This is a genomic window from uncultured Nisaea sp. (genome assembly GCF_963974195.1).
Taxonomy (GTDB): domain Bacteria; phylum Pseudomonadota; class Alphaproteobacteria; order Thalassobaculales; family Thalassobaculaceae; genus Nisaea.
The window spans coordinates 1-43,034 of sequence record NZ_CAXBDC010000030.1; the positions used below are offsets into that span (position 1 = coordinate 1).

53 protein-coding genes are annotated in these 43,034 nt (G+C 62.5%); 42 read left to right on the forward strand and 11 right to left on the reverse strand.

Translation table 11 applies throughout. The features are described from left to right. Positions 1-97: 97 nt before the first annotated feature. The 27 genes from rpsJ to rplQ all read left to right on the forward strand — a co-directional run bounded on the left by rpsJ (position 98) and on the right by rplQ (position 14,123). A complete protein-coding gene (gene rpsJ, locus AAC126_RS08630; RefSeq protein WP_028466776.1) occupies positions 98-406 on the forward strand; it encodes a 30S ribosomal protein S10 in 309 nt (102 codons plus the stop codon). Between the two features lie 18 nt (positions 407-424). Next, a complete protein-coding gene (gene rplC / locus AAC126_RS08635) occupies positions 425-1,201 on the forward strand; it encodes a 50S ribosomal protein L3 (RefSeq protein WP_339852216.1) in 777 nt (258 codons plus the stop codon). A 5-nt stretch (positions 1,202-1,206) separates the two neighbouring features. Continuing rightward, positions 1,207-1,824 carry a 50S ribosomal protein L4 gene (rplD, locus tag AAC126_RS08640; RefSeq protein WP_339852219.1) on the forward strand — a complete coding sequence of 206 codons (618 nt, stop codon included), beginning with the start codon at positions 1,207-1,209 and terminating at the stop codon, positions 1,822-1,824. Between the two features lie 2 nt (positions 1,825-1,826). Beyond that, on the forward strand, positions 1,827-2,150 hold the full coding sequence (locus tag AAC126_RS08645; protein WP_036554653.1) for a 50S ribosomal protein L23: 324 nt from the start codon (positions 1,827-1,829) through the stop codon (positions 2,148-2,150). Between the two features lie 3 nt (positions 2,151-2,153). After that, positions 2,154-2,978, forward strand: coding sequence for a 50S ribosomal protein L2 (gene rplB, locus AAC126_RS08650; RefSeq protein ID WP_339852221.1), 825 nt, complete (start codon positions 2,154-2,156; stop codon positions 2,976-2,978). A gap of 13 nt (positions 2,979-2,991) precedes the next feature. Continuing rightward, positions 2,992-3,267: a 30S ribosomal protein S19 gene (gene rpsS, locus AAC126_RS08655; protein WP_028466781.1), complete on the forward strand. Its 276-nt coding sequence runs from the start codon at positions 2,992-2,994 to the stop codon at positions 3,265-3,267. Positions 3,268-3,283: 16 nt separating this feature from the next. Further along, on the forward strand, positions 3,284-3,664 hold the full coding sequence (gene rplV / locus AAC126_RS08660) for a 50S ribosomal protein L22 (RefSeq protein ID WP_339852225.1): 381 nt from the start codon (positions 3,284-3,286) through the stop codon (positions 3,662-3,664). Beyond that, on the forward strand, positions 3,664-4,344 hold the full coding sequence (rpsC, locus tag AAC126_RS08665; RefSeq protein WP_339852228.1) for a 30S ribosomal protein S3: 681 nt from the start codon (positions 3,664-3,666) through the stop codon (positions 4,342-4,344). Before rplV ends, rpsC begins: the two co-directional genes overlap by 1 nt. 28 nt (positions 4,345-4,372) lie before the next feature. Beyond that, the gene (gene rplP, locus AAC126_RS08670) at positions 4,373-4,786 is read left to right on the forward strand and encodes a 50S ribosomal protein L16 (RefSeq protein ID WP_339852231.1); all 414 of its coding nucleotides are present in this window, start codon (positions 4,373-4,375) and stop codon (positions 4,784-4,786) included. A gap of 17 nt (positions 4,787-4,803) precedes the next feature. Next, positions 4,804-5,004 (forward strand): 50S ribosomal protein L29, encoded by a 201-nt coding sequence (gene rpmC, locus AAC126_RS08675; RefSeq protein WP_193173497.1) that lies wholly within the window; start codon positions 4,804-4,806, stop codon positions 5,002-5,004. A 26-nt stretch (positions 5,005-5,030) separates the two neighbouring features. Further along, a complete protein-coding gene (gene rpsQ, locus AAC126_RS08680; protein WP_339852234.1) occupies positions 5,031-5,279 on the forward strand; it encodes a 30S ribosomal protein S17 in 249 nt (82 codons plus the stop codon). An 18-nt stretch (positions 5,280-5,297) separates the two neighbouring features. Further along, positions 5,298-5,666, forward strand: coding sequence for a 50S ribosomal protein L14 (gene rplN / locus AAC126_RS08685; RefSeq protein WP_028466787.1), 369 nt, complete (start codon positions 5,298-5,300; stop codon positions 5,664-5,666). Then, positions 5,666-5,989 carry a 50S ribosomal protein L24 gene (gene rplX / locus AAC126_RS08690; RefSeq protein WP_339852236.1) on the forward strand — a complete coding sequence of 108 codons (324 nt, stop codon included), beginning with the start codon at positions 5,666-5,668 and terminating at the stop codon, positions 5,987-5,989. The genes rplN and rplX overlap by 1 nt, the downstream gene beginning before the upstream one ends. Before the next feature lie 23 nt (positions 5,990-6,012). After that, positions 6,013-6,552 (forward strand): 50S ribosomal protein L5, encoded by a 540-nt coding sequence (gene rplE / locus AAC126_RS08695; RefSeq protein ID WP_339852239.1) that lies wholly within the window; start codon positions 6,013-6,015, stop codon positions 6,550-6,552. 18 nt (positions 6,553-6,570) lie between these two features. Next, positions 6,571-6,876: a 30S ribosomal protein S14 gene (gene rpsN / locus AAC126_RS08700; protein WP_028466790.1), complete on the forward strand. Its 306-nt coding sequence runs from the start codon at positions 6,571-6,573 to the stop codon at positions 6,874-6,876. Positions 6,877-6,891: 15 nt separating this feature from the next. Further along, positions 6,892-7,290 (forward strand): 30S ribosomal protein S8, encoded by a 399-nt coding sequence (gene rpsH / locus AAC126_RS08705; protein WP_339852246.1) that lies wholly within the window; start codon positions 6,892-6,894, stop codon positions 7,288-7,290. Positions 7,291-7,304: 14 nt separating this feature from the next. After that, on the forward strand, positions 7,305-7,838 hold the full coding sequence (gene rplF / locus AAC126_RS08710; protein WP_339852248.1) for a 50S ribosomal protein L6: 534 nt from the start codon (positions 7,305-7,307) through the stop codon (positions 7,836-7,838). An 11-nt stretch (positions 7,839-7,849) separates the two neighbouring features. Next, entirely contained in the window at positions 7,850-8,212 is a 363-nt protein-coding gene (rplR, locus tag AAC126_RS08715) for a 50S ribosomal protein L18 (protein WP_193173504.1), read from the forward strand. A 13-nt stretch (positions 8,213-8,225) separates the two neighbouring features. After that, a complete protein-coding gene (rpsE, locus tag AAC126_RS08720; protein WP_339852250.1) occupies positions 8,226-8,780 on the forward strand; it encodes a 30S ribosomal protein S5 in 555 nt (184 codons plus the stop codon). Positions 8,781-8,795: 15 nt separating this feature from the next. Beyond that, positions 8,796-9,002 carry a 50S ribosomal protein L30 gene (rpmD, locus tag AAC126_RS08725; RefSeq protein ID WP_339852251.1) on the forward strand — a complete coding sequence of 69 codons (207 nt, stop codon included), beginning with the start codon at positions 8,796-8,798 and terminating at the stop codon, positions 9,000-9,002. 58 nt (positions 9,003-9,060) lie between these two features. Continuing rightward, positions 9,061-9,564 (forward strand): 50S ribosomal protein L15, encoded by a 504-nt coding sequence (gene rplO, locus AAC126_RS08730; protein ID WP_339852253.1) that lies wholly within the window; start codon positions 9,061-9,063, stop codon positions 9,562-9,564. Positions 9,565-9,578: 14 nt separating this feature from the next. Continuing rightward, entirely contained in the window at positions 9,579-10,922 is a 1,344-nt protein-coding gene (secY, locus tag AAC126_RS08735) for a preprotein translocase subunit SecY (RefSeq protein ID WP_339852255.1), read from the forward strand. Continuing rightward, positions 10,919-11,494: an adenylate kinase gene (locus AAC126_RS08740; protein WP_339852257.1), complete on the forward strand. Its 576-nt coding sequence runs from the start codon at positions 10,919-10,921 to the stop codon at positions 11,492-11,494. The genes secY and AAC126_RS08740 overlap by 4 nt, the downstream gene beginning before the upstream one ends. 183 nt (positions 11,495-11,677) lie before the next feature. After that, positions 11,678-12,046, forward strand: coding sequence for a 30S ribosomal protein S13 (gene rpsM, locus AAC126_RS08745; protein WP_339852260.1), 369 nt, complete (start codon positions 11,678-11,680; stop codon positions 12,044-12,046). A gap of 36 nt (positions 12,047-12,082) precedes the next feature. After that, positions 12,083-12,478, forward strand: coding sequence for a 30S ribosomal protein S11 (rpsK, locus tag AAC126_RS08750; protein ID WP_193173509.1), 396 nt, complete (start codon positions 12,083-12,085; stop codon positions 12,476-12,478). A gap of 118 nt (positions 12,479-12,596) precedes the next feature. Further along, positions 12,597-13,613: a DNA-directed RNA polymerase subunit alpha gene (locus tag AAC126_RS08755; RefSeq protein WP_339852265.1), complete on the forward strand. Its 1,017-nt coding sequence runs from the start codon at positions 12,597-12,599 to the stop codon at positions 13,611-13,613. Positions 13,614-13,682: 69 nt separating this feature from the next. Further along, entirely contained in the window at positions 13,683-14,123 is a 441-nt protein-coding gene (gene rplQ / locus AAC126_RS08760; protein ID WP_339852268.1) for a 50S ribosomal protein L17, read from the forward strand. 88 nt (positions 14,124-14,211) lie between these two features. On the opposite strand, the gene AAC126_RS08765 is transcribed toward rplQ, so the two are convergent. Next, complete coding sequence (locus AAC126_RS08765; protein ID WP_339852270.1) at positions 14,212-15,333, reverse strand: hypothetical protein; 1,122 nt, start codon at positions 15,331-15,333, stop codon at positions 14,212-14,214. Positions 15,334-15,453: 120 nt separating this feature from the next. Between AAC126_RS08765 and AAC126_RS08770 the strand changes: the two genes are divergently transcribed. From AAC126_RS08770 to AAC126_RS08815, 10 genes are read left to right on the forward strand one after another with little or no spacing between them, the layout of a single operon-like run. Further along, positions 15,454-16,929 (forward strand): Do family serine endopeptidase, encoded by a 1,476-nt coding sequence (locus tag AAC126_RS08770; RefSeq protein ID WP_339852272.1) that lies wholly within the window; start codon positions 15,454-15,456, stop codon positions 16,927-16,929. Positions 16,930-16,932: 3 nt separating this feature from the next. Further along, the gene (locus AAC126_RS08775; protein ID WP_339852275.1) at positions 16,933-18,243 is read left to right on the forward strand and encodes a replication-associated recombination protein A; all 1,311 of its coding nucleotides are present in this window, start codon (positions 16,933-16,935) and stop codon (positions 18,241-18,243) included. Then, a complete protein-coding gene (locus AAC126_RS08780) occupies positions 18,233-19,114 on the forward strand; it encodes a hypothetical protein (protein WP_339852277.1) in 882 nt (293 codons plus the stop codon). The genes AAC126_RS08775 and AAC126_RS08780 overlap by 11 nt, the downstream gene beginning before the upstream one ends. Positions 19,115-19,128: 14 nt before the next feature. Next, positions 19,129-19,509 (forward strand): fluoride efflux transporter CrcB, encoded by a 381-nt coding sequence (gene crcB, locus AAC126_RS08785; protein ID WP_339852279.1) that lies wholly within the window; start codon positions 19,129-19,131, stop codon positions 19,507-19,509. Then, complete coding sequence (locus AAC126_RS08790) at positions 19,506-20,504, forward strand: RluA family pseudouridine synthase (protein WP_339852282.1); 999 nt, start codon at positions 19,506-19,508, stop codon at positions 20,502-20,504. Before crcB ends, AAC126_RS08790 begins: the two co-directional genes overlap by 4 nt. Continuing rightward, entirely contained in the window at positions 20,505-21,197 is a 693-nt protein-coding gene (locus AAC126_RS08795) for an HAD-IA family hydrolase (protein ID WP_339852285.1), read from the forward strand. A 14-nt stretch (positions 21,198-21,211) separates the two neighbouring features. After that, the gene (locus tag AAC126_RS08800; RefSeq protein ID WP_339852287.1) at positions 21,212-24,613 is read left to right on the forward strand and encodes an AsmA family protein; all 3,402 of its coding nucleotides are present in this window, start codon (positions 21,212-21,214) and stop codon (positions 24,611-24,613) included. A 4-nt stretch (positions 24,614-24,617) separates the two neighbouring features. Further along, positions 24,618-25,313 (forward strand): ATP12 family protein, encoded by a 696-nt coding sequence (locus AAC126_RS08805; protein WP_339852289.1) that lies wholly within the window; start codon positions 24,618-24,620, stop codon positions 25,311-25,313. Positions 25,314-25,364: 51 nt separating this feature from the next. Beyond that, entirely contained in the window at positions 25,365-26,897 is a 1,533-nt protein-coding gene (locus AAC126_RS08810; RefSeq protein ID WP_339852292.1) for an acyl-CoA carboxylase subunit beta, read from the forward strand. Between the two features lie 27 nt (positions 26,898-26,924). Next, positions 26,925-27,974 (forward strand): histone deacetylase family protein, encoded by a 1,050-nt coding sequence (locus AAC126_RS08815; protein WP_339852294.1) that lies wholly within the window; start codon positions 26,925-26,927, stop codon positions 27,972-27,974. Here AAC126_RS08815 and AAC126_RS08820 read toward each other — a convergent pair. The 5 genes from AAC126_RS08820 to AAC126_RS08840 form a co-directional block, all read right to left on the reverse strand. Then, complete coding sequence (locus AAC126_RS08820; protein ID WP_339852297.1) at positions 27,971-28,660, reverse strand: DUF1194 domain-containing protein; 690 nt, start codon at positions 28,658-28,660, stop codon at positions 27,971-27,973. The genes AAC126_RS08815 and AAC126_RS08820 overlap by 4 nt on opposite strands. A 35-nt stretch (positions 28,661-28,695) precedes the next feature. After that, positions 28,696-29,445, reverse strand: coding sequence for a DUF1194 domain-containing protein (locus AAC126_RS08825; RefSeq protein ID WP_339852299.1), 750 nt, complete (start codon positions 29,443-29,445; stop codon positions 28,696-28,698). Positions 29,446-29,516: 71 nt separating this feature from the next. Then, positions 29,517-30,140, reverse strand: coding sequence for an RNA 2',3'-cyclic phosphodiesterase (thpR, locus tag AAC126_RS08830; protein ID WP_339852302.1), 624 nt, complete (start codon positions 30,138-30,140; stop codon positions 29,517-29,519). Positions 30,141-30,171: 31 nt separating this feature from the next. After that, positions 30,172-31,215, reverse strand: a complete 1,044-nt coding sequence (locus AAC126_RS08835; RefSeq protein ID WP_339852304.1) for an NADP(H)-dependent aldo-keto reductase — start codon at positions 31,213-31,215, stop codon at positions 30,172-30,174. A 134-nt stretch (positions 31,216-31,349) separates the two neighbouring features. Beyond that, on the reverse strand, positions 31,350-31,940 hold the full coding sequence (locus AAC126_RS08840; RefSeq protein WP_339852307.1) for an arylesterase: 591 nt from the start codon (positions 31,938-31,940) through the stop codon (positions 31,350-31,352). Positions 31,941-32,097: 157 nt separating this feature from the next. On the opposite strand from AAC126_RS08840, the gene AAC126_RS08845 reads away from it, so the two are divergent. Both AAC126_RS08845 and AAC126_RS08850 read left to right on the forward strand, forming a co-directional pair. Further along, positions 32,098-32,835: an ABC transporter ATP-binding protein gene (locus tag AAC126_RS08845; RefSeq protein ID WP_339852310.1), complete on the forward strand. Its 738-nt coding sequence runs from the start codon at positions 32,098-32,100 to the stop codon at positions 32,833-32,835. Continuing rightward, positions 32,835-35,360: an FtsX-like permease family protein gene (locus AAC126_RS08850; RefSeq protein WP_339852312.1), complete on the forward strand. Its 2,526-nt coding sequence runs from the start codon at positions 32,835-32,837 to the stop codon at positions 35,358-35,360. The genes AAC126_RS08845 and AAC126_RS08850 overlap by 1 nt, the downstream gene beginning before the upstream one ends. A 29-nt stretch (positions 35,361-35,389) precedes the next feature. Here AAC126_RS08850 and AAC126_RS08855 read toward each other — a convergent pair whose 3' ends face one another. Then, entirely contained in the window at positions 35,390-37,021 is a 1,632-nt protein-coding gene (locus AAC126_RS08855) for a hypothetical protein (RefSeq protein WP_339852314.1), read from the reverse strand. Positions 37,022-37,279: 258 nt separating this feature from the next. Between AAC126_RS08855 and AAC126_RS08860 the strand changes: the two genes are divergently transcribed. Then, positions 37,280-38,125 carry a PhzF family phenazine biosynthesis protein gene (locus tag AAC126_RS08860; protein WP_339852317.1) on the forward strand — a complete coding sequence of 282 codons (846 nt, stop codon included), beginning with the start codon at positions 37,280-37,282 and terminating at the stop codon, positions 38,123-38,125. Positions 38,126-38,180: 55 nt separating this feature from the next. Here the strand turns inward: AAC126_RS08860 and AAC126_RS08865 are convergent, their stop codons facing one another. Next, positions 38,181-38,612, reverse strand: a complete 432-nt coding sequence (locus AAC126_RS08865; protein ID WP_339852319.1) for an organic hydroperoxide resistance protein — start codon at positions 38,610-38,612, stop codon at positions 38,181-38,183. A 145-nt stretch (positions 38,613-38,757) separates the two neighbouring features. Here AAC126_RS08865 and AAC126_RS08870 point away from each other — a divergent pair, with 145 nt between their 5' ends. Both AAC126_RS08870 and AAC126_RS08875 read left to right on the forward strand, forming a co-directional pair. Continuing rightward, positions 38,758-39,204 (forward strand): MarR family transcriptional regulator, encoded by a 447-nt coding sequence (locus AAC126_RS08870; RefSeq protein ID WP_339852322.1) that lies wholly within the window; start codon positions 38,758-38,760, stop codon positions 39,202-39,204. 88 nt (positions 39,205-39,292) lie between these two features. Beyond that, positions 39,293-39,577 (forward strand): hypothetical protein, encoded by a 285-nt coding sequence (locus AAC126_RS08875; protein WP_339852324.1) that lies wholly within the window; start codon positions 39,293-39,295, stop codon positions 39,575-39,577. A gap of 36 nt (positions 39,578-39,613) precedes the next feature. On the opposite strand, the gene AAC126_RS08880 is transcribed toward AAC126_RS08875, so the two are convergent. From AAC126_RS08880 to gcvP, 3 genes are all read right to left on the reverse strand, one after another. Continuing rightward, entirely contained in the window at positions 39,614-40,081 is a 468-nt protein-coding gene (locus AAC126_RS08880; RefSeq protein WP_339852326.1) for a YbaK/EbsC family protein, read from the reverse strand. Then, a complete protein-coding gene (locus tag AAC126_RS08885) occupies positions 40,078-40,782 on the reverse strand; it encodes an HAD family phosphatase (RefSeq protein WP_339852329.1) in 705 nt (234 codons plus the stop codon). Before AAC126_RS08885 ends, AAC126_RS08880 begins: the two co-directional genes overlap by 4 nt. 3 nt (positions 40,783-40,785) lie before the next feature. Next, the coding region (gene gcvP / locus AAC126_RS08890) for an aminomethyl-transferring glycine dehydrogenase (protein WP_339852333.1) at positions 40,786-43,034 on the reverse strand (2,249 nt) is incomplete at its 5' end.

Here is a 43,034-nt window from a genome sequence, read left to right on the forward strand (position 1 = left end):
CGCGAAGGTGGCCGCACCGTCGGCGCCGGCGTCGTCGCCAAAATCGTCGAGTAAAGCTGGACATTGGGCTCGGTTACCGAGCCGGAGATTGAAGAATATGGACAGTCAAAACATTAGAATTCGCCTCAAGGCATTCGATCATCGGATCCTTGATCAGTCGACCGGCGAAATCGTGAACACGGCGAAGCGCACTGGCGCGCAGGTCAAGGGCCCGATCCCGCTGCCGACCCGTATCGAGCGCTTCACCGTTCTTCGCGGTCCGCACATCGACAAGAAGAGCCGTGAGCAATTCGAAATCCGCACTCATAAGCGGGTTCTGGACATCGTCGACCCGACCCCGCAGACGGTCGACGCTCTGATGAAGCTTGATCTCGCGTCCGGTGTTGACGTCGAAATCAAGCTCTAACGCTGAAGGAATAGATTCATGCGTTCCGGAGTAATCGCACAGAAGATGGGCATGACCCGGGTGTTCACCGATACAGGTGATCACGTTCCGGTCACGGTCCTTAAGATGGATAGCTGCCAGGTGGTAGGTGTCCGCACCGAAGAGAATGACGGCTACAGCGCCGTTCAGCTCGGCGTTGGCGTTGCCAAGGTCAAGCGCGTCAGCAAGCAGATGCGTGGCCATTTCGCGAAAGCGAAAGTCGAGCCGAAGCGGAAGCTGGCCGAATTCCGTGTCAGTCCCGATGCTCTTATTGAGGTCGGCGCGGAAATCACCGCAGACCATTTCGTTGCCGGTCAGAAGGTCGACGTTGTCGGCACCTCGATCGGTAAGGGTTTCGCCGGTGCCATGAAGCGGCACAATTTCGGCGGCATGCGCGCCTCCCACGGTGTCTCCATCTCCCACCGCGCACACGGTTCCACGGGTAACTCCCAGGATCCGGGACGTGTGTGGAAGGGCAAGAAGATGGCCGGCCACATGGGCGACGAGCGGGTGACGACGCAGAACCTCGAAGTGGTTCAGCTCGACGTCGATCGTGGTCTGATCCTGGTCAAGGGATCGGTTCCGGGCGCCAAGGGCGGCTGGGTTCTGATTTCCGATGCCATCAAGGTGAAGCAGCCTGAAAATCTTCCGTTCCCGGCTGCAGTGCGCATGCCGGCCGCGGAAGAGGTTGCCGAGCCCGAAGTTGTCGAAGCCGCTGCTGATGCTCCGGCCGAAGCCGAAACCTCGGCTGACGACAATGCCGAGAATAAGGACTGAGGGTCATGAAGCTTCCTGTTACGACACTCGACAACAAGAAGTCCGGCGACATTGAAGTCGCGGACTCCGTGTTCGCCGTCGAGCCGCGCCGGGATATCCTTGCCCGTGTGGTAAACTGGCAGCTGGCCAAGCGCCGTGCCGGTACCCACGCGACCAAGACGATTTCCCAGGTCAGCGGCACGACAAAGAAGCCGTTCAAGCAAAAAGGTACCGGCCGGGCCCGTGCGGGCTCGCTGCGGGCTACCCAGTATCGCGGCGGCGGCATCTCCCATGGTCCGGTTTCCCGCGACCACGGGTTTGCCCTGCCGAAGAAGGTCCGCAAGCTCGGCATGCGCTCGGCTCTGTCTGCAAAGCAGGCCGAAGGCAAGCTGATCGTGATCGATGATGCGGCTGGCGAGACCAAGACCAAGGAACTGGCCAAGAAGCTTACGGCTCTCGGTTGGAAATCGGTTCTGTTCATCGGTGGCAGTGCGCTGGACGAGGGTTTTGCCCGGGCCGCGCGGAACATCCCGAATGTGGATGTGCTGCCGGAGCAGGGCGCGAACGTCTATGACATCCTCCGCAGGGACACCTTGGTCCTGACCAAGGCGGCGGTGGAAAGCCTGGAGGCTCGCCTGAAATGAGCATGCGTCCTTACAATGCCAGCCAAGTTCGGCTGAGCGACGAGCGTGCGTACGACATCATCGTCCGCCCGATCGTCACCGAGAAATCCAGCCTCGGATCGCAGTTCGGCCAGGTGACTTTCGAAGTCACCCTCGACGCGACCAAGCCGGAGATCAAGGTCGCTGTTGAACGGCTGTTCGATCGCAAGGTCAAAGCCGTCAACACCGTGCTGACCAAAGGCAAGGTGAAACGCTTCCGTGGCAAGCTCGGCAAGCGGTCCGACTACAAGAAAGCGATCGTCACTTTCGAGGACGGTCAGGACATCGATGTTACGCAGGGGGTCTGATCCATGGCGTTGAAGACATTCAATCCGACGACGCCGTCCCAGCGTGAACTGGTGATCGTCGACCGTTCGGAACTCTGGAAAGGCAAGCCGGTCAAAGCACTGACCCGCGGTCTGACCAAGTCCGGCGGACGGAATAATACTGGCCGCACCACTTCCTTCTGGCGTGGCGGCGGACATAAGCGTAAATACCGCATCATCGACTTCAAGCGTCGCAAGTTCGACGTGTCGGGGACGGTTGAGCGGCTTGAATACGATCCGAACCGGACCGCGTTCATTGCGCTGATCAAATACGACGATGGTGAGCTCGCCTACATCCTGGCTCCTCAGCGCCTCAAGGCCGGTGACAAGGTCATCGCCGGTGAGCGCCAGGACATCAAGCCGGGTAATGCGATGCCTCTGAAGAGCATTCCGGTTGGCACGATCGTCCACAATGTGGAGTTCAAGCCAGGCAAGGGCGGTCAGATTGCCCGTTCCGCCGGTGCTTACGTGCAGATCGTCGGTCGCGACCAGGGTTATGCCCTGCTGCGCCTCACCTCCGGTGAAGTGCGGATGGTTCGCGGCGAATGCATGGCAACTGTCGGTGCGGTGTCAAACCCGGATCAGCAGAACGTAAAGCTTGGCAAGGCGGGCCGTTCCCGCTGGCTCGGCAAGCGCCCGCACGTTCGCGGTGTCGTGATGAACCCGGTCGATCACCCGCACGGTGGTGGTGAAGGCCGGACCTCGGGCGGTCGCCATCCGGTGACCCCGTGGGGTAAGCCGACTAAAGGTAAGCGTACGCGCAGCAACAAGAAAACCGATCGCCTTATTGTGCGTCGGCGCCGGAAGTAAGAGGAGATAGACGTTGTCACGTTCTGTTTGGAAAGGCCCGTTTGTTGACGGGTATCTCCTGAAGAAGTCCGATGCGTCGCGCGCGTCCGGTCGTAACGAGGTCATCAAGACCTGGTCACGCCGGTCGACGGTTCTGCCGCAGTTCGTCGGATTGACCTTCGGGGTTCATAATGGCCAGAAATTCATTCCGGTCCTCGTGACCGAGAACATGGTCGGACACAAACTCGGCGAATTCGCGCCGACCCGCACTTATTACGGCCATACGGCCGATAAGAAGTCGCGGCGCTAGGACTGGAGCAGAGACCATGGGCAAGAGTGCGGTCGAACGCCGACTGGACGATACCGAGGCGAAAGCGGTGCTCCGCAATGTGCGGGTGAGCCCGCAGAAGCTGAATGTCGTCGCGCAGATGATCCGCGGCATGGATGTGGAAAAGGCCCTCGCGGCCCTGACCTTCTCCCGCCGCCGCATCTCGGACGATGTGAAGAAGCTTCTGCAGTCCGCGATCGCGAATGCTGAGAATAATCATCAGCTCGATGTTGACCGGCTTTTCGTTAAGGAAGCTTCCGTCGGCAAGAGCATCGTCATGAAGCGCTTCCGTCCGCGGGCGCGGGGTCGTGTCGGCAAAATCATGAAGCCGTTCTCGCACCTGACCGTTGTCGTGCGTGAGCGCGGGGAGACCGAATAATGGGTCATAAAGTTAATCCGATCGGGCTTCGCCTCGGCATCAACCGGACCTGGGATTCCCGTTGGTTCGCTGCCAAGGATTATGGCGATCTGCTGCACGAAGACATTCGTATGCGCCGGTATCTCCATAAGCGCCTGGCGCAGGCCGGTGTTTCCCGGATCGTCATCGAGCGGCCGGCAAAGCGCTGCCGCGTTGCCATCTACACCGCCCGTCCGGGTGTTGTGATCGGCAAGAAGGGCCAGGATATCGAGAAGCTCCGTCAGGATCTCTCCAAGATGGTCGGGACCGAAGTGAGCCTGAACATCCTCGAGATCCGGAAGCCGGAAATCGACGCCAAGCTGGTTGCCGATAACATCGCGCAGCAGCTGGAGCGCCGGGTTGCTTTCCGTCGTGCCATGAAGCGGGCCGTTCAGTCGGCCATGCGTCTTGGCGCCCAGGGCATCCGGATCAACTGCGCGGGCCGTCTCGGCGGCGCGGAAATCGCCCGGACCGAATGGTATCGTGAAGGCCGCGTTCCGCTGCACACGCTGCGTGCGGATATCGATTACGGCGAGTCCACCGCACAGACCACCTACGGCGCCTGTGGCGTCAAGGTTTGGGTCTTCAAGGGTGAGATTCTGGAACACGATCCGCTCGCCCACGAAAAGCGGCTTACCGACCAGCCCGGCCATCAGCGCTGAGCAGGCGGATAGGATAGAGGTTAGATAGATGCTTAGTCCGAAGCGCACAAAATTCCGTAAGGCCCACAAAGGCCGGATCCACGGAAACGCAAAAGGCGGTACGACACTGAATTTCGGTTCGTTCGGCCTGAAGGCTCTGGCGCCAGCGCGCGTCACCGCCCGTCAGATCGAAGCGGCCCGTCGTGCCATCACCCGTCACATCCGCCGTTCCGGCCGGGTGTGGATCCGGATTTTCCCGGATGTTCCGGTGTCGTCGAAGCCGGCGGAAGTACGTATGGGTAAGGGCAAGGGTACCCCTGAATTCTGGGTCGCCCGTGTTAAGCCCGGTCGGATCATGTTCGAGCTCGAAGGCGTTCCGCGGGAACTGGCTGAGGAAGCGTTTACGCTTGCCGCCGCCAAGCTTCCGCTTGATACGCGCTTCGTTGCCCGACTCGGCGAATAAGGCCGCGGGAGAGAATGATGGCAAACAAGGCAGCAACAGATCTTCGTGCCAAGACGGGCGATGAGCTGAAAACCAGCCTGGTGGATCTGAAGAAGGAGGCCTTCAACCTTCGTTTTCAGCGCGCCAACGGTCAGCTGGAAAACACTGCGCGGATGCGGCAGGTGCGCCGTGAGATCGCGCGCATCAAGACGATCCTGCACGGGCAGGCCAGCGCTTAAGCAGCGTTGGATTTAGGAGACGAGAAATGCCGAGGCGAATTTTGCAGGGCACCGTGGTAAGCGACAAGGGCGAGAAATCTATCGTCGTTCGCGTCGAACGCCGCGTCATGCATCCGATCTACAAGAAGTTTATCAAGCGCTCGAAGAAATTCGCTGCGCATGACGAGCAGAACCAGTACAAGATTGGCGACATTGTGCGGATCCAGGAGTGTGCTCCGATTTCGAAGCGCAAGAACTGGACCGTTGTCGTCGATGATGCAGGCAGCAACGCCTAAGCGGCAGGGAACGACGACATGATCCAAATGCAGTCAAACCTTGATGTCGCTGACAATTCCGGCGCGCGCCGCGTCCAGTGCATCAAGGTCCTCGGCGGTTCCAAGCGCAAAGTCGCTGCCGTCGGTGATGTGATTGTGGTCTCCGTTAAGGAAGCAATTCCGCGGGGCCGCGTGAAAAAGGGTGAAGTGCTTCGGGCCGTTATCGTCCGGACCGCCAAGGAAATCCGTCGTAACGACGGCTCCTCGATCCGGTTCGACAACAACGCCGCGGTGCTCATCAACAAGCAGAACGAGCCGATCGGGACCCGTATCTTTGGTCCGGTGACCCGTGAACTTCGTGCCAAGAAGTTCATGAAAATCGTCTCGCTTGCACCGGAGGTGCTGTGATGGCAACGAAGTTCAAGGTGAAGAAGGGCGACAAGGTCGTCGTCACCACTGGCAGGGACAAGGGAAAGACGGGCGAAATTCTGCGCGTCATCACGGATGAGAACCGTGTCCTGGTTCAAGGTGTGAACATGGTCAAGCGCCACACGCGTGCGACCCAGACCACCGCCGGCGGTATTATTGAGAAAGAAGCGCCCGTTCACGTATCGAACGTTGCGCATATCGACCCGAAATCAAACGAGCCGACGCGCGTCGGGATCCGTACTCTCGAGGATGGCCGCAAGGTCCGCTTCGCGAAACGGTCCGGCGAAGTGCTCGACGCTTAAGCGCGCTCGAAACGAGGCCAGACATGTCGCGATTAAAAGAAGTTTACAATACCGAGATCAAGCCGGGAATGTTGTCGGAGTTCAAGTACGCGAACCCGATGATGTGCCCGTCGATCGAGAAAGTCGTCGTCAATATCGGCGTCGGTGAAGCGGTGCAGGATTCCAAGCGGGTTAAAGCCGCTGCGGAAGAGCTTGCCATCATCACCGGTCAGCGCCCGATTGTGACCCGCGCGAAGAAGTCCATTGCAGGCTTCAAGCTCCGCGAGGGCATGCCGATCGGCTGTAAAGTCACCCTCCGCCGCGAACGGATGTACGAGTTCCTGGATCGTCTGGTGAACATCGCCCTGCCGCGCGTGCGTGACTTCCGTGGTCTCAGCCCGAAGAGCTTCGATGGGCGCGGCAATTATTCGATGGGCCTGAAAGAGCAGATCGTGTTCCCGGAAATCGACTACGACAAGGTCGACCACATCCGGGGCATGGAGATCGTCGTGGTGACGACTGCCAATACCGATGATGAGGCGCGCGAACTGCTGCGTCGCTTTAACTTCCCGTTCGTGAACTGATCGGGCTGGAGAAGAGTCATGGCGAAGAAAAGCGCGATTGAAAAGAACAAGAGCCGCGGGAAAATTGTCCAGCGGGATGCCGGAAAGCGGGCGCGCCTCAAGGCGATTGCCTGCGACAAGGATCTCCCCCTGGAAGAGCAGTTTAAAGCCCGTCTGAAGCTGAACGAGCTGCCGCGCGATGGTGCGAAGATCCGTCTTCGTAACCGGTGCGAGGTCAGTGGCCGCCCGCGCGGTTACTATCGCAAGCTGAAGATGTCCCGTATTGCCCTGCGTGATCTTGGCTCGATTGGCCAGATCCCGGGCATGGTTAAGTCAAGCTGGTAAGAGAGGAGTCTGACAGTGACGATGAGTGATCCTCTCGGGGACATGCTGACCCGAATCCGGAACGGCCAAACTGCTGGTAAAAGCGTTGTGGTCAGCCCGGCATCGCAAATGCGGAGCAATGTGCTCGAAGTGCTGAAGCGCGAAGGTTTCATTCGCGGCTACTCCAGCGCCGAAGTACGCAAAGGCATTGGCGAGCTGAAGATTGAACTGAAGTACCATGACGGCGAGCCGGTCATTCGCGAGATTCATCGCGTTTCCCGCCCTGGCCGCCGGGTGTACTCAAAGATCAAGGATCTGCCGCGGTGCTACAACGGTCTGGGTATCCAGATCCTGTCGACGCCGCGTGGCATCCTTTCCGACAATGAGGCCCGCGCTGCCAATGTTGGCGGCGAAGTCCTCTGCAAGGTATTCTGATCGGAGCCGAGCGAATGTCACGTATTGGGAAAAATCCGGTCGCTCTTCCGAGTGGCGTCACCGTCGAGATCGACGCTGATGCTTTCTCCGCGAAGGGCAAACTCGGCCAGCTTTCTGTTCCGATGAGCGATGCAGTAGACATCGTGATCGAGGACAACCTGGTCACCGTGAAGCCGAAGAACGCCTCCAAGCGTTCCCGTGCGATGTGGGGCACCATGCGTGCCCGCGTCCAGAACGCCGTCACCGGCGTGTCGGATGGCTTCACGATCAACCTGGAAATTAACGGCGTCGGTTATCGTGCGGCAGTCGAAGGCAAGAACCTTGTTCTGGCCCTCGGTTTCAGCCACCCGGTGAACTATCCGATCCCGGAAGGCATCACCATGAAGTGTGAGCGCCCGACGGCAATTTCGATCCATGGTGCCGACAAGCAGCAGGTAGGTCAGATCGCGGCGGAAATCCGCGGGTATCGTCCGCCGGAGCCCTTCAAGGGCAAGGGCGTCAAGTACGCGACCGAGACCGTCCTCCGCAAGGAAGGCAAGAAGAAGTAAGGATTCGTGGCATGCTGACATCAAAACAACTCTTCCAGCGTCGCCGCCAGCGGACCCGTGCCGCGCTGCGCGCCAAAACAAATGGCAAGGCCCGGCTCTCTGTGTTCCGGTCTTCCAAGAACATCTATGCTCAGGTCATCGACGATCTGAAGGGCGAGACCCTGGTGAGCGCATCTTCTCTCGAGAAGGCAATGCGCGAGCAGCTCAAGACGGGTGCGGACAAGTCCGCGGCCGCGGAGATCGGCAAGCTGATCGGCGAGCGTGCGGTAGGCAAGGGCGTCACCGACGTCGTGTTCGACCGTGGCGGCTACCGGTATCATGGACGCGTCAAGGCCTTGGCCGACGCTGCCCGTGAAGCCGGACTGAAGTTCTAGAAAGGGCCGGAACATGGCACGAGGCGAAAGAAGAGATCGCGACACGCGCGAAGATCCGGAACTGGTTGAAAAGCTGGTCGGTATCAACCGCGTCGCGAAGGTTGTGAAGGGCGGTCGCCGGTTTGGCTTCGCCGCCATCGTGATCGTCGGTGACGGTCGCGGTCGCGTCGGGTACGGTGCGGGCAAGGCCCGTGAAGTGCCGGAAGCGATCCGCAAGGCAACCGAGCAGGCGAAGCGCGGCATGGTCCGTGTGCCGCTGCGCGAGGGCCGTACGCTGCATCACGATATCGGCGGGCGCTTCGGTGCCGGTCGCGTGATCCTGCGCTCGGCTCCGGCTGGTACCGGCATCATCGCCGGTGGCCCGATGCGTGCGATCTTCGAAGCGCTGGGAATGCAGGACGTGGTGGCGAAATCCACCGGGACGTCCAACCCGCACAACATGATCAAGGCGACCTTTGAAGCGTTGAAAAACGTCAGGTCCCCGCGTTCGGTTGCTGCCAAGCGTGGCAAGAAGGTCGCTGAGATCTTCGGCCGGGCTCCTGGCGAAGCCGAAGCGGCTCAGGCCTAAGGACGGAGAAGAGCCATGGCGGCAACCAAGAAAAAAGCGGCCACGACGGTCACGGTCACCCAGACCGGCAGCCCGATCGGCCGGACCAAGGACCAGGAGCAGACCCTGGTCGGCTTGGGTCTGAACAAAATGCACCGCACGCGCACGCTGGAAGATACTCCGGCGGTCCGCGGCATGATCAGCAAGGTCGCCCATCTGGTGCGCGTCGTAGACGCGTCCTAAGGCGGCCAGGCAGAACATCTAGGCGATCCGGCCTTGCGCCGGAACGAGGGCAAGAACGATGAAACTCAACGAACTTCGCGACAATCCGGGCGCGCACAAGCCCGCCAAACGGGTCGGTCGTGGCGCCGGTTCCGGCCTCGGCAAGACTGCCGGTAAAGGTCAGAAGGGCCAGACCTCTCGCTCCGGCGTCGCCATTAATGGCTTCGAAGGCGGCCAGATGCCGATCCATCGGCGTCTGCCGAAGCGTGGCTTCAAGAATCCGTTCCGCAAGGAATTCGCGCCGGTTAATGTCGGCTCGATCCAGGCGGCAATCGATGCGGGCAAGCTTGATGGCAAGAAGACGATCGATACCGCTGCCCTGAAGGCAGCCGGTCTTGTCGGCCGGGTGCGCGACGGTGTGCGCCTGCTTGCAACGGGCGAGCTGAAAGCCAAGGTAAAGGTGGAAGTTTCCGGTGCCTCCGCGGCTGCGATCGCAGCTGTTGAAAAGGCCGGCGGCTCCGTGACGGTTACGGCTCCGGCCGCTAAGCCGGCTGAAGAGGCGGGCGACTCCTCCACCGACTGATTGGGTTCAGTGAAATGGCTTCCAGCGCCGAGCAATACGCGTCATCGATCAATTTTGGGGCCTTCGCGAAAGCGGCGGAACTCAAGAAGCGCATCTGGTTCACACTGGGTGCGTTGATCATTTATCGTCTTGGGACCTACATCCCGATCCCGGGTATCGATCCCGCGGTGCTGGAGCAGATCTTCCAGCAGAATTCGGGCGGTATCCTCGGCATGTTCGACATGTTCGCGGGCGGTGCCCTCGGGCGGATGACGATCTTTGCGCTGAACATCATGCCTTACATCTCCGCGGCCATCATCATGCAGTTGATGACCGCGGTCTCCCCCAGCCTCGAGACCCTGAAGAAGGAAGGCGAGGCCGGGCGCAAGAAGATCAATCAGTATACCCGTTACCTGACGGTGCTGCTGGCGGCCTTCCAGGCCTATGGTATCGCCTCCGGTCTTGAATCCATGGCCGACGGTACGGCGGTCGGGAACCCGGGTATCTTCTTCCGTGCGACCGCGGTGATCACGCTGGTCGGCGGTACGGTCTTCCTGATGTGGCTGGGCGAGCAGATTACCGCGCGCGGCGTTGGTAACGGCATCTCCCTGATCATCTTCACCGGTATCGTGGCACAGCTTCCGACAGCATTGGTCGGCATGCTTGAGCTTGGCCGCACCGGGGCGCTGTCCGCTGCCATCATCGTGCTGATCATGATCATGGCGGTTGCAGTGATTGCCGGCATTGTGTTCGTCGAGCGCTCCCAGCGCCGGATCACGGTGCAGTATCCGAAGCGCCAGCAGGGCAACCGGATGTTCGGGGGCGAGAGTTCTCACCTGCCGCTGAAGATCAACGTCGCGGGTGTGATCCCACCGATCTTCGCCAGCTCTCTGCTGCTGATGCCGGTAACGGTCGCGCAGATGACGGCGGCCAGCGGTGGCGGCCCGGAGTGGCTGAGCACCTTCACGGCGATGGTCGGCCGGGGGCAGCCGCTCTACATGGCGATCTTCGTCAGCCTGATCGTGTTCTTTGCCTTCTTCTACACGGCGATCGTGTTCAATCCGGCGGAGACCGCCGACAACCTGCGTAAATATGGCGGCTTCGTACCCGGTATCCGTCCGGGCAAGAATACCGCCGACTATCTTGATTATGTCCTGACCAGGCTCACGGTGCTGGGGGCCGCCTATCTCGCGGCGATCTGTATCCTGCCGGAGATCCTGATCAGCGAATATCAAGTGCCATTCTATTTCGGGGGAACAAGCCTGCTCATCGTGGTGACGGTGACAATGGACACTGTGAGCCAGATTCAATCGCATCTGCTGGCACACCAGTATGAGGGGCTGATTAAAAAATCGAAACTGAGGGGGAAACGTCGATGAATTTGATACTGCTCGGCCCTCCGGGTGCCGGTAAGGGCACCCAGGCGAAACGTCTGGAAGAGAAGTTCAAGATAGTTCAGCTCTCTACCGGTGACATGCTGCGGGCCGCGATTGCTTCGGGCAGTGACGTTGGCCTGAAGGCAAAGAGCATTATCGATTCAGGCGGTTTGGTCTCGGACGACGTTATGGTCCAGATGATCTCCGAGCGCGTCGATCAGGATGACTGCAAGAACGGTTTCATCCTTGATGGTTTCCCGCGCACGGTAGCCCAGGCGGAAGCGCTGGATATCATGCTGGCCGAAAAAGGCCTTCGGATCGATCATGTGATCGAGCTGAAAGTGGACGAGAATATCCTGTTCGACCGGATCCGGTCCCGCATCGCGGAGACCCCGGAAGCCGAGCGGCGCAGTGACGATACCGAGGAGACGCTGCGCAAGCGTCTTGAGGTATACAAGGAACAGACGGCACCGATCATTCCGTACTTTGCGGAACGTGGTGCGTTGAAGAGTGTGGACGGAATGGCGTCCATCACTGAAGTGAGTGGTCAGATCGACACTATCGTGGCGGCTTGACCGGACTGTTTGAAGGTGTGGGTAAACCGGTTGACTCGGCAATCCGGTTGAGTATACTCCGCGCCCTCGGTTTCAGTGAAACCGTGCGCACTTGCTCGCGCGGATTTTCCGAGTTGGGTGCCTGGGTCAGATGACCCGTATTTTTGTTGGACGCTGACAAGCGTTGTACTGAGGAGTTTGCCAGTGGCGCGCATCGCAGGCGTGAATATCCCGACGCAAAAGCGTGTCGAGATTGCTTTGACTTACATACATGGTATCGGCCGGACCACCTCCACGAAGATCTGTGAGAGCGTCGGTATTCCGCAGGAACGCCGTGTGCATGAACTGACTGAAGATGAAGTCGCGCGGCTGCGTGAAGTCATCGACCGCGATCAGGTGGTCGAAGGCGATCTGCGCCGTAAGATCGCGATGGACATCAAGCGTTTGATGGATCTGGGTTGCTATCGCGGCCTGCGCCATCGTAAAGGCCTGCCGGTGCGCGGACAGCGGACCCACACCAACGCGCGGACCCGTAAGGGCCCGGCGAAGGCTATCGCGGGTAAGAAGAAATAATTCGGGTTTTACCCGACAAGCCGGAGCGGCAATTTAATGGCAAAACAACCTACCCAGGGGCGCGTGAAACGCCGCGAACGGAAGAACATCACTTCCGGTGTCGCGCATGTGAGCGCATCCTTTAACAACACCATGATCACCATCACCGACGCCCAGGGAAATGCAATTTCCTGGTCTTCCGCCGGTGCGATGGGTTTCAAGGGTTCCCGTAAGTCCACCCCGTACGCGGCGCAGGTCGCGGCCGAGGATGCCGGCAAGAAAGCTGCCGAGCATGGCATGAAGACTCTCGAGATCGAAATCAGCGGCCCGGGTTCGGGACGTGAGTCAGCTCTGCGCGCACTGCAGGCCGTGGGTTTTGCCGTGACGTCCATTCGCGATGTTACGCCGATCCCGCACAACGGTTGCCGTCCGCCGAAACGGCGCCGGGTTTAAGCTGCAAGGGCGGCCCTGGCCGCCCGACCGGTACAGCCCGTGGCCCCGAAACGATTGTTTTGGGGCCGAAAGCATAAGGTAGAGGCCCGCGGGTCTCGTTAGCGATGAGGTCACCCCCGTGATTCAGAACAACTGGCAGGCTCTTATCAAGCCAAACAAGCTCGATGTGCAATTGGGCTCGGATCCCGCCCGCAAGGCAACGATCGTGGCCGAGCCGCTGGAACGTGGATTCGGTCTGACCCTCGGCAACGCTCTGCGGCGTATCCTGCTGTCGTCCCTTCAGGGCGCGGCGGTGACGGCTGTCCAGATCGATGGCGTGCTGCATGAATTCTCCTCCGTCGCCGGCGTCCGTGAGGACGTTACCGACATGGTCCTCAACATCAAGGCGATCGCGCTTCGGGCCCACAGCGAAGGCCCGCGCAAGATGCGCCTGAAGGCCGAGGGCCCGGGCGAGGTTAAGGCCGGCATGATCGAAGCCGGATCCGAGATCGAGGTGATGAACCCCGATCTGGTGATCTGCACGCTCGATAACGGTGCCAGCCTGTCCATGGAGTTCACGGTCGAGACCGGCAAGGGCTATGTCCCGGCCAGCGCCAACCGTCCGGAAGATGCGCCGATCGGCCTGATCCCGGTCGATGCGATCTTCAGCCCGGTGCGTCAGGTCACCTACAAGGTGGACAACACCCGCGTTGGCCAGGTCACCGATTATGACAAGCTGTCCATGGTTGTCGAAACCGACGGCTCGTTGACCCCGGAAGACGCCGTGGCATACGCCTCGCGCATTCTTCAGGACCAGCTCCAGCTCTTCATCAACTTCGAAGAGCCGCAGCAGGTCGTCGAGACCGAAGAGAAGACCGAGCTGCCGTTCAACAAGAACCTGCTCCGCAAGGTCGACGAGCTGGAACTGTCCGTCCGTTCGGCGAATTGCCTGAAGAACGACAACATCGTCTATATCGGCGATCTCGTTCAGAAGACCGAGCCGGAAATGCTCCGCACGCCGAACTTCGGCCGGAAGAGCCTGAACGAGATCAAGGAAGTGCTTGGTCAGATGGGCCTGGCGCTGGGCATGGATATCCCGAACTGGCCGCCGGACAACATTGAAGAGCTCGCCAAGCGGCTCGAAGAGCCGTTCTGATCGGCTGAGCGCAATTGAATACTGTTTGTGCCGTGAGGCGCTGACGAATACGAAACTGGAGTTTTCGCGATGCGACATCGTTTTAAGGGCCGGCGTTTCAACCGGTCGTCGAGCCACCGCAAAGCCATGTTCAAGAACATGGCCAACGCACTGATCAAGCATGAGCAGATCATCACCACCCTGCCGAAGGCGAAAGACCTGCGCAGCGTTGTTGAGAAGCTGATCACCCTCGGCAAGCGCCAGGACCTCCATGCCCGCCGTCAGGCGACGTCGGCTCTGCAGGACCCGATCATGGTCCGCAAGCTGTTTGACGTCCTGGCCGAGCGCTACAAGGAACGTCAGGGCGGTTACACCCGTGTCCTGAAGGCCGGCTTCCGCTACGGCGACAGCGCCCCGATGGCCGTGATCGAACTGGTTGATCGTGACGAAGATGCCCGCGGCCAGGATTCCGGTCCGATGCAGATCGAGGAAGAAGAAGCCCTCGAAGGTGCGATGCCGGCCGCGATCTGATCGCGCCTGTCGCTCCAGGAATATGAAAGGCGGCCTTCGGGCCGCCTTTTCTTTTGTCTGATATCTCTCTGGGTTACCTCTGAAGCGGTTATGCGCCGTCTTGCGTGCTCAGCCGTGCCGCGATCTCCCAGATCTCCGGCTCGTCCGGCCATTCGGCGACAAGGGCCGTGAGCTCCTGGCAGAGCAGATCGGCATGCGCTTCTTCGTCGAGCGCGTCCGCGGTCAGCAGCAGGTTGGTGCAGGCCTTGGCATGCAGCAGGGCCATCTCGCTGTTCGCGGTTTCCTGGGCGGATGCAGCGAGAATGTCGTCATAGATGTGACGCGCTTTCCCGATGGCGCCATCCCGGCAGAAATCGGTCATCAGGTTAAAGGCCGCGAGCATGGTCTTCTGGCGCATCAGTATACTTGCCGCCGCGCGTTGCCTCAGATCCATATAGATCGTTTCTGCCGCGGCCAGCTTTTCCCTGTCGCCAAACAGGGTGATGAGGGCAAAACCTGCATCGGCCAGCACATCCTGCAGGTCGGCGGATGGGCGCCTGGTATCCGTAAAGGAGGCCAGATCGAAATAAAGCTCGATGGCTTTCCCGGATGCGCCGGTCTGGGCCAGATGCGCCGCCAGATTGAAGCTGCCGATTGCCCGGTGATGGATCGTGTCGGGCTGGCTGTTCGGTACTTCGGCCAGGGCGCAGAGAGAGCGGTGCAGATGTTGCGCTTCCCGGGTCCGGCCCTGGTCGCAATGGGTGGCGATCCGGTTGGCAATGGCTTTTGCCAGGGTGGAGCGCAATTGCCGGTCCGTCGGGTGGCGGGCGGCTATGTCCCGGATCTCCTCGAAGGTGGCGTCGGCCTCCAGGCTTTTGCCGTGCCGTGCATATTCGAGGCACAGGGTGACCGACAATTCACAATAGCCCCGCCGCATGCCGGGATCGTCCGGATGTCCGGTGGCGTAGCGCTGGAGATGGGTCCGGACGTCATGGATGGCGCTCAACTCGCTGCGCCGGGCGTGGCACGCGGCAAGCCTGAGGGCGCCGCAGATCAGGCGGTCCCTTATGTCGGCGGAGCTGGCGTGATCGCAGGCCAAGGCGTAGAGGGAATCGTAACAGGCGCGGGCGCGTTTGATCTCGCCATCGCTGTCACCGAGGGAGCTGATCGCATCGGCGAGCTCTCCGGCTCTGGAAATCGTGGCTTTCCCGGCGTTTTGGGCGCCTGGCATTGACCTCTCCATTCCCGGTCCGGTGTTGCCGGTGCGTCCCTTTTGCCCCATGCGCCGACAACCCATATAGGATAGCCTACCCGTGACTGAATTTTGTGACAACCAACGGAAATGCAACAGATGAGCCGCGCTGATTCTCCTCGGTTTTTTGCCTCCCGGGCCCGTTTCGTACTTCGCTATACGGCGTTGACGGCGTGTCTTGGGGCGCTTCTTCTGGCATTTTCAGGGCCGGGTCCGGCGGCGGCGCAAACCACCAAACAGGTTCCGGAGACGCGGGCGGAGATCCAGTATTCCTTCGCCCCTCTCGTACGCAAGGTCGGGCCTGCCGTGGTGAATATCTATGCCCGGGCGGAAGTCACAGAGCGCCGGGCATCGCCATTGTTCGACGATCCCTTTTTCCGGCGTTTTTTCGGCGATGTGTTCCCGGGCGAAGCCCGCAAGCGCACGTCGCAATCGCTCGGCTCGGGTGTCATCCTGCGTGAGGACGGACTGGTCGTGACCAACTTCCACGTCATCAAGGGCGCGGACGAGATCACCGTCGTACTGTCCGACCGGCGTGAGTTCGACGCCACCATCCTGCTTCAGGAGGAGCGTACCGATCTGGCCGTGCTGAAGATCGACACGGGCGGCGAGAAACTGCCGCATCTTGAAATCCGCGACAGCGACGAGCTGGAAGTGGGCGATCTCGTGCTGGCCATTGGCAACCCGTTCGGCGTCGGCCAGACGGTGACCAGCGGGATTGTCTCGGCTCTGGCCCGGACAGCTCTCGGCATTACCGATTACAGCTTCTTTATCCAGACCGACGCGGCCATTAACCCGGGCAATTCCGGCGGCGCGCTGATCTCCATGGATGGCCGTCTGGTCGGCGTGAACACGGCGATCTACAGCAACCAGAAGGGCAGTGGCGGGTCCGTCGGGATCGGCTTTGCCGTGCCGTCCAACATGGTGCGGACCATTCTGGACGGGGTGGATGAAGGCAGTGTGGTGCGGCCCTGGATCGGTGTATCCGGTCAGACCATGACCTCGGATCTGGCGGAACAGTTCGGCTTGCCCCGGCCGGTCGGCGTGGCCGTGACCGACGTCTATCCTGACGGTCCGGCGGCCAATGCAGGCATCCGGATCGGCGATGTCATCCTGAAAGTGGGCGGCCGGGAAATCGTGGACGAGCAGGCCCTGCGGTATCGCGTGGCGACCCGTCCGCTCGGCGGCGCGGCAAGGATCGAAATCCTCCGGGGCGGCGCGCATCAGGTTGTCGAGGTGCCGATGAAGGCGCCCCTCACCCAGCCCGAGCCGGATCTTCGGGACATGCGGGGCCAGCATCCGATGTCCGGGGCCCAGGTGGCGAACCTGTCGCCGGCCTTTGCCCTGGAACACGGGCTCGACGATATGGCGCGGGGCGTTGTGGTTCTCAAGGTGACGCGGCAATCACCGGCGGCCCGTGTCGGGCTCCGTCCGGGGGATGTCGTGCTGAAGATCAATGATGACACAATCGATCTGGTCTCGAGTCTTGAGCCGGCCCTGATGTCAGCCAAGAAGGCCTGGCGGATTTCGATCCGCCGCGAGGGGCAGGTGCTGACGACGGAAATCAAGGGCTGACCGGTGGCCAGTCTGTTTGAAGCCGACGCACCGAGGCCGCTCGCGGACCGGCTGCGTCCGAAGGCGTTGACCGAAGTGGTCGGGCAGGATCATCTGCTCGGCCCGGAAGCGCCGCTCGGCCGTATGCTGGCACGCCAGAGGGTGGCCTCGATCCTGCTCTGGGGCCCGCCCGGCTGCGGCAAGACCACCATCGCCCGTTTGCTGGCGGATGGCACGGACATGGAGTTCGAGCCGCTCTCTGCCGTGTTCTCCGGCGTTGCCGATTTGCGCAAGGTGTTCGAGAAGGCGAAGGAGCGGCGGCAGATGGGGCGCGGCACGCTGCTCTTCATCGACGAGATCCATCGTTTCAACCGGGCCCAGCAGGATGGCTTTCTGCCCTATGTGGAGGACGGCACGGTCGTGCTCGTCGGGGCGACGACGGAAAACCCGTCCTTCGAGCTGAATGCGGCCTTGTTGTCCCGGTGTCAGGTGCTTGTGCTGCGGCGGCTCGACGATACCGCGCTGGATCTGCTGCTGACCCGGGCGGAGGAGATCGAGGGCCGTGCCCTACCGCTGACCCCGGACGGGCGCGAGGCTCTGAAGGCGATGGCGGACGGGGACGGGCGCTATCTGCTCAATCTGACCGAAGAGATCTTCCTGCTGCCGCCGGAGCCGTTGCTGGACGGTGCCGGGCTGGCCAAGACGGTGCAGCACCGGGCACCGGTCTACGACAAGAACCGGGAAGAGCATTACAACCTGATCAGTGCCCTGCACAAATCCCTGCGCGGCTCGGACGCGGATGCGGCGCTCTATTGGCTGTCGCGGATGCTGGTCGGCGGGGAGGACGCGGGCTACATCATGCGCCGGCTGACCCGGTTCGCGTCGGAGGATATCGGCATGGCCGATCCGGGGGCGCTGCCCCAGGCGCTGGCCTGCTGGGACGCCTATGAGCGGATCGGCTCCCCGGAGGGGGACCTGATGCTGGCACAATGCGTGATCTATCTGGCAACCGCGCCGAAATCGAACGCCGCCTACAAGGCCAGCAAGGCGGCGGCGCGGGCCGCCAAGACGACCGGCTCGCTGGCGCCGCCCGCGCATATCCTGAACGCGCCGACGAACCTGATGAAGGATCTCGGCTACGGCAAGGGCTATGCCTACGATCATGACGCGCCGGACGGCTTCAGCGGCGCGGACTATTTCCCCGAAGACATGCGCCGGGAGCAGTTCTACCGTCCGGTCGAGCGCGGCTTCGAGCGGGAGATCCAGAAGCGGCTGGCCTACTGGGACAAGCTGCGCCGTCAGCGCGCGGCCGGCGGTCCGGACGGTGACGGCTGATCCCGGCTTCGATCTTTTCCTTGGCATCGACTGGTCCGGGGCGAAGGGCGCGCGCAATAAAGGCATCCAGGTTGCTGAAGCCGCACCGGATGAGGCGCTGCCCCGGCTGATCGCCAATCCCTACCGCCCGCATGGCATATGGTCCCGGCCCGATGTGCTTTCCTATCTCATCGCCAGAATGGATGAAGGCCGCCACGTGCTGGCCGGGTTCGATTTCGCCTTCTGCTATGCCTTCGAGGATGAGGGCGCCTATTTCCCCGGCCTGCCGGACGCTCCAGGCTCTCCGGAGGCCGTCTGGGCGCTTGTGGAGCAGGCGGGGCAGTGTGACCCCGATTTATACGGTGCGGCCCTCTACAGGCGCGCGGACCTGCCTTACAGGGATTATTTCATGGCGCCGGGCTGGCGCGGCACGAAATACAGCTACCGGCAGCGCCTGGCGGAACAGGCGGCCGCTTCCGTCACCACCCCGCATCCGGTTTTCAAATGCCTTGGCGCGGCCAATGTCGGCACCGGCTCGCTTGCCGGGATGCGTTTGCTGCACCGGTTGCGCGGGCTGAACCGGGATATCCGCCTATGGCCGTTCGATCCCGAGCCGGGCGGCGTTTTGACCCTCGTCGAGATCTTTCCGCGGCTTTACTACAAACTGGCCGGTGGCGATCCGCGTGCCTGGGGCGACCGGGACAATCTCGATGCCGTCTGCCGTCACTTCGGCGCCGTTGCCGGGGAGATCCCCGGGATCCGTACCGAAGACGAGGCGGATGCCCTGATATCGGCGGCCGCATTGAGGCTGTTGCAGGCCGATCCCGTGCTCTGGCAACAGGCACGCAGGGCTGGTGCCGCCAAGGAAGGCTGGATATTCGGCGCGGCTTAGGCTAGCAAGCGCTGATGAAACTGCTCATTGCCATCGCGTGCGGTGGCGCGCTCGGCGCGCTCGCCCGCCATAAAGCCGGTTCCGTTGCCATGCATCTGTTTGGCGGCGGGTTTCCCTACGGCACCATCATTGTGAACATCGTCGGTTCCTTCCTGCTCGGCCTGCTGGCCGGCGGGCTGGCCTTCAAGTTCAGCCTGCCGCTGGAAGCACGGGCTTTCCTGATGGTCGGCTTCTGCGGTGCCTTCACCACTTTCTCCACCTTCGCGCTCGATTTCGCGACCCTGACGGAGCGCGGCAATCTGATGCTCGCGGGCGTCTATGTCGCGTTGTCGGTGGCGGGGGCCATTCTTGCCATGTTCGGCGGTCTCGCCGTGATGAGAGGACTCTTCGCATGAGCGGGGTTCAGACAGTTCAGGTTAAGGACGACGATGCGGATATGCGCGTCGACCGCTGGTTCAAGAAACATTATCCGGGCCTCGGCCATGGCCGGCTGGAAAAGCTGCTGCGCACCGGACAGGTCCGGGTCGACGGCAAGCGGGTGAAGGCGAACCAGCGCCTCGAAGCGGGCCAGTATCTGCGCCTGCCGCCGCTCGGCGAGAAGGAAACCAGCCCGCCGACAGCCGATAGCCGGCCCGGCAAGGAGTCCAGGATCGACGAGGCCCTGCTGGAGGAAATGCGCGAGCGGGTGCTGTTCATGGATGACGAGGTGATCGTGCTGGACAAGCCGGCCGGCATCGCCACCCAGGGCGGCACCGGACAGAAAGTGCATGTCGACGGCATGCTGGACGGCTTGCGCTTTGGCCGTTCTGAACGGCCGAAACTGGTGCACCGGCTCGACAAGGATACCTCCGGCATCCTGCTGATCGCCCGATCCACCAAGGCGGCCCGCTGGCTGACGGCGGCATTCCGGGAAAAGACCACGCGCAAGATCTACTGGGCGCTGGTGCTTGGCGAGGTGAAGCCGAGGGTGGCCCGGATCGATATTCCCATCTCCAAGCTGCCCGGCAAGGCCGGCGAGAAGATGGCGGTTGATTACGAGGCGGGTCAAAAATCCCTGACGGACTACGAGGTGGTCGAGCAGCTCGGCAAACGCGTCGCCTGGGTGGCGCTCAGCCCGATCACGGGCCGGACCCATCAGCTTCGCGTTCACATGATGGAGCGGCGGGCACCGATCCTCGGTGACGGCAAGTATGGCGGCCCGGAAGCCTTCCTGGTGGCCGAGGGCCTGTCCCGCAAGCTGCACCTGCATGCCCGAGAGGTCGAGGTTCAGCGGCCGAACGGCACTGTGCTCAAGGTCACCGCACCCTTGCCGGACCATATGCTGAAGGCGTGGGATTTCTTCGGCTTCGATCCGAAAGGCGGCGCGGACGCCCTGCGCGAGGACGTTTGAATGCGGTCATTTGACCCATCGTCCGACCCGTTGCGGCTGGTCGTTTTCGATATGGACGGTACCCTTATCGACAGCCAGCACCATATTATTGCCTCAATGACCCGCTCTTTTGAGAGGAACGGCTTTGCCGCTCCGGACCCGGCCTCTGTCCGGGCCGGTGTCGGATTGCCGCTGGAGGTGATCATCGGCTCCCTGCTGCCGGATATTTCACCGGAGCAGTGTGAGCGGCTGGTGCAGGATTACCGCGGCGACCATCGTGCAAGACTGGATCGCGGAGAGCGGCACGAACCCTTGATGCCAGGCGCCCGGGAAGTGGTCGAGCGGCTCGATGCGGCGGGTTATCTGATCGCACTTGCGACGGGCAAGGGAACCAGAGGCGCCCGTCACGCGTTAGAGGTACATGGACTGATAGATCGTTTCGTCAGCATTCAGACCTCGGACACGGCACCGGGCAAACCGCACCCCGGCATGCTGATCCAGGCAATGAATGAGGCAGGTGTTGAGGCATCCGCCACAATCATGGTTGGCGATACGGTGTACGATCTGGAGTTGGCGCGAAACGCGTCGGTAGCCTCGGTCGCTGTGACCTGGGGCTATCATGATCGTGCGGACCTTGTGTCCTTTGGTCCCGGTGCGGTGATTGATCATTTCGATGATCTGGATGTGGAGGTCGAGCGGCTTCTGGCATCCTGATAGGAGCGGCATACATGCGCATTCTGAAGATTACCCTGCTGTCCCTTCTGGGGCTGGTTGTCGTCCTCGCGGGCGGCGTGACGATCTACCTGGCATCCCTCGACGAGGAGGATGTGAAGCAGATCGTCGCGGAGCAGGTTCAGAAAGCCACGGGCCGTTCCCTGACCATTGCCGGACCGCTGAGCTATGAGCTGTCCTGGAAGCCCAAAATCCGGGTTGAGGATGTCCGTTTCCAGAATGCCCCCTGGGCCGGTGACGAGGATATGGCCTCGGTCGGAGCCATGGAGCTGCACCTGGATCTCGACCGGGTGTTCGACGGTGTTGTGATCGTCGAGAGCCTGTTTCTCGAACATGCAAAACTGAACCTGCAGCGGGAAGCCGACGGCCGGGCGAACTGGCTGTTCGCCGCCGATGAAGCGGATGACGACAAGGGCGACGAGTCCGATCTTTCCCGCCCCGGCGCCTTCCCTGTCATCGAGAGCGTTACCCTGATCGACGTCGATGTGGTCTACAGCGACAAGCTGCTGGGCCAGGAGCATCGCGTCATCGTCGATTCAATCGATCTCGATGCCCCGGATTTCAATAATCCGGTCGAAGCCGTCGTGAAAATGTCCGTCGACGGCAAGCGCATCGATATCGCGGGCACTCTTCCACCTGCCGTGGCGCTCGGCGATGCCTCCGCCCCGCAACCTTTTGACATTACCGGCGAAGCCATGGGGCAGCCGTTCCGTGTCGCGGGCAAGCTGCTGTTTGCCTATGAGGACGGCGTGCCTGCCAATATCGCCGTGCAGGGGCTCGAAGCCCGGCTGTTCTCGTCCGATATCTCGGGCGACCTGAAACTCGATACCGCCGGCAGCGTTCCGAGCCTGGCCGGAACGCTGAAGTCGAACCTCATCGACTTGCGCCCCATCGAAGATCTGGCCGGTCCCGCCAAGAACACGAAGAGCGCTGCGAGCAGCAAGGACAGGGACGGCATCCGGGACATCCTGGATGACCGTATCCCGACCGACTGGCTGGATGAGGCGGTCGTCGATCTGTCCGTCAGCGTGAAGCAGCTGAAGTCGCACGCGGCGGAAGCCTCGGACATTGCCCTGACCGTGACGATGAAAGACGGAAAGCTGGCAATCTCGCCGTTCTGGGCCGTCTATGCGGGCTCACCGATCAAGTTGCAGGCCAATGTGGAACGTGATGGCCGCAATCTCGTGGCGGAGGCCGATCTCTCCATCAAGGGAGCCGATTTCGATCGGCTTGCCGGTACAGCTATCGATACGTCGGGCCTTGAGGCCGGTGGCGATCTGAGCCTTGTCGTGAATACGTCGGGCAAGACCGTTGGCGAGCTGATGGCGGGCGCCACCATCAATGGCAAGGCGGCGCTGCCCCTGGTGCGTTACAACGATCCGGCCGGTCCGGACGCGGGCCGGGATGTGGCCATCTCCAAGCTCGACATCCAGATAGACGCCAAGGGAACCGACCCGGAAGCCGTCCTGAAGCTGATCGAGAATGTCGGTGATATCGGCCTCGACACACCGCTCAAAAACATCGTTCTGAAAGGCATTTCCGGCGAAGCCCATATCCGCGCGGCGGAGGTTTCCACGGCGCAGGATAAAGTGCGGGACCTGGATATATCGGTCAGCCTGCAGGATGAGGTGCTGTCGCTTTCCATCCCGGAAATGATGCTGGCGAAGGCGAAACTGTCCGCTTCGGCGAAAGTGGAGCCGTCCGGCATGCGGACCAAAATATCGTCGCGTGTGCTCTGGAAAGGCGTTGATCTTGGTGTCGTGGCGGACCGCCTCGGCATCGACGGCAAGGCGTCCGGGCGGGGCGATATCGATATCGACCTGACCGGCCAGGGCCGCACGATCGCCTCTATGCTGTCCTCCATCGATGGCACGTTCGGCGTTGAAATGAGCAAGGTGCGCTACGCCGCAACCGGCTCCGGACCGGACGAGCGCGTCGAAATCGACAGCCTTTCCCTGAAAACGGATGCCATGTCGAACCCGATCGCCGGGAAAATCGCCGGGCGTTACGGCAAGCAGGAAATCAACATTGCGGGGCAGTTCCCGTCCATCAAGGCACTGGTCGAGCAGGAGCAGGCGCTGCCGTTCGACTTCAATGGCACGGCGGCCGGTGAAAAGGTTGCGATCAAGGGTCAGCTGACCCTGGTGCAGGCCAACGATACATTCACCAGCTTCAAGCTCTCCAACCTGAATGCCCGTGTCGGCAAGTCCGACCTGACCGGCTCCATCAAGCTCAGCATGGAAGGCGACCGTCCGAAAGGCTCCATCGATCTGGCCAGTACCTTCCTCGATCTCGAGCCCTACCTTGACGACGGTGATGCGCCGGTGCCCGCCGATCCGGCCAAGAAGATCAAGGCCGACGCGCCGTCCGAGGAAGCGCTGGACAAGCCTTTCCCGACGGAAGTGCTGGACCGGGTGGACGGCACCATCAAGCTCACGGCGGGTGAATTGCGCCTGCCGGGGCTGGTCATCACCAATCTGGATCTGAACGCGGCGCTTCAGGACAAGGTGCTCTCCGTCTATCCGTCCGAAGGTGTTTTCAACGAAGGTCTCGTCAAGCTGGAAGCAAAGGTCGACGGCAGCAAGGCGCCATTGACGGATTTCACCATCGACAGTACCTGGACCGGCGCGCATTTCGGCAATCTGCTGCGGGAATATTTCGAAACCGATGTATTCCGTGGTTACGGCAATACCTCGGCCAAGCTGACCGCGCAGGGACGCACCCCGCGTGAGGCGATGGACACGATGAATGGCCATGTCGCGCTGTATCTGAAAGACGGCACGGTCTCGAATACCTACTGGGAGCTGATCGCGGCCGATCTGGTGACCAGCCTGTTGCCGTCCATCGGCAAGAAGGCAGAGAAGGAATCGAAGCTGAATTGCATGGCCACCCGGTTCGATATTACCGAGGGCATGGCTAAATCCACGGTCTTCCTGGTCGACAGTGCGCGGGTCACAGTGGGTGGCGCGGGCAATGTGAACCTGCGGGATGAGACGGTCGATTTCCTGATGCATCCGAAACCGAAGGATTTCGCTTTCCTCAGTCTGGCGACCCCGATCCGGGTTTCCGGCCCGCTGGCCGATCCGTCTTTCCGGCCCGACGCGGTGGGCGCGGCGAAAAGCGCGGTTCTTGGTGCCGGTGCCGTGGCCTTGACTGCGGTCAATCCGCTGACCCTCGTCTTGCCCCTGATGTCCTCCGGCGAGACGGAAGATCCTTGCCCGGCGGCGCTTGCGCTGGCAGAAGGCAAGAGCCCGGAGGAGGCGGCTGCAATCGGCAAGGCGGCGAACAAGAACTCCAGTGCGGTCGGCGGTGCGGTCGATACCGGCAAGGATGTTCTGAAGCTGCCCGGAAAAGCGGTCGACGGCCTGTTCGGGGGGATCAAGAAAATCTTGGAGTGAGTGCTTGAAACGGTTCTACAAGGTGGCCTCGGTCGGGGAGGCGGAAGGCGGCTATCAGGTTTTGCTTGATGACCGTCCGGTCCGCACGCCGGCGAAAGCACCATTGCTGCTGCCGGGCGAACAGCTGGCGGCGGAGATCGCAGCCGAATGGAATGCGCAGGAAGAGAAAATCATCCCCGCTTCCATGCCTTTCATGTCCCTGGCGGCGACCGGTTTCGACCGGGTGACGCCGCAGCGCGACGCGGTGATTGATCAGATCGTCGCCTATGGCGGCTCCGATCTGGTCTGCTACCGGGCGGAAGATCCGGACGATCTGGTGATCCGGCAGGTAAAATCCTGGCAGCCGTTGCTGGACTGGTGCCGGGAGCGATTCGGCGCCGAATTGGCCGTCACCGCCGGGATCATGCCCCAGCCCCAGAGCGAGCATGCTCTTGCCGCTCTTCGCCGGGGCATCGCCGATCACAATGATCTCGTGCTCTCCGGCCTCTATCAGCTGACCACAGGTTTCGGCTCTCTGGTTATCGCGCTTGCTGTTCTGGAAGGCCGCATAGAGGCCGAAAAGGGCATCGAATATGCGCTGCTGGACGAGCTGTTCCAGGCGGAGCGCTGGGGCGAGGACTGGGAGGCGATCGAGCGCCGCAAGGCAATGGCGGCGGACATGACGAATGCCGCCCGTTTCATATCCTTCTGCCGGGTTTGACGCACCGCGCGGGCTGCGCCTATCGTGGCGCGGTCCAGGGAGATTAGACGTATGCAGGAAATCATTCAGCGGCTCGGTGAAATGCGCGATGCAGCGCGTGCGGGCGGTGGCGAGAAGCGGGTCGCGGCGCAGCATGGCAAAGGCAAGCTGACAGCGCGGGAACGGATCGAGGTCTTGCTCGACGAGGGCTCGTTCGAGGAATGGGACATGTTCGTCGAGCATCGCTGCACCGATTTCGGCATGGCCGAGAACAAGGTGCCGGGCGACGGCGTGGTGACCGGATACGGTACCGTGAACGGCCGCATGATCTTCGTCTTCAGCCAGGATTTCACCGTGTTCGGCGGCTCCCTCTCGGAAGCCCATGCGGAGAAGATCTGCAAGCTGATGGATCAGGCCATGAAGGTGGGCGCGCCTGTCATTGGCCTGAATGACAGCGGTGGCGCCCGCATCCAGGAAGGCGTTGCTTCTCTCGGCGGCTATGCCGAAGTGTTCCAGCGCAACGTGCTGGCCTCGGGCGTGGTGCCGCAGATCTCGATGATCATGGGCCCGTGCGCCGGTGGGGCGGTTTATTCCCCGGCGATGACCGACTTCATCTTCATGGTGAAGGACAGCTCCTACATGTTCGTCACCGGCCCGGACGTGGTGAAGACCGTGACGCACGAGACCGTCACCCAGGAAGAGCTGGGCGGCGCGGTCACCCATTCCACCAAATCCGGTGTCGCCGACATGGCGTTCGAAAACGATGTCGAGGCGCTGCTGCAGCTTCGTCGTTTCATCGATTTCCTGCCGCTGAACAACCGGGAAAAGCCGCCGGTGCGGCCGACCGCCGATACCATGGACCGTCCGGAAATCTCCCTCGATACGTTGATCCCGGCCAACCCGAACAAGCCCTATGACATGAAGGAGCTGATCGAGAAGGTCGTCGACGAGGGCGATTTCTTCGAAATCCAGCCGAACTATGCCGGCAACATTCTGGTCGGCTTCGCCCGGATGATGGGCTCGACGGTGGGCATCGTCGCCAATCAGCCGATGGTGCTGGCCGGCTGCCTCGATATCGAAAGCTCTAAGAAGGCGGCCCGTTTCGTCCGCTTCTGCGACTGTTTCAACATTCCGATCGTCACCTTTGTCGACGTGCCGGGCTTCCTGCCGGGCACCTCGCAGGAATTCAACGGCATCATCAAGCATGGTGCCAAGCTGCTCTACGCCTATGCCGAAGCCACGGTGCCGAAGATCACGGTGATCACCCGCAAGGCCTATGGCGGCGCCTATGACGTGATGAGCTCCAAGCATCTGCGCGGCGATCTGAACTTCGCCTGGCCGACGGCGGAAATCGCCGTGATGGGGCCGAAAGGCGCGGTGGAGATCATCTTCCGGGGCGATCTCGGCGACGAGGAGAAGATCGCCGAGCGGACCGAGGAATACCGGCAGAAATTCGCCAATCCCTTCGTTGCCGGTGCGCGCGGCTATATCGACGATGTCATCCTGCCGCGCAATACACGGCGGCGGATCTGCCGGGGACTCTCGATGCTGAAGAACAAGCAGCTCGAAAACCCCTGGAAGAAACACGACAATATCCCTCTCTAACTTTCCACTCGGGCGGCAGTAGACAAGATGCGTGTGGTTTATACGGACGGGCATGCCGTGCATGCCCCGAAACGCTTCATAACGCGGGGCGCCATCGTGCAGAGCCCAGAGCGTCCGGAGCGGGCGGAGATCCTGTTCAAGGCGGCGACGGATGCGGGGCATGACCTGATCCCGTCCAGGACGCACGGGGCAGGCCCGGTAGCCCGGATACATGACGCGGGCTATCTCGACTTCCTCGAGAATGCCTGGGAGCGCTGGTGCGCCCTGCCGGACCATGCGGACGAGATCATCCCGAATGTGCATTCCGGCCGGAACATGGCGCAGCCGCCGCAGCATATCGTGGCCCAGTCCGGCCATTACCAGGCGGACACGGCCTGTCCGATCGGGGAGGGAACCTGGAAAGGCGCCCTGGCCTCGTCAGATGTCGCTGTAACCGCCGCGGACATGCTGGTGCAGGATATCGAGGGCGGGAACAGGGGCGCCTATCTCTACGCCCTCTGCCGCCCTCCGGGGCACCATGCCTATGCCGATCAGGCCGGCGGCTTCTGCTTCCTGAACAATTCCGCCATCGCGGCCCAGCGCCTGCGGGACAAGGGAACGGCAAAGGTCGCGATCCTCGATGTCGATGTGCATCACGGCAACGGCACGCAAGGTATCTTCTATGAGCGCGGCGACGTGCAGACCGTCTCCCTGCATGGCGATCCGGCGACCTACTATCCGTTCTTCACCGGTTTCGGCCACGAGACGGGCGAAGGCGAGGGGGCCGGGTGCAACGTGAATTACCCGCTGCCCCAGGGTACCGGCGACGACGCCTATATGGAAATTCTCGCCGACGCGCTGGAAAGCGTGGCCGCCTTCAAGCCGGACGTGCTGGTCGTCGCCCTCGGCCTCGATGCTTCAGAGGCCGACCCGCTGGCTTTCTGCAAGATCACCACGGAAGGCTTCCGCCGTATGGGCGAAGTAATTTCAAAGGCAGGATATCCGAGCCTGCTGGTGCAGGAAGGTGGCTATATCTCGGACCAGCTCGGGGACAATCTGGCGGCGTTTCTGGGTGGGTTCGAGGGCATGCGCGATTAGGAAATCGGTGACGCCTTGATTTCCCGCAGCAGTTTCCGCCGGATCGCCTTGATGTAATCCTCGTAATCCTCGGCGGTGATGACGAAGGCGCCGGGGCCGGTGATGACGTAATCCTCGAAATAGCCGCCGAGATCCAGCACCTGGTTCTGGATCGCCAGCCCGTTGACGGTGACGCGGGCTGTGCTGGCGATCTGGCGGCCTTCCCGCATTGTCCGGCCGGAATTGTTGAAACCGTCTCCGGAAATATCGATCACCTGACGCTGACCGGCGAAACCGTTCACGGCGAACAGGGGGACACTGTAGGCGATGGCCGCCGAGATCGAGGTGGCGCCGGTATCGACCATGCGGGCGGAGGTGGCGATGTCCGCGGCAAAGGCTTCCGCGCTTTCCCGGTCGTTGATCAGGCGCCAGGGAATGTTGACCGCCTGCCGGTCGACGCTGGACCATTCGACAAGTGTTACCGCGATGGCCTGGAAGGCGCCGTTCCTGATGGCCTGCTGTACTTCGGGATCGTTGAAGGCCAGGGCGAGGCCGCGTAGTTGCAGATCGAATTCATCGCGGTCAACGCTGGCTGAGGAATCGATGGCGAGCACCAGTTCGACATCGACCGGATACTCACTCTGGGCAACGGAAGACGGCGCGGCGCAGACAAGAAACAGGCCCAGAACCGTTTTCAGAAATCTCAAACCATCACCCTGATCGCCGCGTTTGAAGGGGCGCTTTAGCGCCGCCCGATGAGCCGGGCCTCTTTCCATGATGGGGCCCATGATGGGTCAATGCCGGACCCGTCCGCAACGGGGACATCGCGCAATTCGCGGAAAAGTTTACGGAAGATGGCGTTGCGATAGTCCTCGTAGTCCTTCGCCACTTCGGTAAAGGCCCTATCGCCGCCGATCACCCGGTCCTCGAAATAGATGTCCAGATTGGGGAACTCGTTGCGGATCGCCAGCCCGTTGATGGTGATGCCCCGAGCCAGCACCTGGGCGCGGGCGATATGGATGTCGAGGCCCTGGTTGTTCTCGCCATCCGCCGACATGTCGATCACCCGGCGGAAACCCTCCATGCCGTTGCCGTTAAAGCTGTTGGCGGCGAACAGCAGGGCGTTGGCGATCGAGGTCGCGCCGGTGCCGATGGTGCGCGGCATTGCGTCGATCTCGTTCGCCAGATTGTGTGCGTCGGCGGGGCCGGTCAGCAGGCGCCAGTGCACGGCGACATTCTGGAAACGCTCGCTGGACCATTGGATGATGGAAACCCCGATGGCGCCCTCGACGCCGTTCTGGATGGCCTCCTGGATCATCGGGTCGCGGAAGGCGTTGGCCATACCGGCGACCTGCAGGGCGAATTCCTCGTCATCCACACTGGAGGAGCAGTCGATGGCGAGGACCAGCTCGATATCAACGGGAATGTCGGCCGCACCGATACGGGGCAGAGAACAGATCAACGCGAGGACAAGACATATGAGACGCAACATGGTTCACCAAAGCCTTCCTGCCGGATAACCACCTTTGCAGGACTTTGTGAAAAAACCGTGTCTATACCGGTCTAATGTGACGGAATGACGTTATCGTCCGTGAAATCGTAGCCTTCTTCATCCCTGAATTCGTCGAAATAGGGGTCGGAAAAGGCATCTCCGTCGAGCGGGTACACGACTTCGGGCCGGTAGATCGGTCCGTCCCGGTGCAGAAAACTGCGATACAGCGTGAAGGAGCCGACCGGAAACGGCTCGGTGCTGAACGGGCTGGCCTCGCAGATGAAATCATTCACCGGACCGAGCGGCGCGTCCCTGAAGCGGGCCAGTGTGACATGCGGTTTGAATCTGCGGGTCTCGCGCGCGACGCCGACCGCGTCGAGGGCTGTGTCGACCTTGCGTTGCAGATGGAACAGCTCATCGCTGGCCATAACCCGGGCCCAGAGTGCGCGGACCCGGCCCTTGGTCTCGAAGCAGCCGAAACCGTCTAGCTCAAGATCGAATCCCGGCTCCCGGACACGGTCCAGTTGCGCGGCGATGTCGTCCATCGTCCGGTTATCGGCGTCGCCGATAAATCTCAATGTCAGGTGAAAGTTCTCTTCCGCGACCCAACGGGCGCCGGGAAAACCGCGGCGCAGCCGGGAGAGTGCGGCGCGGACATGGTCGGGTAGCGCGAGCGCGACGAACAACCTGTTCATACATAACTGGCTATCACGCTCGCGCAGCCTGTCAAGGACAGGGATTTGAGTACAGCTGGTTAATCTTTTCGATCTCTTCCAGAAGGGCTTCCGGAAGCACCATTTCGGCAGTGTCTATATTGCTTTCGAGCTGTTTCATCGTCGTCGCGCCAATGATGTTCGAGGTGGTGAACTGGCGGGTGTTGACGAAGGTGTTGGCGAGGTCCGCAGGCGCGAATCCGTACTCCTTGGCGAGCTTGGCATAGGCGATCGTGGCTTCCTCGGCGTTCGGCTTCAGGTAGCGCGAGAAATTGCCCGGGAAGAGCGTCATGCGGGCGCCTTCCGGCTGGGCGCCATCAAGATACTTGCCGCTGAGCACGCCGCCGGCGATGGGCGAGTAGGCCAGCAGCCCGCAATCCTCGCGGATAGCTACTTCGGCCAGACCGACCTCGAAGCTGCGGTTCAGCAGGTTGTAGGGATTCTGCACGGAGGCCGGACGCGGCAGGCCCATGGCATCGGACAGCGCGATGCATTTCATCGTGCCCCAAGGCGTCTCGTTCGAGAGGCCGATATGCCGGATCTTGCCTTCCTTGATCAGGTCGGCCAGCACGCCGAGGGTTTCTTCCAGCGGCGTCCAGTCCTGTTCTTCGGCATGCACGTAATTGAGCTTGCCGAAGGTGTTCGTGGAGCGCTCCGGCCAGTGCAGCTGATAGAGGTCGATATAGTCCGTCTGCAGCCGCTTCAGGCTGGCATCGACAGCGGCCGTGATGTGTTCGCGGTTGAACTGCGGATTGCCGTCACGGACATGGGCGAAGCGCTCTCCCGGGCCGACCACCTTGGTCGCCAGGATCACCTTGTCCCGCTTGCCGCTGGCCTTGATCCAGGTGCCGATGACTTCCTCGGTCCGGCCATATGTCTCGGCCCGGGGCGGCACGGAATACATTTCCGCCGTGTCGAAGAAATTGACGCCGCGCTCCAGCGCATAATCCATCTGCTCGTGGCCTTCTGCTTCGCTGTTCTGCTCACCATAGGTCATGGTTCCGAGGCAGATGACACTGACGCGCAGGTCCGTTCGTCCGAGCGGGCGGTATTCCATGGGCAACTCTCTTCCGTTGATTGGCAGATGGGCGATTGGCAGATAGGCGATTGGTAGATAGGCGATAGGTTATGGGCCATGAGGCCTGAAGGCGCGGAGTTTAAGCGCGGCACGCGTCTGGGATCAACGGGGCTTTACCCGCTCTTTGCGATGAGTTCCCGCACCTTCGGCAGAATGCGCTCGACGATGATGGCAACGCCCTCTTTGGTTGGATGAATGCCGTCCTGCTGATTGAGGGCCGGGTCTCCGACGACGCCGTCGAGGAAAAACGGATAGAACAGGACGCCGTGTTTTTCGGCGAGGTCGCGATACACGGCTTCGAACTCGGCGCCATATTCCTGGCCGAGATTGGGCGGGGCCAGCATGCCGGCGAGCAGGACCGGGATGTCTTTTTCACCGAGCGTGGTCAGGATGGCGTCGAGATTGCGCTTCGTTTCCGCCGGCTCCAGCCCGCGCAGCCCGTCATTGGCGCCAAGCTCGACAATCACCGCATGCGGGTCGGAGGCAAGCGCCCATTCCAGCCGGGCCCGGCCGCCGGCGCTGGTATCTCCGGAGACACCGGCATTGGTCACAGTGGCGTCGATCCCGGCCGCCTGAAGCGCTTCCTGCAACTGGTCGGGAAAGCCGTCTCCCGGCGGCAGCCCATAGCCCGCCATCAGGCTGTCGCCGAGGCCGAGGAGGCGGGTCTCGGCTTCCGCAGCGGGGCTGAAGGCGAGAAAAATCAACAATAACACCGGGAAAACAACCGCGGTACAGCGGCGGAAAGCGCGGCTGACAGCGTTGCAATGCACAATGGTAACCCTATATGGCGAAGGTGCGCATAATTCAGGGGAGCCTGGCATCGCCGGGCTCCACCGCTGTTTAATCTGGGAAGACTCACTCATGGCATTGATCCGGTTGTCCGACTTGCACCTTAACCTGAGGAGCGGGGCGGGCGAGGTCAATATCCTCCGCGGGATTGATCTTGAGGTGAATGCGGGCGAGACCGTCAGCATCGTCGGGCCGTCCGGCGCCGGCAAGTCGACCCTGATGATGGTGATAGGCGGGCTGGAACAGGCCAGCTCCGGCGGCGTCTCCGTCGCCGATCACAATCTCTCCGCCATGAGCGAGGATGCGCTTGCCGTGTTCCGCCGGGACACGGTGGGGATCGTCTTTCAGGCCTTCCGTCTGGTGCCGACCATGACGGCGCTGGAGAATGTGGCGATACCGCTTGAACTCGCAGGCTCCCGCGATGCCTTCGCCCTCGCCGAGGAGAGCCTCGGGCGGGTAGGACTGGCGCACCGGATAACGCACTACCCGGATCAGCTTTCCGGTGGAGAGCAGCAGCGCGTGGCCATTGCCCGCGCTTTCGTCACCCGGCCGAAACTGTTGCTGGCGGACGAGCCGACGGGGAATCTCGACGGTGCTACCGGCGACAATATCATGGAACTGCTTTTTGAGTTGAGTCAGACGCACGGCACTACCCTGGTGCTGATCACCCATGACATGGCGCTGGCCGAGCATTGCAGCCGGGTGATCTCCATGGCCGATGGCAAGATCGTGAAGGATGTCAGACGCACGGTGCCCGGTGAGTCCGGTCAGCCTGATGACAGCGCGGCAGCCGAGCGGCAGCGCGCCTGATGCAAAATTTCTTTATTGCCCTGACGATCGCCCGCCGGGAGCTGCGCGGCGCGGTCTCCTCCTTCCGCGTGTTTCTGGCCTGCCTCGCCCTCGGCGTGGCGGCGATGGCCGGTGTCGGTTCCGTCTCCTCCGCCATGATGGCGGGGGTCGAGCGGGATGCACGGGAGATCCTCGGCGGCGATATCGATATACGCTTCACCCATCGCGAAGCGGCATCCGAACAGATCGACTGGTTCCGCCAGTCGGGCACGGTTGCCGAGACCGTCGAAATGCGGGCCATGGCGCGCAAGACGGATGCGGACCGGCGCACCCTGGTCGAGTTGAAAGCGGTGAGTGACGCCTATCCGTTGTTCGGCACCCTCGACCTGCAAAAAGGCGGCGCCATCCAGACGGAACTGGCGCAGCGGGACGGACGATACGGTGCGGTGGTGGATGCGGCTCTCGCGACCCGGCTTGAGCTTGTACCGGGGGACACGCTGAAGATCGGCGAAGCCACTTTCGAGGTTCGCGACGTGATCGCGAAGGAGCCGGACCGCTCCGTCAGTTTTGCCTCTTTCGGCCCGCGCGTCATGATCCCGGCGGCGTCCCTGCCGGAGACCGGTCTGGTCCAGCGCGGCAGCCTGATCCGCTTCCATTACCTGATTGGCCTGAAGCCGGGCCTCAACGGGGCTGACTGGATCGAGCAGACGAACAAGAATTTCCCCGATGCGGGCTGGCGGATACGCGGGGTGGATCGTGCCGCGCCCGGTTTCGACCGGTTCATCAACCGGGTGACGCAGTTCCTCACGCTGGTCGGACTGACGGCGCTTCTGGTCGGTGGTGTCGGTATCGCCAACGCGGTGCGGGCTTTCCTCGATCGGCGCATGGCAACCATCGCCACCCTGAAATGCCTCGGCGCCACGACCGGGACCGTTTTCACCGCCTATTTCGTGCAGATTCTGGCTGTTGCCACCGTCGGGATTGGCGCCGGGCTTGCCATCGGCGCTCTGGCGCCGCTGATCGCGGGCAAACTGATCTCCGGCATGCTGCCCTTCGAGGTGCCGGGCGGGCTCTATTGGAAACCGCTGCTGACCGCCGGGGCGTTCGGCTATCTCACCACCATTGCATTCTCGCTCTGGCCGCTAGGGCGGGCAGGGGCGGTACGCGCAGCGCAGCTTTTCCGCGCCCTGATCGTGCCGCCGTCCGGACGGCCTGCCGGTAAGTACATTGTCGCCAGCGCGATCAGCGCTCTGATCCTGGCCGGTCTGGCGGTCGTCGCGACGGACGATCCGAAACTGGCGGGTGGTTTCATCGCCGGGGCGGTGGGCGTGCTGCTGCTGTTCGGCGGCGGGGCGCAGCTTATCGTCCGGGGCGCCCGTATGCTGCCGGCACCGAAGCGTCCGGATCTGCGGCTGGCCATCGCCAACCTGCATCGGCCCGGCGCGCCGACCGCCAGCGTAATCCTTTCCCTCGGGCTTGGCCTCACCGTGCTGGTGGCGATTGCCCTGATCGAGGCCAATCTTTCGCGGCAGTTGAAAGAACAAATCCCGGAAATCGCGCCGTCCTATTTCTTCATCGACATCCAGCCGCATCAGGTCGACGGCTTCATCGAGACGGTGGAGAGCGTACCCGGCATCACCAAGATGGAGCGCACGCCGCTGGTGCGCGGACGGATCGTGAAGATCGCCGGGGTCCCGGTGGCGGAGCGCACGGTCGATCCGGACGTGCAATGGACCATCAATGGCGATCGCGGCCTGACCTATGCCGCCACGCCGCCGCCCGGCACGGATCTGGTCGAGGGCGAGTGGTGGCCGGAGGATTACAGCGGCCCGCCACTGCTGTCTTTCGATGCGGAAATCGCGCGCGGCTACGGCATCGGCGTCGGCGATACCATCACCCTGAACGTGCTCGGCCGGGAGATCACCGCGACGGTGCATAACCTGCGGAATATCGAATGGCAGTCGCTGGGGATGAATTTCGTCTTCGTCTTCGCTCCCGGCACGCTGGAGGCGGCGCCGCACAGCATTATCTCCACGGTCTATGCGGACACGCCGGAAGCGGAAGAGGCGGTGCAGCGGGCGGTCACGGACCGGTTCGCCAATGTCTCCGCCATCCGGGTGAAGGACGCGCTCGACAATGCGGGCCGGATCATGGACGCGGTCGGCATCGCCATCCGGATCACCGCGTCGGTGACGCTGCTCGCGGGCGTGCTGGTGCTGGCGGGGGCGGTGATCTCGGGCCATCAGCGCCGGATCTATGATGCGGTGGTGCTGAAGGTGCTGGGGGCGACCCGGCGCAAGGTGCTGACAGCCTATGTCATGGAATATGGCCTGCTCGGCCTCGTCACCTCGCTGGTGGCGGCCCTGATCGGCACCATCATCGGCTATGTCGTCATTACCCAGTTGATGCGCGGCGACTTTGCCTTCGACACGCCCGCAGTGGTGCTGACGGCGGCCTTTTCGACGCTGATCACCATCACGCTCGGCCTGATCGGCACCTGGAGCGCTTTGTCCCAGAAAGCGGCGCCGCTGCTCCGCAACGAGTAACGTCGCGTAGCAGGGCACCGCGCTCCGGATCAAGCCCCGGCCCCGGCGTCTTCCCCGAGCAAAAGCGCCGTTACCTCGTCGGCGAAGCGGCGTTTCCGGCCGTCGATCAGCACAATGTCCGGATCGCCCGGATCCCGTTCGGCGGCGGGCATGCCGTGGGCCAGCAGCGCTTCGGCGCATCCGGCCCAGTCACCATTCTCCACCGGGCGATTGACAGAAGCCCAGCTCAGCGTGCCGCAGACATTGTCGCCATAGGCATGATCTGCCTTCCATGAAGCGCCACTGGCGAGCAGATGCCGGGCCAGCGCCGCATCGCCCCGGAAGACCGCCTGGTTGAGGGCGCTCGCGTCGAAATCGCCGCCCCGGACCTCCAGCGGCCAGCCGAGATCGGCCATCAGCCTTACCGCCTCACCGCATCCCGCTGCCGCAAGTTCCGGAAAGATCCGCAGCCGGTCATCGTCGAGCGCGGCCGGAAAGCCCGGGTTCGCGGCCTGCAAACGCCTGGCTTCCTCTTCGTCGCCACGGGCGCAGGCGGCGAGGAATTGTTCTTCCGGCGCGAGAGGGGTGTCGGCTCCGGCCTCCCGCAGAAGCGCGGCGACTTCCGGCAAGCCGTAGCGCAGGGCCTGAATCTCGGCGCCAAGTCCGTCCTTGTTACGGGCGCGGGGATCGATCCCGGCCTCCAGCAGGGCGGCAACATGCGCGAGGGAACGCCGCCGCCGGATCGCCCAGAAAAGCAGCCTGCTGCTGCTCAGCTCCGGTGTGTCCGCTGCATGGGACAGCAGCAGCCGGAAAGTGTCGAGATCGTCGAAATCGAGCGCGCGGAACAGCACGTTCGTGCCGGTGACTGTTGCTCCCGCGTCGAGCAGCAGCTTCGTGCAGCGCGCGGTATCGAGTGAATGATAGAGCGACTCGCCGTCATTCGGGTCCGCGCCCGCCGCGAGCAGCATCCGCGTCAGTTCCGGGTCGTGATTGACCCCGGCGGCCCCGTGCAGCGGCGAGGCCTGCCATGTCTCGGGCGGGGTGTCTGCGCGGCCGCTCCATTCCTTGTTTTGCCGCCCGTTCGGGTTCGCTCCGGCAGCGAGCAGGAGTGCCGCCACCCGGTGCAGTCCGTCTCGGTACTCTGGCAGGGTGAGCAGGCTCGAATGGGTGGTCGCGATCAGCGGCGTCAGGGAGAGCGGGCCGCCGGGACGTTCCACCCAGGATGGATCCTCGGCGAGGTTCCGGCGGACAATCTCGTGTTCTCCCGTGGCGCAGGCGAGCCAGGGATCATGCCGGGCAATCCCCGGGTGTTCGGCCAGAAGCCGGGCCGCCGCGTTCGGCCGCGCCCGGTTCATGCCGCCCGCGATCTCCCCCGCATAGACAAGGCGGCTAAATCCGGCGGCCAGCGTCTTTGCATCGCTGTCCCGCAGCCGCATGACCTCGACGAGGGAGCGGAGATCGGCCCAGGAGGAGAGGCCGTATTCGCGGGCAATACAGGATTGCGCGTCATGCAGGCGCAGCTCCATTGCCCGCAATGCCTCGGGCGATTTTCCGCGCGCTAACGGGAGTGCGGTCTGGAGCCGCCGAACGGCCTCCGCACTGCCCTGCCGATAGGCTTTGAGCAGGTCTTTTGCCTGTTTTTTCAGATGATTGATGTCGGGTTGGTCTGGAAGCGGATTCATCGGAACCTCCGTGCGTCTCTCGCCGACGACCCGCAATCCGGCTGCACAAAGGTTGAAAGACGGTCAGTGCTTTCAGGCAAGTGGGCTATGCCCTTCCCGCGGGTCCGGAAGCGGCCTGCACCGCGCGGCAAAATTAGGTGGCCCGCCGGAATAAGTCAATTTCCTCCGGCTGCGGAAAATTCCATTGTGAGGTTCAGTGATCGCGCCCACCTCCTGTCGGAATGGTTGTGTTTTGGCATTAATGGTTTGGAAAACAATATGAGTGCGCAGAAAGTGGAACGAATTGCGGCCTTTTCAGAGGCTGGCTCCGGCGGAAACCCGGCAGGCGTCCTGATTGCGGACAGCTTGCCGCCGGCGGAAGAGATGCAGCGGATCGCGGCCGAGGTCGGTTTCTCGGAAACGGCTTTTGCGGCGCCGGAAGGGGAGAGCTGGCGGGTGCGCTACTTCGCGCCGGAATCCGAGGTGCCCTTCTGCGGTCATGCGACCATTGCGCTTGGTGCGGCACTGGCGCGGCGGAACGGGGACGGCGTGTTCAAATTGAGCCTCAATGAGGCGGAGATCACCGTCGAAGGGGGGCAACGGGACGGAACGCTCACGGCTGCATTGCAGTCACCGCCGACCCGCAGCGGCAAAGCCTCCCCCGATCTCGTGTCCGGGGTGATGGATCTGTTCGGATATACGGTGGAGGACTTGCACGCGGACATCCCGCCCGCGCTGATCCATGGCGGTGCGGATCATTTCGTGCTGGCGCTGAATTCCCGTCAGGCATTGGCGGACATGAATTATGATCTGGAGGCCGGGCGGGAGCTGATGAACCGGCATGGCCTGGTGACGGTTCTGCTGGTCTATCCGGAAGGCCCGCAATTGTTTCACACGCGGAACCCGTTCGCGTCTGGCGGGGTCTATGAAGATCCGGCCACCGGCGCCGCGACAGCGGCTTTCGCCGGATATCTCCGGGATATCGACTGGGCCCATGCCGGGCGGATCGACATTGTCCAGGGCGAGGATATGGGCATGCTCTCGCGCCTTCACGCCGAATTTTCATCCGAGCCCGGGAGTTCCATCCGGGTATCCGGGCAGGCCCGCGTGATGACGGCCGAATAGAGGGCACCGGAAAACGGGCCGCCGGCGGGCGGCCCGCTCCCCTGTCCGCCGCAGCTTAAGCGACCGACAGTTTCACATCGATATTGTTCCGCGTGGCGTTCGAGTACGGGCAGACCTGATGGGCTTTCTCGATCAGGTCCTGCACCGCGTCCTTGTCCGCGCCGGGGATGGAGACCAAGAGGGAAACCTCAAGGCCGAACCCGCCTTCCGAACGCGGGCCGATGCCGACTTCGGAGGTGACCTCTGTGTCCGGCGTGATCTTCACCGAAGACTCTCCCTGGGAGGCGACGAACTTCATGGCGCCGAGGAAGCAGGCCGCATAGCCTGCCGCGAAAAGCTGTTCCGGATTGTTGCCCTTGCCGCCCGCGCCGCCGAGTTCCTTCGGGGTGGAGAGGGTGACGTCGAGTGCGCCGTCGGTTGTTTTGGCATGACCGTCGCGGCCGCCGGTTGCGGTGGTGCCGGTGGTGTAGAGAACATTGACTGACATGATATGGCTCCTTGCTTTAATTGAGCGATTAAATCGTGTGCGATATAAATAATCACCGCCACGGAGATGTCAAGGGCTTGCGATTTTATCGTGTGCGACTAAATTCTCCCGAGCATCATGGGCTGAACGGTATGGGAGACTATTTGTGTCGGACGTGTCTGACGGCCAGCCTCATCTGGACGAATTCCTCTGTTTCGCCCTCTACAAGGCACATCACGCCATGAACCGGTTCTACAAGCCGCTGCTTGGCGAACTCGGGCTGACCTACCCGCAATATCTGGTGCTGATGGCCCTGTGGGAGCAGGACAACCAGAATGTCGGCCAGCTCGGTGAGCTGCTGCATCTGGAATCGAACACCCTGACGCCGCTGCTGAAACGGCTGGAGCAGGCGGGCCTCGTGCAGCGCCGCCGGGCCGCCAATGACGAGCGGCAGGTGCAGGTGACGCTGACCGGGCAGGGTCGGGCGCTGCGCCAGAAATCCCGCGATGTCTCGGCCTGTCTGTTCGAGACAATCGGTATGACCCGGGAAGAACTTGGCACGCTGGTGGCGGAAGTGAACGGCGTGACCGGCGCGGTTGTCGCCGGGCGTTAAGCGGGGCTTGTATCCGCCTTTTTGTCGGCTAAATCATGTCTATGATGGGTCGCCCCGACGAAGGAGCCCCCTGACGAAGGAGCCATAGATGAAGACCAGACTGCCTCTATACGCATTGCTTGGCCTGTCCTTGTCCCTCGCCGTTGCCACGGGGCCTGCCAGGGCTGCCGAAGAGCCGCCGGCGGACACGATCGAGCGCGGGGCACAGATGGTGATCGACGGCCTGCGTGCCTTTTTTTCCTCGATCCCGCAATACGAGGCGCCGGAATTCCTGCCCAATGGCGATATTCTCATCCGCCGGGCCAATCCGAAGAACGATCAGCAGGAAAAACAGGATGACGACGGGGGAGACGGCAAGGGTCTGAAACTCTAGGCCGCGAGCCCGGATGGCGGGCGCAGGTTGTGGCGGTTAGCTGAGCGCCGCGACGGCCGCACCGGCAGCCTTTTTCAGCGCATCCGGGCTGGCTTCGAACACCGCGTTCGGCGCGCCCGCAGCCGCCCAGACCGTGCCGAAGCCGAGCAGGGTCTCGTCCATCCAGGTCTCGACCGGACTCATATGGCCGAGCGGAGAGACGCCGCCGATGGCGAAGCCGGTGATCTCGCGCACTTCCTTCGGATCGGCCCGTTCCAGCGGCTCGCCGACCAGCGCCGCCGCCTTTTCCAGATCCACCTGATTGGCGCCGGAGACCAGCAGCAGCTTCAGCGCGCCACTCTCGCCACCCTTGAAGATCAGTGATTTGACGATTTGCGCCACATCGCAGCCGCACGCGGCGGCGGCTTCGGCGGCAGTCCGTGTCGAGTCCGGCATGCGCAGGATTTCGACGGTTAGCCCGGCTGCCTCAGCGGCGGCCTTGACGCGATTGACGCTCTTGCTCATGGGGAGTCCGGAATGCGAATGGAATGGAGCAGGGATTGAAGCCCGGGTGCGCGGTAATCGTCAATGATGAGGTCGGCCCTATCGAGTGGGGGCAGGGCGTCCGTACCGGAAATGGCAACTGAATAGACACCGGCGCCGATGAGTGCGGTCAGCCCGCTCGGCGAATCCTCGAATCCGATTGCCGCCTCTGCCGTGCAGCCGATGCGGGACAGGCCTTCCAGATAAGGCCCCGGGTCCGGTTTACCCAGGGGCACTTCTTCCGCGACGACAATCGCGTCGAAGCGGTCCTTGAGGCCAAGAGCGCGCAGCATCAGATCCGCATTCGCCCGGGGCGCGTTGGTGACCACGGCGGTTTTCAGACTGTGTTCGGCGGCCCAGTCCAGAAGCCCGGTCAGCCCCGGCATTCGTTCCAGCTCAACGATGCTGTCCCGAAACAGTTGCTCCTTCAGCTCGACATAGTCCCGGCCCTTGCCCTCGGGATCGTCGGGAAAGAGAAAATGCCGGGTGTCGTCATTGGCGCCGCCATGCAGATGCGCCTCATAGTCCGAGCGGGAAATCTGCCGGCCGAATGTCGCGAGAGCGGCGTTGGTCGCGTCGACATGCAGCTCGGTGGTGTTCACCAGCGTGCCGTCGAGATCGAACAGCAGCGCATCGAGGCGGGAAGGGACGGGGCATTTGCCCGTCCCCTGCCTATCTTGCACCGCTTACTCCGCCGCGTCCTGATAGGCCTCGATCGGCGGGCAGGAGCAGATCAGGTGCTTGTCGCCATAGGCCTGATCGATCCGGGCGACTGGCGGCCAGTATTTGTTGGCTCGCAGGCTGTCGACCGGGAAGGCGCCCTGGGCGCGGGAATATTTCCGGTCCCAGTCATCCGCCATCAGATCGCCCGCCGTATGCGGGGCATGGGCCAGCGGGCTTTCATCGCGGGAGAGTTTGCCCTCCTCGATATCGCGGATCTCCTGCCGGATGGCGATCATCGCCGCGCAGAACCGTTCCAGCTCGGCCAGAGGCTCGCTCTCTGTCGGCTCGATCATCAGCGTGCCCGGCACCGGGAAGGACATGGTGGGGGCGTGGAAGCCGTAATCCATCAGGCGTTTCGCGACATCGTCGACGGTAACGCCGGTTTCGTCCTTCAGCGGGCGCAGGTCGATGATGCATTCATGCGCCACCAGCCCGTTCTTGCCTTTGTAGAGCACCGGGAAATGCTCTTCGAGGCGGTGGGCCAGATAGTTGGCGGAGAGGATCGCGACCTCGGTCGCCTGCTTCAGCCCGTTGGCGCCCATCAGCTCGATATAGCTCCAGGAGATCGGCAGGATGCCGGCACTGCCGAACGGCGCGGCGCTGACCGGGCCGATGGCGGTTTCCTGGGCGTTCATGTTGCGGTGACCGGGCAGGAACGGCGCCAGATGCGCGCCGACGCCGATCGGGCCGACACCGGGGCCGCCGCCGCCATGCGGGATGCAGAAGGTCTTGTGCAGGTTCAGGTGGCTGACGTCGGAGCCGAACTGGCCCGGCTTGCAGACACCGACCATGGCATTGAGGTTGGCGCCGTCCATATAGACCTGTCCGCCATGCTCGTGGATCAGGTCGCAGATCTCGGTGATGGTTTCCTCGAACACGCCGTGGGTCGAGGGATAGGTGATCATCAGGGCGGCGAGATTGGCGCTGTGCTGTTCGACCTTGGCCTTCAGGTCAGCCATGTCGACATTGCCGTCATCGTCGCATTTCACGACCACGACCTTCATGCCGGCCATCGCGGCGGAAGCCGGGTTGGTGCCGTGCGCGGAGCTCGGGATCAGGCAGATATTGCGATGCCCTTCTCCCCGGCTGGCGTGATAGGCGCTGATCACCAGCAGGCCGGCATATTCGCCCTGGGAGCCTGCGTTCGGTTGCAGGGAGACGGCGGCATAGCCGGTGATCTCGGCCAGCATCCGCTCCAGCTCGGCGATCATCAGATGATAGCCCTCGACCTGATCGCGGGGGGCAAACGGGTGGATGTCGGAGAAGGCGGCCCAGGTGACCGGAATCATCTCGGTCGTCGCGTTCAGCTTCATGGTGCAGGAGCCGAGCGGGATCATCGAACGGTCGAGCGCCACGTCCTTGTCCGCGAGGCGGCGCAGATAGCGCAGCATCTCGGTCTCGGAATGGTAGCTGTTGAAGGCCGGGTGGGTCAGGAAGTCGGAACTGCGCTCCAGCTTTGCCGGAATGGCGTCCGGCGTACGGTCGGCGACGGCTTCGTAGGTGAGTTCCTTCATGCTGTCGAAGGCCATCATGGCCCACAACCGCTCGACCAGCTCCCGGGTGCAGGTCTCGTCCAGCGAGATGCCGACACTGTTCTCGAAGATGCGCAGATTGACGCCCTCGATACGGGCGGCCTCGATGACGGAGCCGGTCCAGTCATCGGTCTGCACGATGATGGTATCGAAGAAGTTTTCGTGCGCGATGGTGTAGCCGAGTTCGCGCAGGCCCTGGGCCAGGATCGCGGTCCGGCGATGTACCCGGCGGCCGATCTTCATCAGGCCGACCGGCCCGTGATAGCAGGCATAGGCCGCCGCCATGACGGCGAGCAGAACCTGGGCGGTGCAGATGTTGCTGGTCGCCTTCTCGCGGCGGATATGCTGCTCGCGGGTCTGCAGGGCCAGCCGGTAGGCCGGGTCGCCATTCTTGTCGACTGATACGCCGACGATGCGGCCCGGGATCGAGCGCTTGTATTCGTCTTTCGTGGCGAAATAGGCGGCATGCGGGCCGCCGAAGCCGAGCGGCACGCCAAAGCGCTGGCTGGTGCCGATGGCGACATCCGCGCCGAACTCGCCCGGAGGGGTGAGATGGGTCAGGGCCAGCAGATCGGCCGCGACCACGGCGAGCGCGCCCTGGGCATGAGCCTTCTCGACGATGGCCGCATAGTCATGCACGGCGCCGTTGGTATCGGGATATTGCAGCAGGACGGCAAAGG

Excerpts from the sequence above, each read along its gene's own strand:
- rpsJ (WP_028466776.1), top strand. The coding sequence starts at position 98 with ATGGACAGTCAAAACATTAGAATTCGCCTCAAGGCATTCGATCATCGG.
- rplC (WP_339852216.1), top strand. The coding sequence starts at position 425 with ATGCGTTCCGGAGTAATCGCACAGAAGATGGGCATGACCCGGGTGTTC.
- rplD (WP_339852219.1), top strand. The coding sequence starts at position 1,207 with ATGAAGCTTCCTGTTACGACACTCGACAACAAGAAGTCCGGCGACATT.
- AAC126_RS08645 (WP_036554653.1), top strand. The coding sequence starts at position 1,827 with ATGCGTCCTTACAATGCCAGCCAAGTTCGGCTGAGCGACGAGCGTGCG.
- rplB (WP_339852221.1), top strand. The coding sequence starts at position 2,154 with ATGGCGTTGAAGACATTCAATCCGACGACGCCGTCCCAGCGTGAACTG.
- rplV (WP_339852225.1), top strand. The coding sequence starts at position 3,284 with ATGGGCAAGAGTGCGGTCGAACGCCGACTGGACGATACCGAGGCGAAA.
- rpsC (WP_339852228.1), top strand. The coding sequence starts at position 3,664 with ATGGGTCATAAAGTTAATCCGATCGGGCTTCGCCTCGGCATCAACCGG.
- rplP (WP_339852231.1), top strand. The coding sequence starts at position 4,373 with ATGCTTAGTCCGAAGCGCACAAAATTCCGTAAGGCCCACAAAGGCCGG.
- rpmC (WP_193173497.1), top strand. The coding sequence starts at position 4,804 with ATGGCAAACAAGGCAGCAACAGATCTTCGTGCCAAGACGGGCGATGAG.
- rpsQ (WP_339852234.1), top strand. The coding sequence starts at position 5,031 with ATGCCGAGGCGAATTTTGCAGGGCACCGTGGTAAGCGACAAGGGCGAG.
- rplN (WP_028466787.1), top strand. The coding sequence starts at position 5,298 with ATGATCCAAATGCAGTCAAACCTTGATGTCGCTGACAATTCCGGCGCG.
- rplX (WP_339852236.1), top strand. The coding sequence starts at position 5,666 with ATGGCAACGAAGTTCAAGGTGAAGAAGGGCGACAAGGTCGTCGTCACC.
- rplE (WP_339852239.1), top strand. The coding sequence starts at position 6,013 with ATGTCGCGATTAAAAGAAGTTTACAATACCGAGATCAAGCCGGGAATG.
- rpsN (WP_028466790.1), top strand. The coding sequence starts at position 6,571 with ATGGCGAAGAAAAGCGCGATTGAAAAGAACAAGAGCCGCGGGAAAATT.
- rplF (WP_339852248.1), top strand. The coding sequence starts at position 7,305 with ATGTCACGTATTGGGAAAAATCCGGTCGCTCTTCCGAGTGGCGTCACC.
- rplR (WP_193173504.1), top strand. The coding sequence starts at position 7,850 with ATGCTGACATCAAAACAACTCTTCCAGCGTCGCCGCCAGCGGACCCGT.
- rpsE (WP_339852250.1), top strand. The coding sequence starts at position 8,226 with ATGGCACGAGGCGAAAGAAGAGATCGCGACACGCGCGAAGATCCGGAA.
- rpmD (WP_339852251.1), top strand. The coding sequence starts at position 8,796 with ATGGCGGCAACCAAGAAAAAAGCGGCCACGACGGTCACGGTCACCCAG.
- rplO (WP_339852253.1), top strand. The coding sequence starts at position 9,061 with ATGAAACTCAACGAACTTCGCGACAATCCGGGCGCGCACAAGCCCGCC.
- secY (WP_339852255.1), top strand. The coding sequence starts at position 9,579 with ATGGCTTCCAGCGCCGAGCAATACGCGTCATCGATCAATTTTGGGGCC.
- AAC126_RS08740 (WP_339852257.1), top strand. The coding sequence starts at position 10,919 with ATGAATTTGATACTGCTCGGCCCTCCGGGTGCCGGTAAGGGCACCCAG.
- rpsK (WP_193173509.1), top strand. The coding sequence starts at position 12,083 with ATGGCAAAACAACCTACCCAGGGGCGCGTGAAACGCCGCGAACGGAAG.
- rplQ (WP_339852268.1), top strand. The coding sequence starts at position 13,683 with ATGCGACATCGTTTTAAGGGCCGGCGTTTCAACCGGTCGTCGAGCCAC.
- AAC126_RS08765 (WP_339852270.1), bottom strand. The coding sequence starts at position 15,333 with ATGCCAGGCGCCCAAAACGCCGGGAAAGCCACGATTTCCAGAGCCGGA.
- AAC126_RS08770 (WP_339852272.1), top strand. The coding sequence starts at position 15,454 with ATGAGCCGCGCTGATTCTCCTCGGTTTTTTGCCTCCCGGGCCCGTTTC.
- crcB (WP_339852279.1), top strand. The coding sequence starts at position 19,129 with ATGAAACTGCTCATTGCCATCGCGTGCGGTGGCGCGCTCGGCGCGCTC.
- AAC126_RS08790 (WP_339852282.1), top strand. The coding sequence starts at position 19,506 with ATGAGCGGGGTTCAGACAGTTCAGGTTAAGGACGACGATGCGGATATG.
- AAC126_RS08795 (WP_339852285.1), top strand. The coding sequence starts at position 20,505 with ATGCGGTCATTTGACCCATCGTCCGACCCGTTGCGGCTGGTCGTTTTC.
- AAC126_RS08800 (WP_339852287.1), top strand. The coding sequence starts at position 21,212 with ATGCGCATTCTGAAGATTACCCTGCTGTCCCTTCTGGGGCTGGTTGTC.
- AAC126_RS08810 (WP_339852292.1), top strand. The coding sequence starts at position 25,365 with ATGCAGGAAATCATTCAGCGGCTCGGTGAAATGCGCGATGCAGCGCGT.
- AAC126_RS08815 (WP_339852294.1), top strand. The coding sequence starts at position 26,925 with ATGCGTGTGGTTTATACGGACGGGCATGCCGTGCATGCCCCGAAACGC.
- AAC126_RS08825 (WP_339852299.1), bottom strand. The coding sequence starts at position 29,445 with ATGTTGCGTCTCATATGTCTTGTCCTCGCGTTGATCTGTTCTCTGCCC.
- thpR (WP_339852302.1), bottom strand. The coding sequence starts at position 30,140 with ATGAACAGGTTGTTCGTCGCGCTCGCGCTACCCGACCATGTCCGCGCC.
- AAC126_RS08835 (WP_339852304.1), bottom strand. The coding sequence starts at position 31,215 with ATGGAATACCGCCCGCTCGGACGAACGGACCTGCGCGTCAGTGTCATC.
- AAC126_RS08845 (WP_339852310.1), top strand. The coding sequence starts at position 32,098 with ATGGCATTGATCCGGTTGTCCGACTTGCACCTTAACCTGAGGAGCGGG.
- AAC126_RS08850 (WP_339852312.1), top strand. The coding sequence starts at position 32,835 with ATGCAAAATTTCTTTATTGCCCTGACGATCGCCCGCCGGGAGCTGCGC.
- AAC126_RS08855 (WP_339852314.1), bottom strand. The coding sequence starts at position 37,021 with ATGAATCCGCTTCCAGACCAACCCGACATCAATCATCTGAAAAAACAG.
- AAC126_RS08860 (WP_339852317.1), top strand. The coding sequence starts at position 37,280 with ATGAGTGCGCAGAAAGTGGAACGAATTGCGGCCTTTTCAGAGGCTGGC.
- AAC126_RS08865 (WP_339852319.1), bottom strand. The coding sequence starts at position 38,612 with ATGTCAGTCAATGTTCTCTACACCACCGGCACCACCGCAACCGGCGGC.
- AAC126_RS08875 (WP_339852324.1), top strand. The coding sequence starts at position 39,293 with ATGAAGACCAGACTGCCTCTATACGCATTGCTTGGCCTGTCCTTGTCC.
- AAC126_RS08880 (WP_339852326.1), bottom strand. The coding sequence starts at position 40,081 with ATGAGCAAGAGCGTCAATCGCGTCAAGGCCGCCGCTGAGGCAGCCGGG.